We start from the raw sequence: 52,827 nt of genomic DNA on the forward strand, positions 1-52,827 counted from the left end.
GCGCGATGGCCGAGTCGGCCTGCCGGAGCGCGTCCGCGATCACGTCGAGCGATTCCTCGTCGATGTGCTCGCTCGGATTCCCAGTCATACCTGCACGCAGGTACCGGCCGCTGGTGTGTGTTGCGCCTCGGGGGACGCCACCGCCGGTTCGCCTATTACCCTCTCGCCCGTAGTGGCAGTATGGACTCGACGCCGGACGAGATCGCCGACCGGGCGATCGTGGATCACCGACGCCCGCCGGGCCGCATCGACGCCGACAGGCTCTGGGTCGCCGAGGACCCGGTGACGGAGTGTTCGGGGATCGGTGCGGTCGAGCAGGAGGCCGTCGGAAATCTGGTGGCGGTGGTCACCGAGTACGAGGCCAGCGACGGACAGCGAGACCCGCTGTTGAAGATGCCCGGCCAGGTCGTCACACGGCCGTCGCCGTACACCAGTTCCTCGACGCTGTTCGACCGTCTCCAGTCACTGTTCTGACTGTGGGGCCCGCCGAAACATCCTTGTCTCGTGGCACCTAACCACACGACTCGATGTCTATCCGTCTCGGAGCGATCGGTGTCGGTGCTGGCCTCGGTCGACTGACCGTCCGATTGTGCCAGGAGGAGGGCGCGGAGATCGTCGCCGGGGCCGATGTCTCCCGGAACGCCAGGAACGGCTTCGAGACGGCCTTCGATGCGCCGGCGTACGAGGAGTACGGTGAGATGCTCGCGGCACACGATCTGGACGCGGTAACCATCGTCACACCCCACGCGCTCCACCACGAGCAGGCCGCCGCGTGTCTGGACGCGGGCCTGCACGTCCACGTCGAGAAACCGCTGACGACGACCGTCGCGGACGGTATCGACCTCGTCGAGCGGGCGGCGGCCGCCGACCGCGTCCTCCAGGTGGGGTATCAACGCCATTTCACACCCGTCTACCGGGAGCTCCGGCGACTCGTCGGTGCGGGCCGCATCGGCGAGGTGCAGGCAGCCAGTTGCTACCTCGCGCAGGACTGGATCGACAACCAGGCGGGCGTCTGGCGGAGCGATCCGACACTCTCGGGCGGGGGCCAACTCGTCGACAGCGGCTCCCACCTCCTCGATGCACTGCTCTGGACGACCGACACCACTCCCGGGCCGGTCGCTGCGGTGGTCGACAGGCAGGGCCACGACGTGGACGTCAACAGTGCCGTCGCGGCGACACTGCGGGGCGAGCGCCCAGTGACGGCGAGTATCGCTGTCGTCGGTGACGGCGACGAGTTCGAGGAATCGCTGCGCATCTGGGGGACCGAGGGGCAGGTCGCGTTCGACGGGACCGACCTCAGCGTCGTCGAGAACGGTCGGCGTTACACCGCCGACCTGCAGACGCTGGGATGGGAGGAACAGAACCGGCGGAAACTGGCCGCCTTCCTCGACGCAGTCGAGGGAGACCACGAGTGTGCAGTCCCAGGGTCCCACGGCGTGCAGGTGACCGCCTTGACCGAGGCGGCGCTAGAAGCCGCGGCCTCGGGAACGACGGTCGACGCGGCGGACCTGATCGAGGAGGCCCGGTCGTAGGCTCGCTCTTCAGCCGCTGGCGTCGTCGGGATTCGAGACGAGTGACCCACCGCAGTCGGGACACGTGTGTCGGAGTGGACTCCCGCTGACGCGTTCGTGGCAGTCCTGGCACTCGTACTCGATCATCTCCGTTCAGAGGTCACGACCCCGACTGAGGTTCTGGAGCGGCCCACCACACTCGCCACAGACGCGCCCGTCCGGTGCCTTCGCCCGAGACCCGCAACTGTGACATTCGTACAGCTCTGCCGGATATTCCAATTCGTTCGGTCGCATATCTGTCTGTATGGGGGAAGTATTTGAGAGTGTTATCCTAGAATTCGTAATATTATCTAAACTACGTAGTATCATTCTAGCGACCGTTCGTCGAGTTCTCGTCTGTCGACACCGGGCTACCGATTTATGGGGATACAGTCCGCAGCCCTTCCCATGTGCTACGACCGACTCGTCGACGAGGACGTCGTCGAGACGAGCATCCCCACGCTTCTCAGGACCGAGCTGCGGTGTGCGCTCCGGAACGGCGCACTCGCGGGCGTGCTAGTCCTCGCAGTCCTGCTGTTCGAGGGGGCGCCGGTGTGGCTCGTCGCCGCGAGTGTCCTGGGCGCCGTCGCGCTCGGCGCGGTGCTGCATCAGTCCGTCTTCGTGGTCGGCACGGTCGTCCAGCGGGTCCGGGCCAGCGACCCTACCGAGCGTCCTGGCTCTGCCTGACACGTCCTCAGTCGGTCGAGGTCGGGTCTGCGTCCTCGGTAACGGTGTCGAGGAGCGATCCGATGTCGGCGTCACGAACGACCTGCAACGTGGCCGTCCCGACGAGCAACAGATTGCCCCAGAGCCCCGGCTGAAGAATCGGGTAGGGGGCCAGGAACTGCATCTGTGGCACCATCGACGGGAGGTGGTTCACGAGGAAGTTCGTCCCGTAGGCGTGGAGATGCAGACAGAGCAGCCCCAGCACCGGAACTGCCGGATAGCCCTCGTGGTCGAGTTCCTCGACGAGCAACAGGACGACGGCGGGCAACAGCGCGACGAAGTAGTAGGTGTAGGGAAGCGGAGTCAGCAGCGTGAACGCGCTCACACCCAGTGCAAACAGCGTCCGGTCTGATCCCCAGTCGGTCAGGCCAGCACAGGCGATGATGGCGAGGCTCCCGACGACGCGCAGCACCTGTGCGGCTGGGATCCAGTGGATGGGCCGATAGTACGGCGGCAGCCACAGCGTCGGCGGCCGACTGCCGCTGCCCTGGCTGACGCCCCACGCGAGCACTTCGATGTAGGTCTCGTGGGCGTCGACACCGACCAGCAGGACCGACCCACAGACGAACGCCAGACCGGCGACGACGGCACCCAGGAACCGCCGTCGACTCCGTATGAGGTGGGCCCCGACGGGCGCGTAGGCGAACTTCACGAGGCCGACGACGCCGGTCAGTGCACCGCTTGTCCGCTGGCTCAGGTCGCTGTCCGAGCGGACCATCGCCGCCGCCGAGAGCGTGAGCAGGCCGGCCATGAACGGCGCCATCTGGGCGAGTTTCAGCGAGATGATCAGCGGCTGGAAGCTCGCGGTCAGCACGAGCAGGAGGCTGCTCTCCCACCAGCGGAGTCGGTAGCCCAGCGCGGCGACGAGTGCCTGCAGCGAGAGCCAGAGGAACCCGACAGTAATGAGGTTCCAGGCCTCCGGTGCCTCGCTGGCCAACTGATCGAACGGGGCAAAGAGGAGGACGACCAGCGGCGGGTAGAGGTACGACCCGTGGTAGCCGCCATCCTCGTTCGTGACGTAGAGCGGTTTACCGGCCTCCCAGCGGTCGACGGCGCCGCTGAACGCGCCGAAATCCCAGTAGACGAACTGGGGAGCGACCTCGATGGAGCGGAGCCACCAGTCGACGAGCGGCCACGCGAGCAGGGAGAGCGTAGTCAGCACGACCACGCCGACGAAGACGGGACGACGCCGACGGAGGGACCAGAGTCGGGCGGCGGTGGACATGCGTTCGGTAATCCACCCGTCACGGTCGGGATGTAAATGTCTTCTGACACCACCTGACGGCCCGTCACCGGCGAACGGCGATGGAGAAAGACGGATTTAAACGGCCACCGCTCGCCTCTCCGTATGACATGCGCTTGCACGAATACCAGGCGAAGCAAGTCTTCGCCGACGCGGGAGTCCCCACACCCGCTTCGCAGTTGGCCGAAACGGTGGACGAGGCCGTCGACGCGGCCGAAGAGATCGGCTATCCGGTCGCGATCAAAGCACAGGTACACGTCGGAGGCCGCGGGAAGGCCGGCGGCATCAAGCTCGTCGAGAACAAGGAGGAGGCCCGCGAGGCCGCCGAGGACATCATCGGGATGGACCTCAAGGGCTATCACGTCTCGACGGTGCTGGTCGAGGAAGCTGTCGACTTCGTCAACGAACTGTACGTCGGCGTGACCATGGACCGCGGCGCGGGCAAACCCGTCGCGATGGTCTCGACGAAGGGCGGCGTCAACATCGAGGAGGTCGCCGAGGAAGACCCCGACGCCATCGCCCGCGAGCACATCGACCCGGCGTTCGGGATGCACCCCTTCCAGGCCCGGAAGGTCGTCTACGAGGCCGGCGTCGACCGCGACGTGGCCAACGACGTCGCCTCTGTCCTGCGGACGCTCTATCAGCTCTGGGACGACCGCGACGGCAGCGACGTCGAGGTCAACCCGCTGATGATCACGAGCGACGACGAGGTCATCGCGGCCGACGCCGTCATGAACATCGACGACGACGCGCTGTTCCGCCAGCCCGAACTCGCCGAGATGCGCGAGGAAGCCGCAGAGGGCGACGAACTCGAACAGAAGGCCGACGAGTACGGCTTCGACTACGTCCGGCTCTCGGGTAACGTCGGTATCATCGGCAACGGTGCCGGTCTCGTCATGACGACGCTGGACCTCGTCGACTACTACGGCGGCGAGCCCGCCAACTTCCTCGACGTCGGTGGCGGCGCGAAGGCCCAGCGCATCGCCAACGCGCTCGATATGGTCTTCTCGGACGACAACGTCGACTCGGTCGTGTTCAACATCTTCGGCGGCATCACCCGCGGTGACGAGGTCGCCCAGGGGATCAACCAGGCACTGGAACAGTTCGACGAGATTCCCAAGCCGGTGACGGTCCGGCTCGCTGGGACCAACGCCGAGGAGGGGATGGAGATCCTCAACGAGGACCTCGTCACGGTCGAACACACGCTGGAGGACGCCGTCCAGCGTGCAGTCGAGTACGCGAAGGAGGTGGAAGCATGAGTGTTCTTGTAGACGAGGATACGCGCGTTGTCGTGCAGGGTATCACCGGCGGTGAGGGCAAGTTCCACACCGAGCAGATGCTGGAGTACGGGACCAACGTCGTCGCCGGCGCGGTACCGGGCAAGGGCGGCCAGGAGGTCGCCGGCGTCCCGGTCTACGACACGGTCAAACAGGCCGCCCGCGAGGAGGACGCCAATGCCTCAGTCGTGTTCGTCCCGCCGGCGTTCGCCGCGGACGCCTGTTTCGAGGCCCTGGACGTCGACGACCTCGATCTGGTCGTCGCGATCACCGAGGGTATCCCGACCCAGGACATGAGTAAGGTCTACCGACGACTCCAGGAGACCGACACGCATCTCGTCGGCCCGAACTGTCCGGGCGTCATCACGCCGGGCGTCGCCAAACTCGGCATCCTGCCGGGCAACATCTTCTCGTCGGGCAACGTCGGCCTGGTCTCGCGCTCGGGGACGCTGACCTACCAGGTCGTCGACAACCTGACCCAGCGCGGGATCGGCCAGACGACCGCCATCGGTATCGGCGGGGACCCGATCATCGGGACGGACTTCGTCGACGCGCTGGAACTGTTCGAGGCCGATCCCGACACCCACGCCGTCGTGATGTGCGGTGAGATCGGTGGCGAGGACGAGGAGGAGGCCGCGCGCTTCATCGGCGAGCACATGGACACGCCGGTCGCCGGCTTCATCGCGGGCCGTACCGCGCCGCCGGGCAAGCGGATGGGCCACGCCGGCGCCATCGTCTCCGGGAGCGGCACCGGGACCGCCGAGTCGAAGATCAACGCCCTGGAGAACAACGGGGTACCGGTCGGCGACACGCCCGAGGAGGTCGCGGACCACGTCGAGGACCTGCTGTAAGGGCCCGTACCGACCGGTCTGGGATCGTCGCCCTGGAGAACAACGGGGTCTCGCCGAACGGAGTGAGGCGAGGCTCGATAGACGAGCGGAGCGAGTCTATCGGTGTACCGGTCGGCGACACGCCCGAGGAGGTCGCGGACCACGTCGAGGACCTGCTGTAGGCGGACCGCCCGCCCTTCGCGGACGGACCGATACTGCCGACGGTTTCTTATTCCCGGTTTTCGTATCACGGGGCAATGGTCGAGTGGGTGGAGTCCGTTGTCGTCGACGAGGACGGGGGGAGAGTGATCACTGCGCTGGAAGACGCCAACGGCGTCGCTGCCGAGCGGATCGAGGCCGATCAGCTACCGGATCGGCTCGGCGGGGGCGACGCCGACGCCGTCGTTATCGCCGACGGGCTACCCGATAGCGACGCTATCGACGTGTTCCTCGCCGCCAGAGGAGTGTCGTCGCTTCCCGTACTACTCGTGGGCGTCGACCCGACGCCCGAGCGCATCGAGGCGGCGCTGTCGGCCGGTGTCACCGACTACGTGCGGTGGACCGACGCGGGGTCGCTCGTCGCTCGGCTCAGGGGGTACGTCGGACGGCCGATGCTGGACCCGTACGCACAGGCCGCCGAGTACGCGGAGTTCGGTAGCGGCCTCTCACACGACGCCAAGAATCCACTGAACGTGGTCACCGGACGACTGGAACTGCTGGAGATCGAGGCGACCCACGAGGACGCCATCGACCGCTCGCTCAAACGCGTCGGGGGGCTGCTCGACGACCTCTCGACGGTCGGAAAGCTCGCGCGACCGGTCGTCGACCCCGGTCCGGTCGCCATCGAGGACGTCGCGACGGACGTCTGGGGGAACATGAACGTCCCGGAGGCCACCCTCACCGTCGCGGACTCCGGCGAGATTCCGGCCGACCGCGACCGGCTGCGCGAACTGTTCGAACGGCTCTTCGACAACGCCATCGTCCACGGCGGTGAGGATGTCGCCGTCGAAGTCGGCGAAACTGACACCGGTTTCTACGTTGCGGACGACGGGCCAGGGATTCCTGCAGACGAACGCGACCGCGTCTTCGAACAGGGCTACGGCGACGACCGGTATCGCGAGGGGTACGGCCTCTACGTCGTCAAACGGATCGCCGACGCACACGGCTGGCGGGTCAGCGCCGACGCGAGCGACGCCGGCGGCGCCCGGATCGACGTCCGCACGCGGTAAGGCGACCGAACCGACGGACAGAGTTGACAGACGGCAAGCTGTCGCCGATAAAATCGGACGTTTTCACCGTGTGAAAACAAGTGGCGTGAACATTCCGGTGTAGTTATTACAGAGGCATAGGTACTGTCGACTATGCCCCATACGTGCCGGAACTGCAAGCAGACGTTCAGTACAGAACTCGAACTCGAACTCCACCTCGACGTCTGTTCGGACGGCCAGCTGTACTGTGACGAGTGTGGCGACCGGTTCTCGGAGCGAGCAGCCACGGAGGACGGGTGGCACTATCGATGCCCCAACGACGACTGTGACGGCAGCGGCATCGGCGAGGACATCCACAACGTATCTGACGCGCGAATCACGAACTAAATACTACTCCGTCAGAGACTACTCGGTCCGTCGTTCACGCTCGGCAGCCAACTCCGCGATTCGAGCGGCCGCGCGCGCACACACCGGCACGTAGCCGGCTGCGAGTGGGGGTATCTCGAACGCGACGACCGTGCCGTCCGGGCCTGGCTCGACCCGGTGGCCGGTCGCCGCTATTTTTGCGACGTCCCACGTCCAGCGGTAGCTCTCGCAACTGGTCACCTCGAAGGGGAGCCAGACGGCGTCGGCGATGCGCACGCGCCCGGTGGTCCCGGCCTCGATATAGCGGCGCTCGCAGTCGACCGCACTGACGGATGGTCCCCACTCCGGCCACAGGTCGGTGTCGACGAGGACGTCCCAGACCACGTCTGCTGGCGCGTCCACATCGTGGCGAACGACGATCCGGCGGCCGTCGGCGGTCTGTTCGATGTCGGCTGTCGCGTCGTATGGTGCCCACATTATCAGACAAGATAGAACGGAGCCAAGGTATAGGTTGGTCCGGTCACTATCCCCGGCCGAATGATAGAGGCCCGGACGCTCCGGAAGGAGTACGGCGATTTCGTCGCTGTCGAGGGCAGTACGTTCTCCGTCGAGCAGGGCGAGGTATTCGGTATCATCGGCCCCAACGGCGCCGGGAAGACGACGACGCTGAAGATGCTGGCCGGGTTGCTCGACCCGACGGGCGGTGAAGCCGAGATAGCCGGTCTGGACACCGAGACGACCGAGATGCGTCAGCGACTGGGATTTCTCCCGGAGGAGTCACCGCTGTACGAGGAGATGACGCCGACCTCCTACCTCCGGTTCTTCGCGGACCTGTACGACGTGCCCACGGAGGTCGCCGACGAGCGGATGCAGGAGACGCTCGACGAACTCGATCTGGAACACCGCGACCGGAAACTCGGCGATATGTCCAAGGGGATGAAACGGAAGGTCGCCATCGCGCGCTCGCTGATCAACGACCCAGACGTCCTCATCTACGACGAACCGGCCTCCGGGCTGGACCCGCTGACGACGAACTACGTCATCGAGTTCACCGAGCAACTGGCCGAGGAGGGCAAGACCATCGTCTTCTCCGCGCACAACCTCTTTCACGTCGAGTCGATCTGTGACCGGGTGGCGATCATGAACGAGGGACAGATCGTCGCTCGCGGCGACCTCGACGAACTCCAGCGGGAGTACGGCGAGACGCGCTATCACGTCTACACGACCGTCGAGGTCCCCGACGCGGCCCGCGAGAACGGGCACTTCCGCCGGGAGGTCGGCAGCATGGACGCCGTCGAGGAGACCCGCTCGCTGGCCCAGGACAGCGGCGGCGAGGTCATCGACATCCGGACCGAGGAGTCCAGTCTGGAGGAGGTGTTCCTCAACGTCGCCGAGTCGGGCACCACCGGAACCCGGTACGTCGGCGAGGGGGAGGACGGGGCGTAGATGCACCCGCGGAAGCTCTTTCGGATCGCCAAGTGGGAGGTGACGAAGAACGCCGGCGGCGTCGACAAACGGACCATCGCGATCATGGCGCTGTCCATCGTGGCGATGGGCGTGGTCGCGGCGACTGCGGTCGGTGGCGGTGGCGCAGCGGCACTGGACCAGGGACTCTATCGGGTCGGCGCCGAACAGAGCAGTCCGTACTACGACGTGGCAGCCTCGGACGGGACCTTCCGCGTCCAGGACCCGAGTCCGGCGGCGGTCGCTCGCCAGGATCAGGAGTTACTGTTCGAGGGGACGTCGTTGCAGAACACGCCCCGAACACCGAAACAGCGGGCCGCGCTGGCGGAGTTCCGCGAGAGCACCGAGCAGTACAACGACGACGTCCTCGGCAGGGACGACAACCGGACTGCCGCGTTCCCGGTGACGGTGACGTTGCGGTACGCCCAGCAGGACGGGCCGAGCATCGTCGACCCGCGAGCCGACGGTGACGGCGCCGCCGGCGACGGTGGCACAGCTGGTGACGGTACTGCTGGCGATGGCGGCGACGGTGGGAGTGACGGGAGCGCCGGTGGTGACGGCGGTTCCGGAGGGGCCAGCGGTGACGGGGCCACGGGGAGCGGCGGCGCCGACCTCGGGAGTCTCGGCGCGCGGCTCTCGGGTGACGTCGACGGCGGGACGCCCGGCGATATCGCGCCGCCGTTCCCCTTCGAGTCGCTCGTGCTCGCGTTCCTCTACATCGTCCCGATGAACTTCGTCATCCAGGCCTACGGCTCCTCGATGCTCTCCGAGCGGCTGAACCGCCGCGGGGAGTTGCTGCTCGTGACGCCGGCCTCGCGGGCGGACATCATCGGCGGGAAGACACTCCCGTATCTCGTAGGTGCTCTCGGCGTCGCGACGGTCATCACCGCGGCGTTACGGCTGACCGGCATCGCGCCCTCGGGCAGTCCGATCACCGTGCTGGCAGTCGCACCGGTCGCGCTGCTCTTCCTCTCGGCGACGTTCTGTGGCGCGATGTTCGCGCGCTCCTTCAAGGAACTGACCTTCGTCACGGTCACCATCACGGTCTCGTTGACCTCCTACGCGTTCGTTCCGGCGATCTTCACCGATGTGACGCCCATCGCGCTCATCTCGCCGCTGACGCTGGTCGTGATGGATCTGACCGGCCAGTCCATCGGACTCGCGGAGTTCGCGTTCTCGACGACGCCGCCGCTGTTGACCGCACTCCTGTTGTTCGGTCTCGGTGCCGGCCTCTACCGTGAGGAGGACATGTTCACCCAGCGTCCCATCCCGCTGAAGGTGCTCGACACGCTCTCGGGGCGCATCAAATCCCGCTGGAGCGCGTTCAAGATCACCGTCATCCTCCTGCCGCTCGTCATCGTCGCGGAACTGGTCGCTATCGCGTTCCTCTTCGTGCTGGACTCGGTGTCGCTGAACGTCTTCGGGACGAACCAGACGCTCGGCATCGTCCTCATCCTGGTCGTCGTCTCCGTCGTCGAGGAACTGGCCAAGAGCCTCCACATCTACGCGGGCTACGCCAACGCGAAGTACGAGAAGACCCTCCGGTCGGCGCTGTGGCTGGGCGTGCTGTCGGGGGTTGGTTTCTTCGTCGCCGAGAAGGGACTGCTCATCGCCCGACTGGCGGATCTGGAGACGCTGCCGATCGGCCAGGCAGCACTCCAGGGGACGACGGCGCCGGCGGAGGTATCGCCGTGGCTCGCAGCGGCACTTCTGTTGTTGCCACTCGTCCTCCACACTGTCACGGCGACGCTCTCGTCGGTCGGCGCGCGGCGAGGCCGTCGGGGGTACTTCCTCGGCATCTCCACGGCCATCGTCGTCCACTTCGCGTACAACTTCACGGCCATCACGGTGGTGAGCGCGTATGTCTGATCGGTCGCTCCTGGCCGACGCACGGCTCCGCATCGCGCGACGCGACGTCGCCTCGCTCTCGCGGGAGAAGACCATCGTCCTTGCGTTGCTCATCCAGCTGTTCGTCGCCGGCTTCTCGTCGTTCCTCGTGGTCGGGCTCACCTCGCTGTACGACCCCGGTTCGGTCGCGACCGGCGAGGTCGAGGTCGGGGTGACCGGCGAGGCACGGGCCGAACTCGTCGGCGCGTCACAGGAACATCCCGGCACGGAGGTCGTCGCCTTCGCGAACGCCGAACAGGCCCAGGAACAGTTCGACAGGGGTGAGATCGACGCGCTGTTGCTGGCCGAGTATCAGGAACGGGAGGACAGTGACGGCAGGGTGGTCGCGGTGACGGCGACCATCCCGGAGGGGAGTCTGCGGTCGACGCTCATCGTCGTCCAGGTCCGCCGGATGCTGGATACGCTGGAGCGCCAGGAACGCCTGGAACGGACGGGCTTCCTCGACGAGCCCCCGGTCCCGCAACCCCCGTCGGTCGGTGCCAGCCCGTACTTCGGGTTCACCTACACGGTGTTGATCCCGCTGTTGCTGTTCCTGCCGCCGTTCATCAGCGGCTCTGTCGCCGTCGACACCATCACCGAGGAGATCGAGCGCGGGACCCTGGAGTTGCTGCGGGTCGCGCCCGTCTCCCTGCTCGACATCGTGGAGGGGAAGGCACTCGGGATGACCGCCATCGCACCGGCCCAGGCGCTACTGTGGGTCGGACTGCTGTCGGCGAACGGCATCGCTGTGCGGAACCTCTTCCCGATCGTCCTGTTCGTGACGGCTATCTCCGTGCTCGTGGTCGCGCTCGGCCTTGCGCTCGGCGTGACCATGGGGCGGCGCCGCCCCGCACAGCTGCTGTACTCGGTGTTGACACTGGTAATCTTCGGCGGTGCGGTGGTCCTCCCCGAACATCCGGCGACGACGATGGCGAAACTCGCCGTCGACAGCCCGACGCTGCTGACCTACGGCCACGTCGGCCTGATGGTGGCACTCGCCGTCGTGGGCTACCTGGCGACGCGGCGCTACGTCACCCGGATCGAACCGGAGACGCTGTAGCTTTTTGTCGTCGCCGTCCGGGGGGTTCGGTATGGAGTACACGACACTCGGTTCGACTGGGATGGAGGTCAGCCGGATCTGTCTGGGCTGTATGAGCTTCGGGACCCCCGACTGGCGTGAGTGGGTCTTAGACGAGGACGAGAGCCGCGAGGTCATCGAGCGGGCCATCGACCTGGGGATCAACTTCTTCGACACCGCCAACATGTACTCCGCGGGCGAGTCCGAACGCGTCCTCGGGACCGTGCTCGACGATTACGACCGCGATGCACAGGTCGTCGCCACGAAGGGGTACTTCCAGATGGACGACGACGACCCGAACTCCGGGGGACTCTCTCGGAAGGCCCTGGAGCAGGAACTCGACAACTCGCTGGACCGCCTGGGGATGGACACCGTCGACCTCTACCAGATCCACCGCTGGGACGACAACACGCCCATCGAGCAGACCATGCGGACGCTCGACGACGCCGTGCGACGCGGGAAGGCCCGCTACGCCGGCGCGTCGTCGATGTGGGCCCACCAGTTCGCCCACTCGCTGCAGGTCAGCGACAGCGCGGGGCTAGAGCGGTTCCAGACGATGCAGAACCACTACAACCTCCTCTACCGGGAGGAGGAACGCGAGATGCTCCCGCTCTGTGACCGCGAGGGAGTCGGTGTCGTCCCCTGGAGCCCGCTCGCGCGGGGCTATCTGACCCGGCCACACGAGCAGTTCGAGGCGACGACGCGGGGCGAGACCGACGACCACGCCCGCGAACATCCGTACTTCGAGGGCGGCGGGCGAGCGGTCAACGAGCGCGTCCAGGAACTGGCCGAGGAATACGACGCCTCGATGGCCCAGATCGCCCTCGCCTGGGTGCTCTCGAAGGACGTCGTCGACGCGCCCATCGTCGGCACGTCGAGTCTGGAGCACCTGGAGGAAGCTGTCGAGGCACTGGAGATCGACCTCTCGGAGAGCGACATCGAGTGGCTGGAGGCACCGTACGAGCCGGTGCGGGTCTCGGGCCACGATTAAGCTATCGAGTGAGTGCAGCTGAACTCGACCAGTACGTGACTTCTCTAGCAAAAATACGACCATGCTGGGAACAATTAAGCCATCTGATCGCGTAGACTGGTCATGTACGACGTTCCATTCCACACGGACATCGAGACGCCCTACGCCGACAGCCTCGTCAGTGCCGCCCGGACAAGCCTGGGCGACTCGTTGCGGAGCGTCATCTACTTCACGCCGTCTGAGATGGACATCCTGTACGTCCGGAAAGACCTCTACGAGTCCCGGCAGGGTGCCCTGGAGATAAAATCCAGACTCGTGGAGTTCGAACGGGGCGGATTCGCCGAGGCACCCGTCAGGACGGCACTCTCGGTGCCCGACGACCCTTCGGGAATCGGGCCCTACGAATTCACCGTCCGGTTCCACCGTGGTGGGTTCGTCGTCCGCATCCTGGAGGGTGACGCCGGCGTCATCCTGACCACCGACAACATGGACGTCGACGCCTTCGAGGACGCCGCCGTGACGATCACGTCCCTGCTGACCGAGTCGCCGTGAGCGGCGAGCGAGGACGGATTCACTCGGTTCTGGAATAGGTTGTATTGCTCACATTTATTATCGTTGGCTGTCGATATCTAGTACGGTGGACGGTACCAATGCACAACTCCGACTCGAACGGGTCCGAGAAGACACACTCGGAACCACTCTGCAAGTCCGCCAGTAGCTTCGAGCACTGGCTGACTGGCATCGTCGGGCTCGGCGTGACGCTCGTCGTCGCGTTCGCGGTGTACTCCACGGTTGTCTCGATGGCCGACCAGCTCCAGTATCTCTCCTCGACGGCCGTCGTCTTCCTCTTTTTCGCGTTCTGGATCGCGCTCTGGGGCGCGCTCGAGATCGCCTGGGAGTGGCGCGCGGGCCGGCTGTTCGCCCGCTGATACGGATTAGTTCAGGGGATACGCCCGCCGGCGGTGCCGGGTTCGTGGTCACGCGTCGGGTGCTGGAACAGTCGCACGAGCGGCGTGCCGTCGTCGGCAGCGACCGGTTCGACACAGACCCGTTCGAACTCGCTGTCGTCGCCGAGGGTGACCAGCAGTCCCTCGTCGTGGAGCGATGCCGACGCGAAGGAGTCCCCACACACCGGACAGACGACCGGTTCCGTCCGGTCTCCCTGCTCGCTCACGCCTGCACCTCGTCGGCGATCCGCTGGATGGCCGCGAAGTCGTCGTCCGAGTAGGCGATCAGTCGGACGTCGGAGAGCGACGCCGGCTCGAAGTCGTCGATGACCTCGCAGATGATCGTGACGCCCGCCTCGAAGTCGAAGCCGGCGATGCCACAGCCGATCGCCGGCAGGACCAGCGACTCACAGCCGAGCTGATCGGCCTCGGCAAGCGCGTTCCGGGTCGCGTCTCGGATACTCTCGGCTGTCGACTGACCACCTGGGGGCATCGCCGCGGCGTGGATGACGTACTCGGCGTCGAGGTCGTAGGCCTCGGTGGTCGCGACCCCACCGAGGTCGACCGGGCCCTTGGCGACGGCCTCGTCGGGCAATCCCGAGCCAGCGGCCCGCTTGAGCGCGCCGGCGACGCCGGACCCCATCCGGAGGCTCGTGTTCGCGGCGTTGACCAGTGCGTCGGCCGATTGCTGGGCGATGTCGCCCTGGATGACCTCGAACTCCATATCTGGGCGGTGGTCGGGCCGGCCCATAGAACTACTGGCGCCCCTGTGACTTCCTCACACGCAACGCCCTATCCGTTCCAGTTCTACCCTCCGATATGGACCTGTTGCGGATGGACTGGCGCGACGTGGGGTTCCTGCACTGGCCCGTCGGTCCGTCGACTGTCGCCGCGACACTCCCGGATCGCCTCTCGGTGGATACGTACGACGGCCGGGCCTACCTGGGTGTCGTCCCGTTCCGGATGACCGACATTCGCCCCAGAGGGAGCCCGATCGGGCTGTCGTTCGGCGAGTTGAACCTCCGCACGTACGTCGAGGCCGACGGCGTCCCCGGCGTCTACTTCTACAACCTCGACGCCGACGACGCCATCGGCGTCCGGATCGCACGGACGCTGTTCCAGTTGCCGTACTACAGCGCCCGGATGCGGGTGGACGCGACCGGCGAGCGGGTCCGCTTCCGGAGCGACCGGACACACGATGGGGTCCCGCCGGCGCGGTTCGACGCGACCTATGGGCCCACCGGACCGCCCACGATACCCGAGCCGGGGTCGCTGGAATCGTTCCTCGTCGAGCGGTACCGCTTCTACGCCGACAGCGACCGCGGGACGCTCTACTACGCCGACATCGACCACGAACCGTGGCCACTCCAGCCTGGGACCGTCGATATCCGACGGAACGACCTGTTCGCCGCCAACGGGTTCGACGACCCCGACGGCGAGCCACTGGTCCACTTCAGCGAGGGGATCCGCGTCACCGCCGGGCGGCTCCACCGGCTCTGACCGGCGGCAGACTGATACCCGCCAGGCCCCCACACCCGATGTGGTCTCGCTCACACCGCTGGAGGCGGTCCTCTCGGACGTCTGGTTCTGTCACTGGCCGCTGGACCGGGCAGCCGTCGTCGACGCCGTCCCCGACTGGGTGACCGTCGACACGGCCGACGGCGACGCCTGGGTGACGGCGATGGGGTACACCGTCGACTCGCTTCGGTCGCTCGGTCGCTCGCTGTCGCGCCCGACCGACGTCGTGACCGTCCAGGTGCCTGTCCGGGGCCCGTCGGACCAGCGTGGCGCAGTTCCGCTGGCCGTCCTCGCGGCCTCAGGGACGTTTGCGGACGCGCTCTCGCTGTTCTCGTTCCCGGTCGAGTCGGCCAGGGTCACCCGTACCGACCGTGACGGGCGACGACAGGTCATGGTCGACGTCGCGGGCCGGAACCTGCTGACCGTCGAGTACGACAGCGACACGTCGGGGGCCTCGGCTGCGCCGCCGGACTCGCTGGCCGGGTTCCTCGCGGACCGCGAGCGGTACTTCCTCGCTGGCGCGCTCGGCGTCCCGCTGGTCAGCAGCGTCGGCCAGCAGCCCTGGCACCTCCGCGGCGCACGCGGAGACTGTTCCGAACAGCTGCTCTCCTGGCTCGGTCTCCCGGCGGCGACCGATTCGCCGCTCGTCCACGCGAGCCCCGGTGGCACCGTCGCACTGGCACCACCGGTCCCGGTGGGGCTGAGCTGAGTCGACGGCGCTTACAATTATTATCCCGTGGTTAGTTTACCGGGTATGGTGGACACGGAACGTGGGAGTCTCTGGACCGGCGTCGTCTCTGTGACGGTGACCAACGTCTCGATCCTGCTCGCGACGTTGCTCTCGCCGGGCTTTCGCTGGGGTGGCAACGCGCTCTCGAACCTCGGCCAGCCGGGCCACGCCGTCGCGACGCCGCTGACGACGCTGCTGTTCGACGGGGGCCTCGTCCTCGGCGGACTGATCGGCATCGGATTCGCCTACGCGCTCTGGACCGGCAGCGGGACGGTCGGGAAGGCAGCGGTCCCCGTCTTCGTCGCGGCCATGGTCTCGATGGCCGCCATCGGCGTCTTTCCCCAGTCGCAACCGCTCCACGGCCCGGTCGCCATCGGCTTCTACCTGCTCTCGATGGTGACGATGGCGGTCTCGGGCATCGGTGGCCTCGTCGCCGGGGCGCGACGGTACGGCGCCGTGACGCTGGTCCTGACGGCGCTCCACGTCGGGTTCTGGTACCGCTGGAGCACCGGCGGGAGCCTGATGCGAGCGGGGTTGGCGATCCCCGAGATGGTCGGGGCAGTCCTCGTCACGATCTGGGTGGTCCTCGTCGCGCTGTCTCACCCGCGCTCGCTGTGGATTCAGCGAACGTCGATACCGCTCGTCGGACCCGAATCCGACAGCTAAGGCTAAGTTCGTCGCGCGGTATCACGAAACACTGCCATGGTTGCCATCGAGACGACGGACCTCGCGCGGCGGTTCGGCGACGTGACGGCACTGGCCGACCTCACGTTGACCGTCGAGGACGGCGCGCTGTTCGGTCTGCTCGGCCCGAACGGCTCCGGGAAGACGACCACCATCGAACTGCTGACCGGGCAGCGCGAACCCAGCGCCGGGAGCGCCCGCGTCGTCGGTGAGGACCCGGCGACGGACCCGCTTGCGGTCCGGCGGGCCATCGGCATCCTCCCCGAGCGCGAGGACCCGCCGAGCTTTCTCACCCCGAGGGAGTACCTCACCTTCGTCGGCCAGATCAGGGGCGTCGACGACGTCGAGGCCCGTATCGACGAGTGGGCCGAGCGCCTGGAGTTCGAGTCCGTCCTGGAGGCGCTCTCGACGGGGCTCTCGGAGGGCGAGCGCCAGCGCGTGATGCTCGCGGCCGCGTTCCTCCACGACCCCGACCTCGTGTTCATCGACGAACCGCTCGTGAACCTCGACCCCATCATGCAGGAGCAGGTCAAACGCCAACTGGCCGCCTACTGCGAGGCAGGCAACACCGTCTTCCTCTCGACCCACTACGTCGACGTGGCCGCGGAACTGTGTACCCACGTCGGCATCCTCGACGGCGGGGAACTGGTCGCCGAGTGTGACCCCCGCGGGATGTCCGAGGCGGAACTGCTCGACTACTTCATCGCGGAGGTCGGGGACCGCCCGGAGGCTCGCGCGTGAACGGGACGCTCTTTCGCTGGATGGTCCTTGAGGAGTGGCGCCTCCACAGCGACCTGTTCGGCGGCGCACGCTTCGGGGCCTTTCCGCTGGCTATCGCGGCGCTGACCGGACTGGCGACGTGGCTGCTGGCGCTGACCGGAACCACTCCGGCGACGGTCGCCAGTGGACTCGTCGCGCTGGTGGGTTTCTTCGGCCTCCAGGTCGGGACCATCGGGCTCGTCGGCCGCGACGCACTGCGGGACGTGCTGGGTGACGTGACGCTACTCGTCTTCTCGGCGCGCACGCTCCCCGTCTCGTTTCGGCGCCTGTTGGCCATCTTCCTCGTCAAGGACGTCTGCTACTACGCGGCACTCGTCCTGACGCCGGCCGTCGCTGGCTACGGTGTCGTCGCAGTCCAGCGGGGTGGGGCAGTCCCACGCGTCGGGCTGCTCTGGCTCGCCGTCGTGGCCGCCTTCGCGTTCGGTGCGTCACTCAGCCTCACGCTCATCGCGCTGGCGAGTCGGGCCAGGACCATCCTGCTCGCCCTGCTCGCTGTCGGAACAGTCGCGGTGGTCGTGCTGGGTGTCGACCCCGTCGCGTATACGCCCTACGCGCTCTACGCTGACCCGTCGGCAGGCGCCGCCGTCCGGGGACTCGTCCCGACGGTCGTCTTCGCCGGCCTGGGAGTCGCGCTGTTCGACCCGACGACCGACGACTCGGGCGGCGGTCACCGTCTCACCGACCGGCTGTTCACCTGGGTCGACGACCCGCTGACGCGGCGGTCGCTGCTCTCGGTCAGCCGCTCCTCGGGGTCGGTTTCGAAGGTCGCGTTCTCGATGGGCGTGCTCTTTCTGGTGACCGCGCTCCTGCTCCGGCAGGTGACGCTCGCGACCGGAATCCGTCCCCATTCGGGGGTCGCCTTCGGGACGCTGCTCGGTCTGGGTGCGTTCACGACCTACAGCTGGGTGACCCAGTTCGACGACCCGCGGGAGTATCTGCGGTTCCCCGTCGCCTACAGCCGGGTCTTCTCTTCGACGCTCCAGGCGTACCTGCTGCTCTCGATCTGTACCGGTCTCGGCTACCTCGCTGTCGCTGCCGTCTGGTTCCCCCTCGGACGGCTCGCGATCGGTGCGCTGGTGCTCCCCGGCGTCGCGGTCTACGTCTACGGCGTCACGGCGTTCGTCACCGGACTTTCGCCGAACGAATTGCTGTTCGACACGCCGCTGTTCCTGCTGTTCGGGGCCTCGCTCGCAGTGCTCGCTGTACCGCTCATCGTCGCCTCACTGACGGTTTCGGCTGCCCCCACGCTGACGACTGCCGGCTCGGTCGCGCTGGCGACGGCCGCGGGCGGTGTTGGTCTGTGGCTCACACGTCGTGCGGGCCCCCGCTGGGACCACCAGCTACGCTCGCAGTGAGTCGTCGCTGTCACGTGGATATAAGTGCGGATACGTCGTTGGTAGGGTAGCGAACACAGAGGCCATGACAGGGGGCTATCAGATCAGGACGCTCGTCGTCGACGACAGTGACTTCTTCGCGGAGATGACCGCCGACACGCTCACCCAGGAGCACGACATCGACGCGACAGCGGTGAACAACCCACAGGATGCACTGGATCGGATCCGCGAGGAGACCTTCGACTGTGTCGTCAGCGACTACGAGATGCCGGAGATGGATGGCCTGGAGCTGTTGCGCTCGATCCGGGAGGACGAGCCCACCCTCCCGTTTATCCTCCTGACCGGTCGCGGCGACGAGGAGACGGCCAGCGAAGCTATCGCCGCCGGCGTCGCGGACTACCTCCTCAAACTCGAAGTCGTCGAGGACAAACAGTACGGCCGGCTGGCCAACCGGATCGAGAACGTCGTCTCACAGGATCGAACGCGCAAGAAGTTCGAGTCGCTGGTCGAGAACTCCCCGGACGGCATCGCGCAGTTGAACGTCGACGGGACGTTGCTGTCGGCCAACCCCGCGATGGCGACACAACTGGGCTGTAACCGCTCTGCGGTCGACGGGCGACAGCTGGCGGGCCTCATCGACACCGAGACGGCCCGCGACCGGATCGAGGCCGCCCGCGAGGCGCTGGAGACGGGCGAGCCGGTCCACACCGAGGACACCGTCGGCGACAGGTACTACAGCAACCAGTTCGTCCCAGTCGACGGTCGCCGCGGCTCCGATACCGTCCAGCTGGTCTCCAGGGACATCACCGAACGGATCGAGCGCGAACAGGAACTCCAGCGCCAGAACGAACGGCTGGAACGGTTCGCCAGCGTCGTCAGTCACGACCTCCGGAACCCGCTCAACGTCGCCAGCAGCGCGCTCGAACTGATGGCGGTCCCGGACGACGAGACCGATGCCGACTGCTACGCGAAGGTCGACCGGTCGCTGGACCGGATGGCCGGGATCATCGACGACGTGCTGGCGCTCGCTCGGAAGGGCCAGACGGTCGACGAGTTCACGACCGTCTCCCTGGACGCCGTCGCCACCGACGCCTGGGCATACGTCGAGACCGTCGAGGCCAGTCTCACCGTCGCCGACGACGTCCAGTTCCGGGCCGACGCCGGCCGGTTACAGGACATGCTGGCGAACGTGTTCCGGAACGCCGTCGAACACAACGACAGCGACGTAACAGTCGAGGTGGGAACGATGGCCGAGTCGTCCGGGTTCTACGTCGCCGACGACGGCGCGGGGATCGAAGACGGTGCCGAGGACATCTTCGAGATGGGCAACTCGACCAGCGACGCGGGGACGGGGATGGGACTGGCGATCGTCAGCGAAATCGCCACCGCTCACGGCTGGAGCGTGGCCGTGACCGAGAGCGAGTCCGGCGGCGCACGCTTCGAGGTCACCGACGTCGATGCGGCATGAGACGAGCTTTTGCCTGACTACTCCCTACAGCCGTCGATGACACTCCGGGGCGTTGTGCTCGACCTCGACGGAACGGTGTACCACGGCGACAACCTCCTTCCCGGCGTCGGCGCGCTCGTCGAGACGGTCCGCCGACGCGACTGCTCGCTCTGTTTCTTCTCGAACAACCCCACCCACGACGGCGCCGATTATATCCGGCGACTCCAGGGCCTCGGTGTCGATGCACGCGAGGGAGAGGCTTGCTCCTCGGGCCAGGTCACCAGCGAGTACCTCCACGCCGAACATGCCGGCGACGAGGTCTTCGTCATCGGCACCGACGCGGTCCGCGAGCAGGTCCGGACGACGGACGCGGTGGTGACCGAACGGCCGGGTGCCGCCGACGTCCTGCTCGCGTCCTGGACCGACACCTTCCACTACCGGGACCTGGTCGACGCGCTCCGGACGGTCGGCGACGGGACGACGTTCCTCGGTACCGACCCCGACCGGACCTTCCCCGACGAGAACGGCGATCCGGTCCCCGGCTCGGGAGCGATCATCCGCGCGGTCGCGGGTGTGGTCGATCGTGACCCCGACCAGATCCTCGGAAAACCGTCGCCAGTCGCCGTCTCCGCCGCGGAGGAGCGACTCGGCTGTGCGGCCGCGGAGTCGCTGATCGTCGGCGACCGCCTGGACACCGACATCCGCATGGGCGAACGTAGCGGGATGACGACCGTGCTCGTGACGACGGGTGTCAGCGACCGGGTGGACGTCGACCGCAGCGACGTCACGCCGGACTACGTGGTCGACTCGCTGTCGGCGGTCGAACCCATCGTCGAAAACCTCGCGAGCGATCCGTAGGTCCCTGGCTCGCCGGCCAATATTGTCTGGACTACATGTTTATGCCGGAGCCACGCGTACGTCCGTGTGGTGATACCGATGGGCAAGAACATCCTGATGATCGTCGGCGACTTCGGCGAGGACTACGAGATCATGGTACCGTTCCAGACACTCCAGACAGTGGGCCACGAGGTCCACGCCGTCTGTCCGGAGAAGGAGGCCGGTGACAGTATCAAGACGGCCATCCACGACTTCCGTGGCGACCAGACCTACATGGAGGACCGGGGCCACAACTTCGAACTCAACGCGACGATGGCCGACGTCGACCCCGCCGATTACGACGCGCTGGTCGTTCCCGGTGGCCGGGCTCCGGAGTATCTGCGGACCCACGAACCCGTCATCGAGGCGGTACAGCACTTCTTCGAGGCCGATAAGCCGGTCGCGGCGCTCTGTCACGGCCCGCAGATCCTGGCGGCGGCAGGCGTCCTCGACGGCTACGAGATGACCTCGTATCCGGCCGTCCAGGCCGAATGTGAGGCCGCTGGCTGCTCGTGGGTCGACGAGGTGACCACGGACCGGAACCTCGTCACCGGACAGGCCTGGCCGGACCACCCCGAATGGATCGCCCAGTTCATGGACCTGTTGGGCGACGAGGTGACTCACGGCGAAGCGGCGATGGCGGCAGACGACTGATCGACTCGCATTTTCCGAAGAACGCGCTCGCTGCGTCCTGCCTGCCCGAATAAACTTACAACAACGGGAGAGTGGCCAAAAAACGAACGCTTTATGGGACCGCTGTCGTTAGTGGTAAGCGAATCATGGTCGACAAAGCGGATCTTCGCGATCAGTTCACCGAGGCGTTCGAGGACGCAGACTATCCCATCTCCAGCCCGATGGACCTGGTGCCGGCGCTGCCGGCCGGTCCCTCGACGAAGTTCGAGTCCGGGGACTTCTCGATGACGGCGATGGAACTGAACACCAAGCTCAACGGCGAGTTCCCCTACGAGAGCGTCGACGATTTCGTCGACGACGTGATGGAATCGCTTGAAGACCAGGACCTCATCTGAGCGCGCCCGGCGAGACCGTCGCCGCGACGGCCGTTATCGCGAGCACGCCGAGTACTAGCAGCAGGTAGTTCGCGAGGGTGTTGTCCGCGCGGGTCAGGCCCAGCGTGTAGTTCTTCCCCGAGAGTGGCCACAGCGGTTTGATACCCGCGGGTGTGATGATGTCGGCGAGCAAGTGTGCGAGGACGCTCGTCGTCCCGACCAGTGCTCCGAACCCGGCCAGCGCAAGCGCGCTCTGGCCCGCCGTCGTGGCCCCGACCGCCCACCCCAGGCCGCCCAGGAGCCCGCCGACGACGCCCGCAAACAGGAACGTGTGCGTGACGCCGCGGTGGCTGACGAACGGGAGTTGCTGGTCGTAGTCGGGGACCGGTGCGAGCCCGAGCGAGAGCGCACCACCGAGGACGGCCAGCTCCGCCGCGTCGAGTGCGATCAGAGCGAACCCGATAGGTGCGTACACGAGCAGTCCGACGCCGTAGTGTCCGAGCCGATACACGACCGATAGAAGGGGCGCCAGTCGCTTGTACCTGCCGTCCCCGTCGTTTATCAGCCCCCACTCCGAAGGGCGGGCATGGCTGTGATGTCGGTTCTGGAGACGCTCGTCAGGACGTTCGGGCCGTTCCTGATCCCGGCGACGTTGTTCGTGCTCGGTGCCGCGGGGTATCTCGCGCTCTGGCTTTTCACCCGGTCCCGGCGGGAGACGTACACCGCCGACGAATGATCGTGGTGACTGTCACCAAGCCACGTCTCGTCCGGTGGTTTCGTACCAGCACACTTTTCAGTTAGATTGGTCTAATCTAGCGTATGTTGAGCGCGAAGATGGAGGATTATCTAAAAGCCATCTATCGCCTCGAACGGGAAGACGGGGCGCCCGTCGCTACGTCTACCATCGCCGAGACCGTGGGCGTGACGCCACCGACGGCCACGAGCATGATCGAGAAACTGGCCGATCAGGAGTTCGTGGAGCGCGAGAAGTACAAGGGGGTCACCCTGACGCCGGAGGGTGAGACCATCGCGCTCGAGGTCATCCGCCACCACCGACTGCTGGAGACGTTCCTGACCGAGGAACTGGGCTACGACTGGGCGACCGTCCACGAGGAGGCCGAGATCCTGGAACACCACATCAGCGAGGAGTTCGAACAGCGCGTCGCGGAGGCGCTTGACAACCCGGACGTGGACCCACACGGCGATCCGATCCCCAACGACGCGCTCGAACCGATCGACGACGTGCCCGCCTCGGCACTCTCGGACCACGGCGAGGGCGTCCGACTGGAGGTCGCTCGTGTCCGTGACCGCGAACCGGAGGAGCTGACCTATCTCGACGAGGCCGGTATCACCCCCGGAACGGTCCTCACCGTCGAGGAGGTCGCCCCGATCGGGATGGTCACCGTCACGTTGGAGTCCGGCGAATCAGTCTCACTGCCCGACGGCATCGCGGACGCCATCCAGGTCCGGCCGCCGGAGAACGAGCGAAGCGAGAACGGAGTGAGCGAGGCGTGAGCGAGGTGACCTGGCTCACGGTCGTCTTCATCGCCGCGGGCGCACAACTGGCAGTACTGCCCGGCGAGAAGGTACAGTTCATCATCGCCGGCCTCTCGACGCGGTTCAATCCATTTCTGGTGGTCGGCGCGGCCGGGACGGCGTTCGCTGGCTGGACGGCAGTCGAGATCTGGCTGGGGAGTACCGTCCTGCAGATGTTACCCGGTATCGTGCTGGACAGTCTGACGGCGGTGCTGTTCCTCGTGTTCGCGTACATGCTCGTCAGGACCGCCCCGGAACCCGGCATCCCGGACCGGGAACCGGCCAACGCACTCACCACCGATGGGGGCGAGATCGACGTCCGTGTCCCGATCCTGGACTGGAAGGTCCCGAACATCGCTGGGGGCTTCCTCCCGATCTTCGCGATGATGGCCTTCGGCGAGTTCGGGGACAAGACCCAACTCGTCACCGTCTCGCTGGCCGCACAGTACGCGGCCCATCCGACGGCGATCTGGACCGGCGAGATGCTGGCGATCATCCCTGTGAGCCTGGCCAACGCGCTGTTCTTCCACCGATTCTCCCACAGCTTCGACCTCCGGAAGGCCCACTTCGCCGGCGCGGCGCTGTTCCTCTTTTTCGCCGTCGACTTCGGGCTGAAGGTGACGCTGGGCGTCTCGGTGTGGGAACAGCTGGTCTCGGCCGCTGCCAGCGCGGTTCCGGTCTGATTCGTGGTAGCGAAATCCTTGAACGACGTACAGCCGACAGTACGAGCGGCCGACGAAACGCCTTTCTCCCGGCTGGCGCATTGGTGGACCATGCGCGGCCTCGACGACACCGATCGCGAGATCCTCGACCTCCTGCTTGCGGACGCGCGACGGCCCTACAGTGACATCGCCGACCAGGTCGGACTCTCGGCGCCGGCGGTCTCGGACCGTGTCGACCGCCTCCGGGAGATGGGTATCATCCGCGGGTTCACGCTCGACGTCGACCGGTCGCTCCTCCGGTCGGGTGTGCCGGTCCTGATCGACATCGAGGTTCGGCCGGGTCGCGGCGAGGCTGTCGCCGACGCACTGGCCGACACCGACGCCGTCGAACACACGTTCCGGACCGCCGACGACAGCGTCCTGGTCAGTGCGACCGTCCAGCAGACCGAGGTGAGCGCCTTGTTGGATCGAGCCGTCGATATCGACGACGTGGAAGAGTACGAGGTACGGTTGCTGGCCGACAGCGAGTGGCAGCCGGGCCTGGCTGGGCCGGAGTTCGCCCCAGACTGTGCCGAGTGTGGGAACAGTGTCGACGAGGAAGGCGTCCAGCGCACCCTGGACGGCGACTCCTACTACTTCTGCTGTGAGTCCTGTGCCGAGCGGTTCGTCGACCAGTACGAGTCGCTGAAAGAGGGAATCTGACCTCCCGGACGTCCGGGTCTGGTTTTGGAACGAAAGTATCGACCCCTCATACACCCTGCTTCAAAATTCCAGGGGCGAATATGCTTTCGAACTACAGGGACAAACCGCATCAACAGGGAGGACGTACTAGAGACCAAGATGACCACCAGGACTGCCCGGCTGGAGCTGACGGGCATGAGTTGCGCGAACTGTTCGGCCACCATCGAGGAGCGGGTCGGCGCACTCGACGGGGTGAGCGACGTCGACGCGAACTACGCCACCGACGAGGGGTCGGTGGCCTACGACCCGGACGTGGTGTCGCTGGCCGAGATATTCGACGCCGTCGAGGACGCCGGCTACGGCGTCGTCACCGAGACGGTGACCATCGGCATCACCGACATGTCGTGTGCGAACTGTGCCGAGACGAACGCCGAGGCGCTGGAGGCGACGCCGGGCGTCATCAGCGCCGACGTCAACTACGCGACCGACGAGGCCCAGGTAACCTACAACCCCGCGGACGCCTCGCTCGCGGACCTCTACGAGGCCATCGAGTCCGCCGGCTACACACCGGTCCGCGAGGACGAGGCCGCCGACGGGGAACAGTCCTCCAGTGAGCGCCGTGACGCTGCCCGCGATGCCGAGACCCGCCGACAGCTCCGCCTGACGCTGTTCGGTGCGGTGTTCTCGCTGCCACTGCTGGTGATGATGACCGACCACCTGCTGGGGCTCGGTCTCCTGGAGGGAACCGTCGTCGGCCAGTACCAGGGTATCGTCGCATTCCTGCTGGCGACGCCCGTCCAGGCGTTGCTCGGCCGGCCGTTCTACGAGAACGCCTACACGGCCCTCGTGAAGAACCGCCGGGCCAACATGGACGTGCTGATCGCGCTCGGCTCCTCGACGGCGTACTTCTACTCCGTGGCTGCGCTGTTCGACCTCATCGCCTCGACCGGCCTGTACTTCGATACGGCGGCGTTCATCCTCGTGTTCATCACGCTGGGGAACTACCTGGAGGCCCGCTCGAAGAGCCAGGCCGGTGCGGCCATCCAGCAACTGCTGGAGATGGAGGCCGACACGGCGACTATCGTCCGCGAGGACGGCAGCGAGGCGGAGGTCGAACTCGCCGAGGTCGAGGTCGGCGACCGACTGAAGGTCCGGCCGGGTGAGAAGATCCCCACCGACGGGGTCGTCCGCGACGGCTCCTCGGCGGTCGACGAGTCGATGGTCACCGGCGAGTCCGTCCCCGTCGAGAAGGAGCCCGGTGACGAGGTCGTCGGCTCGACGGTCAATCAGAACGGCGTCCTCGTGATGGAGGCGACCAAGGTCGGCGAGGAGACCGCGATCCAGCAGATCGCAGAGCGAGTCCGCGCCGCGCAGTCCCGCCAGCCCGACATCCAGAACGTCGCCGACCGCATCTCCGCGTACTTCGTCCCGGCGGTCATCGCGAACGCGCTTCTGTGGGGCCTGATCTGGACGCTCGCGCCCGAGGCGCTGGCCTCGTTCGTCGGCGGCCTCCCGGTGTGGGGGCTGGCCGCCGGCGGGCCGGCGACGGTCGGCGTCACCGAGTTCGCCGTCGTCGTCTTCGCCTCCGCAGTGCTCATCGCCTGCCCGTGTGCGCTGGGACTGGCGACACCGGCCGCGACGATGGTCGGGACGGCAATCGGTGCCCGCAACGGCGTCCTCTTCAAGGGCGGCGATATCCTCGAACGGGTCCGTGACGTCGATTCCGTGGTCTTCGACAAGACCGGGACGCTGACCGAGGGCGAGCTGGAACTGACCGACGTCGAGGTGGTCGGGCCGGCCACGGACGGTGGTGAACTCCGCGAGGACGTCGAACCGGAACGCACGCCCGAGTACGTCCTCGAAGTCGCCGCGAGTGCCGAGTCCGGCAGCGAACACCCGCTGGCCGAGGCCATCGTCGAGGGCGCCCGCGAGCGCGGCATCGACGTCGAGGACCCCACGGAGTTCGAGAACGTCCCCGGACAGGGTGTCCGGGCGACCACGAGCCACGGTGAGGTACTCGTCGGGAACCGCACACTGCTGACCGAGAACGGGGTCGACGTCGGCCCCGCCGAGGACCGACTCGACGCCCTCGAACGTGAGGGGAAGACGGCGATGCTCGTCGCGCTCCGCGCCGAGGGTGACGAGGAGTACCGTCTGCTGGGTGTGCTTGCAGACGCCGACACCGTCAAGCAGACGGCCACCGACGCCGTCTCGCAACTCCGCGAGCGCGGGACCGACGTCTGGCTCATCACCGGCGACAACGAGCGGACGGCCCGCGCCGTCGCCGAACAGGTCGGTATCGACCCCGACAACGTCATGGCCGGCGTGCTCCCCGAGGACAAGGCCGACGCGGTCGACGACCTCCAGGCGGACGGCCGGCGGGCGATGATGGTCGGCGACGGCGTCAACGACGCGCCCGCGCTGGCGGCCGCCGCCGTCGGCTGTGCCATCGGTTCCGGAACGGACGTGGCTATCGAAGCCGCGGACGTGACGCTGTTGCGTGACGACCCCGCCGACGTGCTCAAGGCCATCCGTATCTCCGAGGCCACGCTCCAGAAGATCAAGCAGAACCTCTTCTGGGCGCTGGGGTACAACACCGTGATGATCCCGCTGGCTTCGCTGGGCCTGCTCCAGCCGGCGCTGGCCGCCGGCGCGATGGCTGCCTCCTCGGTGTCGGTCCTGGCGAACAGTCTCGCATTCCGGCGGTATACGCCCGACAGCGACTACCGGCTGCTGGGTTTCCTGCGGCCGTAGACCGACCCCCGAGATATTTGTCAGTCGCGGGCGTTCCGTCGGACGATGCCCTCCACCGTCGACGACGTGTTGTTCAGTGAGCCGGCCGGCCGACCGAACTCGCTGGTGCAGTTCGCCAGCGCGTTCGCCTTCCTGGCGATACATCTGTACTTCTACGCGTACCTGGGGGTCAGGGGTACGTCTGGCATCTGGTTACTCGTGATGGCGTTCGGGGCGATGCTCTCGGGCATCGCCGAGTCACTGCCGATACACCGCCGGAAGATAGCCGGCGCGTTCCGTCTCACAGCGATCCTCACGTTCGTCTGTCTGCTCGTCGCCATCGTTCTCGCCCCCGACATCGTGACCGGGTAGGCGACGCCGCGTATCCAGTACGTTCATTTGCGCTGGACACTGAACGCCGGTCGTGAGTGAGTCCCAGCCACCCCGGCGCCAGCCCTCGGGCCTCGGCGTCCGCCTGCGGGCCCTCTGGCGCGCGCTCGTGGTGGCCTGGCAGTTCGTCCCGCTCGTGGTCGCGTGGCTCCGGGACCGGCGCCGGTTTCTGGTCGTCGGCCGCTCGCGGACGGTCACGAGCGAGGACCGGACGCGCCGCGCCCGATTTCTCAAGGAGACGTTCGTCGAGCTCGGCCCGGCCTTTATCAAACTCGGACAGATGCTCTCGACCCGTCCGGACGCGCTTCCCATCGAGTACACCGAGGTCCTCTCGCAGCTCCAGGACAAGGTACCGCCGGACGACTGGGAACGCATCCGGCCGGTCTTGGAAAACGAGATCGGCCCGATCGACGCCGAGTTCGACAGCTTCGACCGCACGCCGATCAGCGGCGCGTCGCTGGGTCAGGTCTACACGGCCGAACTCGACGGCCAGCGGGTCGCGGTGAAGGTACTCAGGCCGAACATCCGTGAACGCGTCGAATCGGACCTCCGGGTGCTGGAGACGCTGACGCCCATCCTGGTCCGCGGCGCCGAACCCGCTCAGGCGTTCACCCTGGAGAACCTCACCGAGGAGTTCGCGGCGACCATCCGCCGCGAGATGGACTACGGCCACGAGGCCCGGATGCTCACCGAGATCGGTCAGAACTTCGCGGACGACGACCGTATCGCGATCCCCGAGGTCGTCGAGAGCCACTCGACGGACCGCGTGGTGACGATGACCTACGTCGACGGCGTCAAGGTCGACGACGTCGAGCGACTCGACGAACTCGGTATCGACCGGACGGCACTCGTCCAGCGCCTGGAGGAGGTCTACATGCAGATGGTCGTCGAGGACGGTGTGTTCCACGCCGATCCGCATCCGGGCAACCTCGCCGTCCAGCCCGACGGGACCATCGTCTTCTACGACTTCGGGATGACCGGCCACCTGGGGGCCCGCACCCGCGAGCAACTGATGGAGTTCTACGTCGCGCTGGCGGCCGACGACGTCGATCGCGTGATGGACGCCTTCGTCGCGATGGGCGCGCTCGACCCGGCGGCCGACCGGGAGGTGATGCGCGAGGCCTTCGAGATCGTCATCGACCAGTTCCGGGGCGAGGACATCAGCGACCTCCGCATCGAGCAACTCGTCGGCGAGTTCGAGAGCCAGCTGTACGCCTTCCCGATGCGGCTCCCGCAGGACCTCGCGCTCGTCGTGCGAGTCTCGACAGTCCTGGAAGGCGTCTGTCGCACGCTCGACCCCGAGTTCGACTTCATCGACGTCATCACCGAGTACGTCACCGAACAGCAGCGCGCCGAGGCGGGGATGGCCATCGGCCGGGAGATACGCGATACGGTGGCTCGGTCGAGCCGGTCGCTGGTGACGGGGACGCCGCGGGCCGAAGACGCGCTGGATACCGTCGATAGGGGCGAGCTCGTTCTGGAGACAATCCTGGCGGACAGCGACGGCCTCCTCAGACAGATGGCGCGGCGGCTCTTGCTCGGGATGGCAGTCGCAGCGGGCGTCCCCGTGATGGCGTTCCTCTATCTGGAAGCCGGTCTCGAACCGGCGGCCGTCGCAGGGGGCGGGACGGTCGTCGTGGCGGCCGTGCTCGCGTGGTCGTTCCGTCGACAGCGCGGCCCGGCGCTCTCCCGCCCGCAGTTCACCCGGTACGAGATGGGGCAGCGACAGGACGAGCCCGCCGAGGAGTGATCCACAGGCGGTCAGAGGTCGCCCTGCTCGGCCAGCTCCCGGACCCTTGCCGCCCGCTCGCGGATCGCCGCCAGCTCATCGTCGGCCTTCTTGTCGACGTGGCTGTACATCAGCCCCATCCGGTGGTTCGACCGGAGCTGCTCTGCGTTGCGGTCCAGGAAGTCCCAGTACAGCGCGTTGAACGGGCAGGCACCCTCGCCCGTGGTCTTGGTCTTGTAGTAGGGACAGCCCGAACAGTAGTCGCTCATCTTGTCGATGTAGTTGGCCGAGGAGGCGTAGGGTTTCGTCGCGAAGACGCCGGCACCGTACAGCCCCATCTCGACGACGTTCGGCGTGGTGACCCAGTGGAACGCGTCGACGTAGCCCGCGTGGAACCAGCGATTCAGCTGTGCGGGCTCGACACCGTAGAGCAGCCCGAAGTTCGACAGCACCATCAGCCGCTCGATGTGGTGGGAGTAGCCCCGTCGTCGGACGCCGTCGACCACGTCCGAGAGACAGGCCATGTCCGTCTCGCCGGTCCAGTAGAACTCCGGGAGGGCCTCCTCGGCGCCAAGCTGATTCGCCGTGGCCAGGTCGGGCATCTCCCGGCGGTAGACGTGTCGGAGGAACTCGCGCCAGCCCAGGATCTGGCGGACGAACCCTTCGACGCTGTTCAGCGGTGCCTCGCCGTCCTCGTAGGCGGCGATGGCTCGTTCGATCACCTCGTCGGGCAGCAGCAGCCCCAGATTCAGCGACGTCGAGAGGAGGCTGTGACTCATGGTCCACTCGGAGTTTCGCATGGCGTCCTGGTAGGGACCGAAGTCGGTCAGGCGATGTTCCACGAAGTGGTCCAGCGCCTGGACGGCCTGCCGTCGGGTCACCGGCCAGCGGAACGGTTCGGGGTCGGCCCACTCGCCGCCGTACGGTGGTTCCTCGTACCCGTCGTCGAAGGTCGCTGCCACCCACTCGGCGACGGCCCTCGTCGTCTCGTCGGGGTCGAACGCCGGCGGGTCGGCGGGCGTCCAGTCCTCGGGCGGCGTCTCGCGGTTCTGATCGTCGTAGTTCCACTCGCCGCCCACCGGCGAACCGTCGGCCATCAGATAGCCGGTCTCACGGCGCATGAACCGATAGAAGTCCTCGTGGCGGTAGCGGCCGTCGCTCGCCCAGTCGTCGAAGGTGGCCGGCGAACAGCAGAACCGTTCGTCGGTGACGAACTCGATGCTGCCGCCCGCGTCGGCCACGATCCGTTCGAGCCGTTCGCGCCCGCCATGGACCTGTGGTTCGGTCGTGACGAGGGTATCGTCCGGAAAATCGGCGAAGTGACCACGAAGTCCGTCCGCGAACGTCTCGACCTGCCGGTAGTCGACCGCTCGGCCGGCGTCCCGGAGGTCGTCTCGTACGTGTCGCATCGCGCTGTAGACCAGCGTCAGTTTGTGCGGGTGGTACGGGAGCTTCCGACCGAACTCCTGGGATTCGACGAGGAGGATACGTTCGTCGGGCCGACGGGCCACCGGCCCGCGGTGCTGCATCAGGTGGTCTCCTCGAACCCAGACCGTCACGGTAGATCACCCGCGTGCATACGACCATGGAGGGACGGCCACCCAAAGAAACCCCCTCCGAACTGTGTTGGTATCGGATGCTGACCCGTAGAGTTGGGGCTGCCTGATACTTAAACAGATGGCTTACATGTTCGGTGCACCGATACTACGAAAGTAGATAAATGCCGGGATATAGTGGGCCGAGAACCGAATTATTGTTACTCCACTTCTGTCACGATCGACTCACTTTTCCGTGTACGGTCCCAACCAGTGGGTGTATGTCAAACGACCTGAATCGGCGGACGTTCATCCGTAGTACCGCAGTCGTATCCGGGGTCGGGCTGCTGGCTGGCTGTGGCGGCTCCAGTGGTGGCTCGGGCGGCGACGACGGCTCGGGCGGCGACGACGGCTCCGGCGGTGACGGCGGCTCCGGCGGTGACGGCGGGAGCGACGGGTCCAGTGGCGACGGCGGCAGCGGTGAGGGCTCCGGCAGCGACGCTGGGAGCGGATCCGTCCCGTCCGAGGTCTCCAGCTACCTCTCCGACGTCGACAACTTCGACGGGAGCGTCGCGGACGAGACCGGGAGCGACGGCGTCGAGGTCACGGTCGGCGCCGAGGGCAACGGCGGAGCGTTCGCGTTCGCCCCGGCGGCGATCAGAATCGATTCGGGGACTACAGTCACGTGGACGTGGTCCGGCGAGGGCGGGGGCCACAACGTCGTCGACGAGGGCGGTGCATTCGAGAGCGAGACTGTCACGGAGTCCGGTCACGAGTTCACCCACACCTTCGAATCGACGGGTATCTACCAGTACTACTGTCTGCCACACAAGGGCCTGGGCATGAAAGGCGCCATCGTCGTCGAGTAGGCTCGCTTATGTGCGTCGCATCGACGACTGCCGTGTCACGTACAGCGAGTAGGCGATAACGACGAACCCGACGGTCGTGAGTGCGTTCTCGAAGATCAGTGCTGTTCCGGTCGCCAGGCCGAACAGTTGATCACCAACGCCCGCGACGAGGGATCCGAACGTCACTGTCGCGAACCCGACCGCCAGATAGAGCAGTCCCTCGGAACGTGTCTTGCGCGCTGCTCTGGCGGCGAAATAGGTGATGAGGCCGCCGAGCAGCAGCGTCACTGTCTTGAAACCGAGGACAACGACTGGGATGTTCTCGTTCATAGTTCCTCACTGACACGTGTCCAGAGGTTCGCGAGGCGTTCGTCCGGACTCTCCTGGTCGCTGATGATGTCGACGTCGAACCGGTCTTCGTCACCGATCGCGACGAACACGCCCGAACAGTCACGGACGTACCGCGTCGCGTGGTGGCCGTCGGCCCGAACCTCGGTCTCCTCGGCCACGAGATCCGCCTCGCTCAACCGTTCGAGTTTGCGGTAGGTACTCGTCTGGGGCATCTCACAGCAGTCCGCGACCGCTTTCGCCGGCCGTGGCTCGTCGAGGGACGCCAGGATCTCACGACAGTCCGGGTCGGCGAGTGCGTCGAACACCGCCTGTGTGTCTATCTCTTCGTCACCACTCACGACCGGGGGACCTCCTGTGGGGGCTGGGGCCTGGTCCGTACGCGTACGGCTCGATGGACGGACGTGACCGCTGTCGGATACGTCCGACGGTGGGCGTTTCAACATGTCGGTCACAGGGGGGTTCGGGCCCGTCCACCTCGGTATAAAGGCCCCGAATCTAAAGGCGGGTCGTTGATTCCCAGAATCTGGAAAGCGGGCACCCCCTTTTGGATACTCCCGTCCCAAGTTGGGAAATGCAATGCCACAGCCCTCTACCCGGCGCCGATTCCTCAAGTGCACCGCCCTGGCCGGTCTGACGGCGACTGCTGGCTGTGTCTCGTCCGGTGAGACAGGCCAGCCGACCGACAACGAGGCCACCGCAACGTCGACCAAGACGACGGCGACCACGACCGAGAGCCCCGAACTAACCCCGCCCGACTCGCTCTCGGACTGGCTCGCGGACGCCAACGCCTACGACGGCGAGCCCCGTCGATACGCGGTCGGCGACCAACCGACGATCCGTGTCGGCGAACCCACAGACGACGGGATGGCCTTCGCTCCGCCGGTCGTCGAGGTTCCGCCGATGACGAACGTCCGCTGGGACTGGACGGGCCACGGCGGCCAGCACAACGTCGTCGCCCTGGACGGCACCTTCGACAGTGGACGCACGAACGCACAGCCGGGGACCGGCTACCACTACATCTTCGAGGAGGTCGGGACACACGCCTACGTCTCTGAGCCCCACCGCGAGGACGGGATGAAGGGTGCCGTCATCGTCAGGGAACCGCCGTCGACCGGCTACGAAGCCGTCGATCAGTGGGTCACAGAGACCAGTAACTTCGATGGAACCATCACCGACCACGACGGGTCGGGGCCGGCGACAGTGACCGTCGCCGACAAGGGCAACGGCGGACATTTCGCCTTCGACCCGCCTGTCCTGCGTATCAGTCCAGGAACGACCGTCCGCTGGGAGTGGACGGGGAACGGCGGCGCCCACAACGTGATCTTCGACACCCACGACATCGGCTCGGGCCACGTCGCCAGCGAATCGTCGACGACCTACGAACACACCTTCGAGACGGCCGACGTCTATCTGTACTACTGTGCTCCCCACCGCGCGCTCGGTGCCCGCGGTGCTATCATCGTCGAGTAGTCCACCACTATCATCGTCGACGAGTCCGCTATCGTGACGGCGGATTACTACCTGCCCGCCCTCGGCCCTCCAGCACCCGCCCTTCCCGCTGCAATCTCGAGCTTTCCAGCTACGTTTCGGTCAGCACTCGGAAGGAAGGACGACCGGATCGGCGTCCTGAAACTCCAGAACGCGGTCGCCGCTTCGACACTAGCGGTAGGTCGGCATCACGCCTGCTGCCTTCCAGTGACACCTCACTGCTAACGGCGGAGCCGCTGTCTGACTACTCCTGCAGCCACGTGTTTTCACTGCCCGCTCGGACTCGTTCTTCACTGGACGAGCGTGGCGGGGATTCGAACCGCCTGAACTTTGCTCACTTCGTTCGCTCGTTCCGTGCTTCGAACTCCGTGCCGTTTCACGGCTCACTGTCGTTCGCCGGAAACGGGCGTGGCGGGATTCGAACCGGACGGAGACAGTCCGGGCGTGCGGCGCTTCGCGCCGTTCCGGGCTGTGGCTCCCAGGGTTCGAATCTCCGGTCACCCTCCGGGGTTCGCTGTCGCTCACCCACTACGGGCGTGGCGGGATTCGAACCCGCGATCTAGGGGTTAGGAACCCCTCGCCCTGGTCCACTAGGCCACACGCCCTGCCGGAGTATCTTCGGTGGGCTGAAAAACGCTTTCGCTCGTGATCCGTCGAAAACCGGAAAATAGGGCCGTTTATTCCTCGGCCTCGGCGGTCCGCTCCGTCGAGGTGCTGGTGCTCGTGCTGCTGGAGTCGTCGGCCTTCGTCGTTCCGTCACGCATCTCTTCGAGTTCCTGCTCGACCTCTTCGCGACCTTTCTGGAACTCGCCCATGGCCTCACCGGTCGACCGCGCGAGTTTCGGAATCTTGTTCGCCCCGAACAGCAGGACAGCGATGAGGAGGATGACCATCATCTCGGTCGTCCCCGGCATCCCTGGGAACAGTGGTACGAATGTCCCTGACATTGTAAACGAACCTAACGTGGTTGCTATTATAGTCTTTTTGCTCGGTGCTCCCGCCCAGGACGGCGCTGCGACCGCGTATCGGCCGCGACGAGCCGTTTCGACCCTCTCGGCGGGCGCCACGGAGAAGTGCATGTGTGGCTAACGAAGGGTGTCTTTCGGACATTGACGCCCGATCTATCAATTCCTGTGATAGTACCTCGCCCATCCCGTCTCGGAAGGGATTTGAGGCCGCCGCCGATAGGGACACCCGATAATGGTCGAAGTTGGTGACGACGCACCCCGATTCACTGCACCGCTCGCAAACGGCGACGTCGACGAGGTCTCCCTCGCGGACACACTCGACGACGGCCCGGTCGCGCTGGCGTTCTTCCCCGGCGCGTTCACGAGCGTCTGCAGCCACGAGATGAGTACGTTCCAGGACCGGATCACCGACATCGAGGACGCTGGTGCGAAGCTGTTCGGTGTCAGTATCGACACACCCTTCGCACAGAACGCCTTCCGTGACGAACTGGACCTGTCGTTCGATCTGATCAGCGACAACGACCGCGACCTGGTCGAGGCCTACGATGTCTCGATGGACTTCGCGGAACTCGGCGTCCACAACGTCGCAAAGCGTGCTGTCTTCGTTGTCGACACCGACGGCTTGGTCAGCTACGCCTGGGTCAGCGACGACCCCGGCGTCGAACCGGACTACGACGAGGTCGTCGACGCCGTCCAGTCGGCTTAACGGGAGGATTTTTTCCCGTGGCCGCAGTGGTTGCGGTATGAGCGCTGACGAAGACGACGACAGCGGTCGGATCTACGACCCAGAAGCGGCCCACGCGTTCCCCGACGAGCGCGTCAACGCCGTGCTCGATGCCGTCGAATCCGATACCGAGATCCAGACCTATCTGGAAGCACAGAACGTCAATCCCGTCACTCGCAAGCGGTACAACGACCACGGGAAGAAACACATCAGGATCGTCCGCAACCGTGCGCTGTGTCTGTACGACCTCCTCAAACGGGGCGGTGTCGAGTTCAACGGCGCGGCCGAACAGGGCCTCGACGAGGCCGACGAGGCTGTCATCGTCGCGCTGGCGGCGACCCTGCACGACATCGGCCACGTCGTCCACCGCGACGAGCACCCCTATTATTCGATCCCGCTGGCCGCCGACCTGCTCGACGAGTTCCTCCCGCAGTTCTACGACGTCGCCGAGAGCGTCCGCGTGAAAGGTGAGGTCCTCCACGCGATCCTCTGTCACCACACGGAGGAGATGCCGCTGACGCTCGAAGCCGGCGTCGTCAGGGTCGCCGACGCCCTCGATATGGAACACGGCCGCTCTCGGATCCCCTACGAACGCGGGGGGCGCGGTATCAACACGGTCTCCAGCCAGGCAATCGAACGGGTGTCACTCCGACCGGGCGACGACTCCAAAGTGCTCGTCGAGATCGAGATGAACAACGCCGCGGGCGTCTACCAGGTCGACAATCTCCTGAAAGCAAAACTGCACGATTCGGGACTCGAAGACGTTGTCCGTATCGTCGCGATCAACACCCACGACGACGACGAACAGATCGTCGAACGCATCGAACTCTAGGCCCATACCTGTAGTCGACACAACGGTTTTAATGACTCATACCGTAGCTGTGTGCATGAGTCTCACGCCCCTCGACGAACAGCGGCGAGACAGGTCTGAAACGGCACCTGACGGGGCGTCGACAGAGTCTGTGGTCTCACGACTCCGAGCGCGAGCGACTGCGCTCCTCGAAAAGATCCCCTATCTTCGTCGCGTGGTCGGCCCTGATGGAGACACGACAGATACCGACGACGAGGCGGTTCCTGCTCCTGTCGAATCGTCTGTCGACACCGCACGCGTCGCTGTAGACGGGTTCCCGCACCGCGACCAGCCTTTCGTCGTCCCCGCTCGCGAGGCTGCGAGCCAGAATCCAGTCGATCTCGACGCCACGGTCGACGAAGACGGCCTGACACTCTCGCTCGGGACCAATCCCGAAGCGAGAATTACCTCCGACGTGTACCAGGACGTCGAGCGGTAGTACGCCCTACAGAGTGGCTCTCTCTGTGCCCTCTCACCAGTGACCGCAGTCGCTCGTCACGTCTGTTCCTCGCAGAATGCGGCGGCCGGGATTTGAACCCGATGGCGAGACTCGTTGCGCTCGTCTCGCGTGATTCAAATCCCTCATACAGCATTTGCTGCTCGCGGATTGCTCGCAGCAAAATGCGGCGACCGGGATTTGAACCCGGGCCATGAGCTTGGAAGGCTCAGGTCCTGCCACTAGACCACCGCCGCTCACTTCTCGTGTTGCAAGCCACTGTAAACGGAAGGAGATTAAGGACCTTTCCCTTCGGACTCGACGATGGCGTAGCAGTTACCGCTGGACACCTCGAACGAGACTGTCCGAAGCGGGCTCGCCACCAGTGCACGCTCGAACTCCGCTGGGGCGTAGATGTGATAGAACCGCGGGACCGTCTCGCCGCCGGGGAGCGTCCAGTCGACCGTCGTATCGAATCCCGTCTCGGCGTCGGCGGGGGCGTCGAACCGGTCGTGGGCTGTACTCCAGACGCTGACGAGCGCTCGCGCGTTCGGAGCGAGCACACGGGCCAGTTCGGCCAGGCTCGCCTGTCTGGTGTCGGCCGACGGCAGGTGGTGCAGCGTGGCGACGTAGACTGCCAGCCCGATACTGGCCGACCGAAGGGGGAGTCGTGACGCGTCGCCTTCGACCAACTCGACACTGTCGGACACTCTGTCGGCCGCGACCGCGAGCAGTTCGCTACTGGCGTCGATCCCGACGACGCGGTCGGCGATAGCGGCCAGCAACTCCGCGTGTCGACCGTTGCCACAGCCGAGGTCGAGCGCCGTCGACCCGCCTGTTCGGTCACCGTACTCGTCGACGAACGCCTCGACCTCGGGCCAGGCGTACTCGCGCGTCTTCGCGAAGTGTGCGCCGATGGTCTCGTAGGTCTCACGAACTCGCCGTCGGGAGCGGTCGGTCACTCGTCGTACTTTTCGGGGTAGGCGTCCGCGAGCAGTTCGGGGTTCGCGTCCAGGCGCTCGCGGATCGGGTCGATGACCTCGGAGATGGCGGCCGCCGCCGACGGCTTCAGGTCGGCGGGGTGGAGTTCGCCGCTGCGGAAGTCCTCCTCCAGATCGCCGTAGGTCTCGTAGACGAGGTCGCCGCCGTACTCCTCGGGGCGCTCGACGACGAGGTCCTCGCCACGCTCGGCAAGCACCGGGAAGACGAGGTACTCCAGGTACTCCAGGACGCCGTTGTCCTCCACCTCGCCCTGTGGGCAGTAGGCCTGCCCGATCTTCTCCTCGACGACGTCGGGCGAGTCGTTGAGGTTGACCTTCGAGGCCTCGTCGGAGGCGCTCATCTTCCCGCCCGAGAGGCCCGACAGCAGGGGGGCGAACAGACAGACCGGTGACTCGCCGCCGTGGTCGGGGAGGATCTCGCGGGAGAGCATGTAGATGCCGCGCTGGTCGATGCCGCCGTAGGCGATGTCGGCGTCCAGCGCCTTGACGTCGAGCGTCTGCATCAGCGGATAGAGCAAGCCCCCGAGCTTCGGCGAGTCGGACTCGCGGACGACCTCGCTGGCCGCGCGTTGTGCGCGCGAGATGGTCGTCTCGGCGGCCATCCGGTAGATCTCCAGTGAGTACTCCTCGTCGAGTTCGAAGTCGGTCCCGCGGACGAACTCGATGTCGTCGGGGTCGGCGCCGGCGGCCTCGATCATCCCTTCGATGGCGACCTGGTAGTACTCCGAGCGCGAGTCCAGCAGGTCGAACGGGCTCTTCTCGTCGTCCAGATGCGCGTGCAGGTCCGCGATGAGGACCGTCACGTCGATATCGGCCTGCAGGAAGTCGGCGAGCTTTCGCATCGTCGTAAAGTGGCCGATGTGCATCTCGCCGGTAGGCGCGTAGCCGATGTAGGCCGACGGGTCGCCGTCCTCGAACAGTGCTGCGAGTTCGTCCTCGGTGACGACCTCCTGCGTGTGACGGGTCGTCAGGGCGAGGCGCTCGTCAGTATCCATACCGGTCGGTCCCCGCTCGGGGGAGTAAAACGTTCCTGTGTCGACTCGTCGGTGCGAGGATAGTCACTCCCTTCCGCCGCCGGTGGCCGCCGCGTACCCCTGTCCGAACAGATGGAAGGCGACCAGCTGGCCGTAGAACGTGAACGCGGCGCCGACGAGGAGCAGCGTCAGCGCCGACCCGACGGCACCCAGGACGAGCAACACGCCGAGACCGGGGACGATGGCGACGACGTATTCGGGCTGTCTGGCGATGGTGGCGACGGTCCGCAGGTCGAACCCGGCCAGCAGCGAGTCGGTGACTGCGACGCGGGCGAGTGCCGCCGGCACGAGCAGGGCCACGGGGACGGCCGCGAGCGATCCCAGTGTCACGACTGCGACACCGAGCGTCGAGGCGCCGCTCCCGCCCGCGCCGACGGTGCCGAACCCTCCCAGGAGGACACCGAGCAGGACGAGCAACACCGGGACGAGCAGGTAGACGACCTGGACGGTGATGGCACGGAAGCCGTCGAAGAACAGGTCGCCCCACCCCTCGAACCGCGGCGGGGTCCGCTCGCTCCTGGCGGTCGTCCGCGCGACGTTCAACAGGTACCCCTGGACGGGGATCAGCGGGACGAAGGTGACCGTCCCGACAAGCGTCAGCAGACTGCCGACGACCACCGTTTTCAGCCAGCCCGGCCCTCGTTGTGGGTAGCCCAGTGCCTCGCGGAGCATCTGTCTCCCGGTGCTTGGCAGGCGCACTTAAACTCCGGTGGTCGCTCGAAAGGAGAACACCAAAGCGACTCCAGTGTGAGCAGGAGGTATGACCCGTGAGCGGGGTGGGCTCGCGGTCGTGGGGCTCGCCGTGCTGGTCGCTCTAGCGGGCTGTGGGCAGATCGTCGGCGGCGAACCACAGCAGGTCACGGAATCGGCCGTGACGCCGGCACCGGTCCCGACCACGACGGCACAGCCGACAGCGACCGACACGTCCGACGGACCGAGCGCCGAGTACGAGTACTGGGGGAGTATCACCGCACCGGACGACGATCCGGTCACCGAACCACGCTACCACTCGCTCCGACCGAACTGCGAGCGACCGCCCGGCCTCGTCGTCCATATTCAGGTCGCAGCGTTGCGTAACGACGACCTGTCCACACACGCTGGGATCAACACGACCTGGCAGTTCTTGTCCCAGTCCAAGCGGGCGGAGTTCTCCAGATACGAGAGCTTCGTCGGGATGATCACGACGGAGTACCGACCGCTACTGGTGGCGGAGTCGACCACGTACGGACCCGTCGAGGTGGACGATACCCGAGGAACTGCCCGGCGGCAGGTTTCGGTTCGGACCGGCAACGGGACGAATGCGACCTATTCCTGGCTCCTCGAAAAGCAGACTCGCACTCCACACGAGGGGTGCTGGATGACGACCGGTATCCTGCCGGAGTGAGCGCGCCTCACTTACCGGGGACTGTCTCCGATCCCGTCGTGAGGGCGCCTGTCTCGCTGTAGACACTCCCGACGAGCAGGGCCGACGCGGCCAGCGGGATCACCGCACAGGCCACGTAGATCGGTGTGAACCCAACAGTCTCGACGATGGGCAGCGAGATAATCGGGCCCAGCGCACCGCCGAAATCACCCAGAACGTTGTTCGTCGCCGTCGCCCGTCCCATCCGTTCGTTGGGTGTGAGGTCCGCCAGCAGCGCGACCAGCGGGCCGCTGGTCCCACCCTGGCCCGCACCGATGAGGAGGCAGGCGACGGCGAGCACGGCCAGCGTGTCGGCGACGACGAGCGTCACGAACCCCGCGAACGAGACGACGAGGAAAGCGAGCAACACCGGGAGCCGACCGGTGTCGCCGTCGCTGAGTCGCCCGCCGCCGAGCATGAACACCGATGCCGCAGCGACCGTGACGGCCATCAGTACGCCGGACATCCCCTGGGGACCGTAGCCCCAGGCGAGCAGGTCCCTGGCGTCGATGAGGAGCACGAGCGTCGCGAACAGGGCGCCCAGGTACGCGAAGTAGAGCCCGAAGTTGACCAGCCCGACGGTGAGCGTAGTCGTGCTCCGCTCGACGTCCCAGGGGGCGACGCTCTCTCTGGTCTCGTCGACGTGTGTCTCCGGGACGAGCAGGTAGGCGATGCCGCTGGCCAGCATCCCGAACCCGGCCGCCAGCAGGAACGCCGCGGTCACGCTGTAGAGGTCGCTGACGACGCCACCGAGGAACAGGCCGACAGGGAAGCCGAGCGTGATGCCGCCCCGGACCACGCCCATGTTCGTCCCGCGCGAGTCGGCGTCGCTGACGTCGGCCGCGATGGTGTAGGCCGTCGCGAAGACGAGCGCGCTCCCGATGCCCCACAGGACACGGGCGAACAGGAACCATGCGGCCGGCGCGTCGGCGTTGAGTGCGACGACGTAGCCCGCCGTCGCCAGCCCCTCGACGAACAGGCCGACGACGAACGGCGTTCTGGTCCCGAACCGGTCGATGAGCGACCCCGCTGGCGCGTTCGCGACGATGCGCGTGATCCGGTTCGCACTGAGGATGAGGCCCACCAGGAACGGCGAGATGCCGAGCAGCGACCCGAGGTTCGGCAGGATCGGGAAGACGACGCCCCCGCCAAAGCCGACGAAGAAGGAACTCGCGATGACCGCCAGGACGACGGTCCGCGAGCTGTCGCTCCCGTCGGCATCTCGGTTCATACCCACGGGTACGACCGTGCGCAGTTAGGGGTGTCGTTGCCGTGTGCACACGTCCCGAACGCAGCAGCCAAGTCCGTCCAGCCCAACATCTGGACATGTACACCGGGAAGCGAGAGACGCCCTGCTGTCTGTGTGGGAACCCGGACGTGGCAACCCGACTCGACCTCCCGCCACGGGCGGTCCCGTTGCTGAAACATTCGGGTCCGATCGCCTGGCAGGACATCGTCGGCGAGGTGTCGCTGTACTTCTGTGCCAGTGACTGGGAGACGGTCAGGGATCTCGTGCTGGAGACGGGGATGAGCCCGCTCTCTCGCTGTAACGCGGCGCGTGCGGATTTCGACCTGCGGGAGGACTTCGAGGCGCTGCTCAACGACGTCCGCGACGAACCCGACCACTCGGACCTCGAAGCACGGATGCGACGGGAGGCCGAATCGGTACTCGAAGAGCCGCAAGGGCCCCACGTCGAGGACCGCGATCTGGTCGAGGCCCGCGTCGTCTCCTGGGTGTTCGAGGACACGGTGGAGGCCTGATCGCAAGCAGGCGTGGCGAGGCGTATCCAAACTGTTTTGACTACCCACGGCCGTGTGTCAACCGATGACTGTACGCGTAGGTGTACTCGGTGCGACGGGGGCTGTCGGACAGCGACTCATCCAGCTGCTCGACCCCCACCCCGAGTTCGAGATCGCCGCACTGACAGCCAGCGAGGAAAGCGCCGGCAAGAGCTACCGCGAGGCCGCCAAGTGGCGCGTCGAAGCGCCCATCCCGGCGGACGTTGCCGAGATCGAGGTCGGCGCGACCACACCCGAGGACGTCCCGGACGACGTCTCGCTGATCTTCTCCTCACTGCCCTCCAGCATCGGCGCGGAGGTCGAACCCGAGTTCTGCGAGGCCGGCTACGTGGTCTCGTCGAACTCCTCGAACGGCCGGATGGACCCGGACGTCCCGCTCACGATCCCCGAGGTCAACCCCGAGCACGTCGACCTCATCGAGGTCCAGCGTGACGAGCGCGGCTGGGACGGCGCGCTGCTGAAGAACCCCAACTGTTCGACGATCACGATGGTCCCGCCCCTGGAGGCGCTGGACCGCGCCTTCGGCCTGAGTGACGTCCGCGTCTCGACGCTGCAGGCCGTCTCGGGTGCCGGCTACTCCGGGGTGTCCTCGATGGAGATAATCGACAACGCCATCCCGCACATCGGCGGCGAGGAACAGAAGATGGAGACCGAGTCCCGGAAGCTGCTGGGGACCTTCGACGGCGCCGAGGTCCGCCTCCACGACATGGACGTCGCGGCCTCCTGTAACCGCATCCCGACGCTGGATGGCCACCTGGAGAACGTCTGGGCCGACACCGACGAGGACGTCACCGTCGAGGCAGCCGAGGACGCGATGGCCGAGGTCACCGGCGTCGACCTGCCGTCCTCGCCCGAACAGCTGATCAAAGTCTTCGACGAGCCCGACCGACCACAGCCGCGTCTGGACCGCAACACCGAGGGCGGCATGGGTGTCGCCGTGGGCGGGTTCCGCGAGACGACCGACGGCGTGCAGTTCAACTGCCTCGCGCACAACACGATGCGTGGCGCCGCCGGCGCGAGTATCCTCAACGGCGAACTCCTCCTGGAGAACGGCTACCTAGATAGTACCAACTGAACGATTTACACACCGATCGCACTGCAGTCGTGCGATCGGGTGTGCATTGATTCCAATTGCCACTATAGTCCGCCGTCCGTCTGACGGACTTTCTTGCTGTCGTCGACCGAAGTGTGGGCCATGGAAGGACGCGTCTGGCTGACGATGGCCGACCATTCGGCGGCCGAACTCTGTGCGCTGGAGGAGTGGCAACTGCTCGACGGGCAGACCAGCGGGGCCGTCCCGGACGCGGCGGTCGCGGAAGCCGTCGAGGCGGCTGGCTACGCCCCCGAGACGGCCCAGCGAGCCGTCGAGTGGCTCTACGACGCCGATTACCGGCCCGCTGCCGACCGCCAGCAGTCCACACGGGCGGCGACACCGGGACGTTGAAACCGGGTGCACCCGGAGACCCTGTCGATGCGCCAGTCCGAACCCGCCGAGACGCTGACGGTCACCCGCGACGTACCGTTCCACGAGACCGAGCAGGGGACGCTGCGCCTCGACGTGGTCGAACCGACAGACGTCACCGGTCCGCTCCCGGTCGTGATCCTTGTCCGCGGCGGCGCGTTCCACGTCGGTGACAAGGGCGAGTTCGCCCGGCAGGCGATGGATTTCGCCGGCGAGGGGTACGTCGCAATCGAGCCACAGTACCGGCTGGCACCGACTTCGCAGTTCCCGGCCCCGGTGGTCGACGTGAAGGCCGCGATCGAGTGGGTCCGCAGCGAGGGCGAGCGGTTCGGCGCGGACCCGAGTCGCGTCTCGCTGGTCGGCCACTCCGCCGGCGCGAACCTGGCCGCGATGGCGGGCGTCACACAGAACGACCCGGCCTTCGAACCGCAGGTGTATCCGGGGGCGTCCTCGGCGGTCGACGCTGTCGTCGGCTACGCTGGCCTCTACGACTTCCTGGCGATGGGGCGGGACGACGTCGATCCCGAGGAACGGGTCGACATCGGCTACCTCGGGGCGCCAAGCGAGGACGATCCCGAGCGAGCCGAACTGGCCTCCCCGACGAGTCACGTCGACGCCGACACACCACCGACGCTGCTGATTCACGGGACGGCCGACGACGTGGTCCCGGCCGCACAGTCCGAACTGTTCCACGAGGTACTGGAGCCGGTGACGACGGCGGAACTGGAACTCCGTGAGGAGAACCACGCCTTCCCGTTCCACGGGCACTGCTACGACGAGGTGTTCGAACGGACCGCCGACTTCCTCGGGCGATATTCCTGACGTGTCCGGTCAAACCTTTAAGTAGAATCCCGTGGTGGGATTAGATAGCAATGGCCATCGACCCAGAGTTCGAGGACAACCGTGACATCGTGGAACAGCACGACGGGCACAACGTGTGGGGTCCCGTCGAGGAACCGGAGACGCTGGGTATCCACGGGACACACGTCGCCGTCGACTTCGACATCTGTCTCGCCGATGGCGCCTGCCTGGAGGACTGTCCGGTCGATGTCTTCGAGTGGGTCGACACGCCGGGCCACCCCGAAAGCGAGATCAAAGCAGACCCCGCTCACGAGGACCAGTGTATCGACTGCATGCTGTGTGTGGACGTCTGTCCGGTCGACGCAATCGACGTCGACCCCGGTCGCGCGGGCAGAATCTGAGTCGCCGGTTCGGCGCGCCTGCCGCCTCGAACCTACTTCAGCCCGGCATGCTCCACAGCGTCGGCCACGGCTGCGGCAGCCTCGGCCTGCCGTTCTAACCGGTCGGCATCGACGAGTAATTCGTCGTTGCTGCACGAGACGGTTTCGGGATCGAAGCCGGGATGGGACCTTAGTCCCGATGAGCACCTCGCGCCGGCCGACCAACCGCGGACACTGACCGCCCCTCGCCCCGGTCGGTTGGCTGGTCGTCGTCTCGATTGACTGGCTGTCCATACACGCTCCTCCACGTTCCGGAATATCAGATTACGTACCGAATATTCAAATCTGATAGCTCTCTCGGCAGGACTGGGACCCGACTCGTCAGCGGCGCCCGAACCCACCCGCTCCCAATCCTGTGACACGTGACAGTTCTGTTATCTGGTGGTTAATCGTGAATAACATTATTACCCTCGGCGTCTGACAACCGGTCACGAGGTAGTGATACACATGCATACAGTAGTTCTTACGAAGGGCGTCCCCGACTTCCGCGAGGGACAGGTCTCCTTCGACGAGGATGGCCACCTCGAACGGGGGAAGACGCCGACAGTAATGAACCCGAACGACAAGCACGCACTCCGGGCGGCGTTCCAGACGAAGGTCCGCAACGGCGGGCACGTCTCGCTGATGAGTATGGGACCGCCGGGCTACAAGGAGGTCCTCCAGGAGGGGATGCGGGACGTCTACGCCGACGACCTCTATCTCCTCTCGGATCGGGAGATGGGTGCGGCCGACACCTGGGCCACGGCGATGACCGTCGCGACGGGGATCCAGCATCTCGACGAGGAACCGGACCTCGTGTTCGCCGGGTTCAAGACCGCAGACGGCGAGACAGGCCACACCGGCCCACAGACCGCCTGGTGTCTGGACTGGCCGACGATCACGCACGTCATCTCGCTGGACATCGACGAGGAGGAGCGACAGGTACGGGCGAAACGACTCGTCGACGGCGACGTCTCCGAGATCGAGACCGTCGAGGCGCCGATGCCGTGTTTCATCGTCGCCGACCCCGAGTTCGAACCGACCTACCGGAAGGCCACCCACCGGCTGAAACACAAGGATCTCCGGGAAGTGACTCAGGAACGGGCCGAGAACTACGAGGACCACGTGACGGTGTGGGACCACAAAGCGCTCAATCTGGACCCGGACTACATCGGGCTGGACGGCTCACCGACGATCGTCGCCGGCGTCGACCCGATCCCGAAGGCGCCCTCCGAACGTGAGGCGACACACATCGAGGCCGACGACGACTCCGGGATGGAACAGGTAGTCGACGAACTGACGCCGTTCGCGGCGGGTGACTGACAATGGTTGACATCGACCCCACAGAACACGAGATCGCGGACCTCGGACCGAAGATCAAGGACATCGACGACGAAGACGTTCTCCGGGAGATGCTCTCCCTGGAGGAGGACGGCGAGGACCGCACACCGGTCAAGACACTCATCCAGAGCCGCATCGACAAACTCGAAGACGAGGGCGGGGAGGTCGACCCCGAAACTGTCGACCTCTCGGAGTTGACCGTCGCAGACATCGCGAACCTCGTCCGGGACGTCGACGACGCCGACGTCCTCCGGGACATGCTCGAACGCGAGGAGGAGGGCGAGAACCGCAAGACAGCCATCTCCCGCATCGAGAGCCGTATCGAGTCCGTCGAGGGCAGCGAGGACGACGAGGACGGCGAGGTCGAGTACGTCCCGCCCGAGGAGAAGTACCCCGACCTCGATCACCCCACCAACGACAAGCAGTGGGTCGAGGGGACCGTCGGCGCGGAGTACCGCGACATGTGGGTCTACTGTGAGACACAGGCGGGCGAACTCGTCGACGTCTCCAAGGAGATGCTCGGCAAGGCACGCCAATTGATGGACCAGTACAACGAGGACTACGACGAGGAGGAGCGCGTCGTCGCCGTCCTCGTCGGGGCCGACGCCAGCGACCACGTCGAGGACGTCGTCGCCTACGGTGCGGACCTGGTCGTCTACCACGAGGACGACCGGCTCGACCGGTTCAAACACAAACCGTACACCGAAATCTTCTGTGACATGGCCCGCGCCGGCGGCGACCTGGCCGCCGAGGGCCGCGAGGCGGTCGACTGGAAGGACTACCACGAACCCCGCTACACGATCTTCCCGGCGACGAACAACGGCCGTGACCTCTCGGCGCTCGTCCAGGGGGCGCTGGACTCCGGGCTGGCCTCGGACTGTTCGGGACTGTACATCGAGGAGGCGATGATCTCGAATCCGGCAAAGACCGGCAAGGCCGGCGACAAGAAGGAGTTCGAGCGGGTCCTGCACATGAAGCGCCCGGACTTCTCCGGCTTCGAGTACTCGACGATCCTCTGTATCGACAAGCCCAATCGGGACTTCCACCCCCAGGGTGCGTCCGTGATTCCGGGAAGCTTCGAGATTCCCGAGCCCGAGTACGAGCGCGAGGCCGAGGTGATCGACTACGAGATGGAACTCGACGACGACTGGTTCGTGGTCGACGTCACCGAGTTCGACCGGCTCTCGGGCGGAGTCGACCTCACCGGCAACGAGGTCGTGGTCGCCGTCGGTCGCGGCATCGGGGACGACCCGACGACAGGCGTCGAACTGGCGCTCGACCTCGTCGACGCCTTCGACGACGCCGACCTGGGGCTCTCCCGCGGTGTCATCACCTCGTCGTACTCCTTCGACGGCCACGTCGAGCAGTATATCACCGAGGAACGCCAGATCGGTGAGTCCGGCCAGGAGGTCCAGCCCGACATCTACATCGCCGCCGGCATCTCCGGGGCGATCCAGCACAAGGTCGGCTGTGACGAGTCGGAGACGATCATCGCGATCAACACGGACGCCGACGCCGACATCGCAGACTTCTCGGACTACGTCATCGAGGGCGACCTCTTCGAGGTCCTGCCGCGACTGACCGAGGCCGTCGAGCGCGGTGAACTGGCCGCGGCCATGGAGGCAAGCGATGACTGAGTACGAGGAGTACGAGGCTGTCGTCGTCGGCTGTGGCCCCGGCGGGGCCGCGGCGGCGGCGACGCTCGCACGGAACGGCGTCGAGACGCTGGTCCTGGAACGGGGCGTCGACGCCGGCTCGAAGAACGTCTCGGGCGGGCTGATCTACGCCGAGGAGTCCGCGCCCTACACGATCGACAGCCTCTTTCCGGAGTTCCGCGAGCAGGCCAGCGAGCGCCCGGTCACCGAGAACTACATCCACAATATCGCCGGCAAGCAGGTCAAGTCCTTCGACATCGGCGACCTGCACCACCACGACACCGAGTGGGCCGACTCCGTGTTGCGGCGCAAGATGGACTCCTGGCTCGCCCAGCGGGTCCACGAACTCACCCGCGAGACGGGCGGCGGCCTGCTGACGGAGGTTCGGGTCAACGGCCTGCTGCGCGAACGTGGCGAGATCGTCGGCGTCACCTGCGAGGAACTGGACCCGATCAAGGCCGACATCGTGGTCGCCGCCGACGGCGTCAACTCCGAACTGGCCCGCGACGCCGGCCTGATGGACTGGGAGGACCCCGAGGAGTGGTTCCAGGGCGTCAAGGCCGTCGTCGAGATGGACCCCGAGACGATCAACGAGCGATTCGACATCGACGACGACGAGGGGGTCGCCCACCTGTTCTCGGGCGACCTCTTCGAGGGCGTCCGCGGTGGTGGCTTCCTCTACACGAACGAGGACTCGCTGTCCATCGGGACGGTCTTCCACCTCGACTCCATCGCCGAGGAGGAAGCAGAACCCCACGAACTGCTCGACAGTCTGCTGACCCACCCGCTGTTGGCCCAGTGGCTCGGCGACGAGTACGAGGAGATAGAGTACAGCGCGAAACTCGTCCCCGACTCGAAGAAGGTGGCACACACCTCGCCCCACCGGGATCGGCTGGTCCTCGTGGGTGACGCTGCCGGCCAGATGCAGGCCCAGGGTCCGATCATCAAGGGGATGAACCACGCCGTCACGGCCGGCGCACTCGCAGCCGAGGCGTTCAGCGAAGCACGGACGCGGGGTGACCCTCACGCCGCCGGCGACCTCTACGAGAAGAAATTGAACGACGAGGGCGTGATGGACAAACTCCGGCCGACGACCTACAACGTCTTCGGGAAACTCGGGGAGGTCGGCCCCATCGACAACATCTCGAACGCAATCGCCGACTCGGCGGTCGGTCGCTTCGGCGTCCGCGCGGCCGGCGGCCTGCTCGAACGGGCCTACTCCTCGCCGACGCTGGTGTCGATGATACCCGACACCAAACTCCCCTACGTCACGCTCCCGACCGTCATCGCCGAGGAACTGGGTGAGTACGTCACCGACGAGAACACCATCGAACCGCCGGAACTTGACGACCGCATCGGCGACCTGACCTACGACGTCGGCGACCCACACATCGAACTCGTCGACAACTCCTTCGAGGCGTCCGGGACGGCCGTGACGGCCTGTCCGGTCAGCGCCAAGGACTTCGGCGGGGGCTGTTACCGCGACGAGATGGTCCAGACCAACGGCCACGAGGAACACCTCGTGAGCCTGGACACTCAGCCCTGCGTCGAGTGCGGGACCTGCGCCGTCGTCGCCGACACCGACTGGGAACACCCCGCGGGCGGCAAGGGGGTCGACTACAAGCAAGGTTGAGATGACCCACCAGTTTCAGGACCGCATCCGGGCGCTGGAGACGCGGGCCGAACGGGCCGCCGAGTCGTTCGACCCCGACCCACCCGCCGAGGACCGAGCGATGGACCTGCTCCGGGAGGGGTTCGGTCCGACGGTCTCGTTGTACTGCGAGGCCCGGACCGGTGACTCCTGGGTCCGCTTCGGCGAGACGGAGTTCGAGCGCCTGGAGGCGACGATGAACGCCTGGCTCGAACTGTACGCGGCCTGCTACGGCGTCGACCTGGACACGACCCACACCATCCGCGAGGCCGCCGAACTGCTCGTGGACACGCACAACATCGAGGACGTCGCGGTGGTGCTGACGGGCGTTCCGGAGCGGTGACGCTCGGCGCGGCCACGAGTAGTGGGGCGGACAGCGCCGCGAGCACAGTCTCCATCGAGAGAACGCTTCCCATTAGCGAGGTGCTACTCCCCAGAAAGTACCCACAATCCCGCCCGATAACGTGTACTAATTATTAAATAATTGTTAACTTTCTCTGGCGTACCTATCTAGTGCATGTCAGCAAGTTATCGTCAGATTCTGGAATCGCTGGAAACGCGGCGAGCACTGGTGTTTACGATTGCCGGGGTGGTCTTCGCGGCCGAACTCGGAATCCTGCTGTTCAACTTCTCGGCAGGGACGGAGAACCAGTTCACGGACCTCGGGCAGGCGTTGATCGGGGCCGCATGGGCTGCTGGATTCCTCGGGTTACTCGGAACGTATCCGACGCTGTCTGACCGGAGTCGGTGGCTCCCCCGAATCGGCGGGCTCTCCTCCGTCGTCGGGTTCCTCGCGATGGTCGTCATGGCAGTCGTCTCCTTCAGCGCGTTCGCCGGTCTCCTCGGTGGCGGCTACGAATCCTACGTCCCGCTGTTCCTTCCCGGCATCGTCCTCGGCATCGTCTTCGGATTCGGTTCGTTCGGAATCGAGACGCTCCGCTCCGGGACATACACGCCGACGGTGGGACTGCTCTTCCTGTTGCTCGTCGTCACATTCCTCTTCAATATCGGAACCGGAATCGCCGGTGTCCTCCCCTACCTTGGCAAGGTCATCGGCGTCGTCACGGTCCTCACGGTGACGAATCTGGCACTGGGGTACTTGCTGAGGAACGGGAGGGAAGGGTCAGCGGCCACCGACGTGAGCGCGCCCGATTCGGCTACGTAACCGGTTCCCGGCGATACGGATACGGCCGAGCGGCTGTCGATGCCCCCCAGGACAGCCCATCGACGTACCGAACGTGATAAAAGATTAAGTTCTGGGTAGTGGTAACGGTACGCATGGAGCTAACCGAGCCGCTGCAGTTCGACCACGCCGACCGGAAGGACATCTACGAGTACATCGAGTCACACGGGTCGGTCGATCCCGAGGAGGCTCGCAAGGCGCTGCGTATGGAGCCACACCCCTTCGGCCACCACGTCGCGATCATGAAACGCGACGGTACCCTCACCGAGGAGAACAGCGAACTCCGGATCGCCTACGAGGACGGCGGCGAGGAGGAGTTCCAGGCCGACGACGTGGAGTTCACGATCCGGCAGGCCCGCCAGGAGGACCTGACCGGGCTCGTCGGTGCGATCCGCGCGGCTATCGGCAGCGGCGAGTACGTCCACGCCGAGACCGTCGCCGACGTCATCGACACCGAGGGCGTCCTGTTGCGGCACAACGAACTGGAGTCTCGTATCTTCTTCGTCGCCTGCATCGACAACGACGTCATCGGGTGGGTCCACCTCAAACATCCCGAGTCCGCGAAACTCAGCCACACTGCGGAGCTGACCCTGGGGGTCCTGGCGCAGTATCGCGGGCACGGAATCGGGGCGGAGCTACTGAAACGTGGCACCGACTGGGCGGCCGACCACGGCTACGAGAAACTGTACAACTCGGTGCCCTCCTCGAACCAGACCGCTATCGACTTCCTGGAGGACCACGGCTGGGAGACCGAAGCGGTCCGCGAGGACCACTACAAGATCGACGGGGAGTACGCCGACGAAGTGATGCTGGCCAAGTCCCTCTAGGGCCACTCGTCCTCGTGTCCGTCGAGCGGTGCCGGGACGACGCCGTCCTTCTGTGCCCACACTCTCGCGTGGGCTGTACAGACACGGCGGTTCTCGTCCCAGGGGATGTGTAGCTCCACCGCGGCCTCGTTCTCACAGCCCGATTCCGCACACGTCGTCATAGCAGCGCGATCGCCACCATCGCCACCAGGATCGACCCGGTGAGCAGCGCCTGGACGATACCGGAAGCGAGCATGCCGGCAGTCGTGACGAGTGCGGCCTTGAGTCCCTTGCGGGCGTCCTCCTGGCGGTAGAACTCCAGGGCGAAGACGGTGAGCGTCACGCCGAGTAGGATTCCGAGCGGGCCCGTGACGAAGAACAGGACCAGCCCGACGACTCCGGCGGCGATGGCCGTCTTCGTCGAGGCACCACCGACGCGCGCGGCGACGGCGCCACCCGCGAAGTCGACCACCCACGTGAGCGCGCCGACCATCGTGAGCACCGCGAGCAGGACGATTCCGGGCTCGCTCATCCCGGTGGCGACCCAGTAGACGTAGACGCCAGCCAGTGAGAAGGGCGCTCCGGGGACCTGTGGGATCAGACTCCCGACGACGCCGGCTCCCAGCAGCAGGAAGGCGACGACGACGAGCGTCGTTTCGAAACCGAGGAAGGGCAACTGCAGGGGCATCATGTATCGAGTTCCTCCTGTACGCTGCTGTCTCCGTACAGACGCGTCAATCTTTCGACGGCTCCGCCGAGCGTCCGCATGCACTGGCGCCGCGAGACGAAGTCCAGCTCCGCCGTCACGATCTCCCAGGGCTGGGCCTGCAGGACTTTCCGAACGAGGAGCCGCTCCTCGCGGTTGGACAGCGCGTCGGCGTCCGCGGGTGCGACGAGGTGCCGGAGCGTCAGCCGACGGAACGGCTCGGGGTTGGTGTCCAGAATCGACGCCCCACTGGGGACGCCGGCGACGATGCGCCACTCCCACGCAGAGAGGACCGGGTCCGGCGACGCGTCGACCGCACCCAGGAGTTCACGGACCACGTCTGGGTCGGCGTCGTCCAATGGGTCGGACAGCACCGCTGCCGCGCGGTCACAGAGCCACCCGGCGTGACGGTCGGCCAGTGCGTCGCCGGCCGGCGAACAGGGCGACAGCATCACCGCCGAGTACTCGCCGCTGGCGTCGTTGCGCGAGGTCGAGACGTGGACCGTCCCGAAGCCGTTGGCCCGCCAGAACCGCACGAGTTCGGGCGTGGCACCGTACCCGACACCGATCCAGTCGACGTCGTCGCCGACGGCGTCCCCGACGTCGCCCAGCAGTTTCGAACCGAGCCCCCTGGAGCGAGCGGTGGCGTGGGTCGCGATGCGCAGGACGCGCTGACCGACCGGGACGCCCGCTTCCTCGTCACGCAACTGTGT

At 66.2% G+C, this 52,827-nt stretch carries 65 protein-coding genes and 2 tRNA genes (2 of these 67 cut by a window edge); 46 read left to right on the forward strand and 21 right to left on the reverse strand.

Going from position 1 to position 52,827, the window contains the following annotated elements:
* On the reverse strand, positions 1-88 hold the beginning of the coding sequence (locus tag Hhyl2_RS04300; RefSeq protein ID WP_483549498.1) for an NAD-dependent protein deacylase. It extends 686 nt beyond the left edge of the window; the window shows 88 of its 774 coding nt (coding positions 1-88); the start codon lies at positions 86-88; its stop codon lies off the left edge, out of view.
* 92 nt (positions 89-180) lie between these two features.
* Here Hhyl2_RS04300 and Hhyl2_RS04305 point away from each other — a divergent pair, with 92 nt between their 5' ends.
* Positions 181-474 (forward strand): hypothetical protein, encoded by a 294-nt coding sequence (locus tag Hhyl2_RS04305; RefSeq protein ID WP_483549499.1) that lies wholly within the window; start codon positions 181-183, stop codon positions 472-474.
* Between the two features lie 53 nt (positions 475-527).
* The gene (locus Hhyl2_RS04310) at positions 528-1,532 is read left to right on the forward strand and encodes a Gfo/Idh/MocA family protein (RefSeq protein WP_483549500.1); all 1,005 of its coding nucleotides are present in this window, start codon (positions 528-530) and stop codon (positions 1,530-1,532) included.
* 9 nt (positions 1,533-1,541) lie between these two features.
* Here Hhyl2_RS04310 and Hhyl2_RS04315 read toward each other — a convergent pair whose 3' ends face one another.
* Complete coding sequence (locus Hhyl2_RS04315) at positions 1,542-1,658, reverse strand: rubrerythrin-like domain-containing protein (protein WP_483549501.1); 117 nt, start codon at positions 1,656-1,658, stop codon at positions 1,542-1,544.
* A gap of 6 nt (positions 1,659-1,664) precedes the next feature.
* The gene (locus tag Hhyl2_RS04320; RefSeq protein ID WP_483549502.1) at positions 1,665-1,880 is read right to left on the reverse strand and encodes a rubrerythrin-like domain-containing protein; all 216 of its coding nucleotides are present in this window, start codon (positions 1,878-1,880) and stop codon (positions 1,665-1,667) included.
* 78 nt (positions 1,881-1,958) lie between these two features.
* Here Hhyl2_RS04320 and Hhyl2_RS04325 point away from each other — a divergent pair, with 78 nt between their 5' ends.
* Positions 1,959-2,237, forward strand: coding sequence for a hypothetical protein (locus tag Hhyl2_RS04325; protein WP_483549503.1), 279 nt, complete (start codon positions 1,959-1,961; stop codon positions 2,235-2,237).
* A 7-nt stretch (positions 2,238-2,244) separates the two neighbouring features.
* Here the strand turns inward: Hhyl2_RS04325 and Hhyl2_RS04330 are convergent, their stop codons facing one another.
* Positions 2,245-3,501: a glycosyltransferase family 87 protein gene (locus tag Hhyl2_RS04330; RefSeq protein ID WP_483549504.1), complete on the reverse strand. Its 1,257-nt coding sequence runs from the start codon at positions 3,499-3,501 to the stop codon at positions 2,245-2,247.
* A gap of 128 nt (positions 3,502-3,629) precedes the next feature.
* Between Hhyl2_RS04330 and sucC the strand changes: the two genes are divergently transcribed.
* The 4 genes from sucC to Hhyl2_RS04350 all read left to right on the forward strand — a co-directional run bounded on the left by sucC (position 3,630) and on the right by Hhyl2_RS04350 (position 7,221).
* Complete coding sequence (gene sucC / locus Hhyl2_RS04335; RefSeq protein ID WP_483549505.1) at positions 3,630-4,778, forward strand: ADP-forming succinate--CoA ligase subunit beta; 1,149 nt, start codon at positions 3,630-3,632, stop codon at positions 4,776-4,778.
* Positions 4,775-5,647: a succinate--CoA ligase subunit alpha gene (gene sucD / locus Hhyl2_RS04340; protein WP_483549506.1), complete on the forward strand. Its 873-nt coding sequence runs from the start codon at positions 4,775-4,777 to the stop codon at positions 5,645-5,647. The genes sucC and sucD overlap by 4 nt, the downstream gene beginning before the upstream one ends.
* Before the next feature lie 236 nt (positions 5,648-5,883).
* A complete protein-coding gene (locus tag Hhyl2_RS04345; protein WP_483549507.1) occupies positions 5,884-6,855 on the forward strand; it encodes a sensor histidine kinase in 972 nt (323 codons plus the stop codon).
* Positions 6,856-6,987: 132 nt separating this feature from the next.
* Complete coding sequence (locus Hhyl2_RS04350; RefSeq protein WP_483549508.1) at positions 6,988-7,221, forward strand: HVO_2901 family zinc finger protein; 234 nt, start codon at positions 6,988-6,990, stop codon at positions 7,219-7,221.
* 18 nt (positions 7,222-7,239) lie between these two features.
* On the opposite strand, the gene Hhyl2_RS04355 is transcribed toward Hhyl2_RS04350, so the two are convergent.
* Positions 7,240-7,677: an SRPBCC family protein gene (locus Hhyl2_RS04355; protein WP_483549509.1), complete on the reverse strand. Its 438-nt coding sequence runs from the start codon at positions 7,675-7,677 to the stop codon at positions 7,240-7,242.
* A 60-nt stretch (positions 7,678-7,737) separates the two neighbouring features.
* On the opposite strand from Hhyl2_RS04355, the gene Hhyl2_RS04360 reads away from it, so the two are divergent.
* The 6 genes from Hhyl2_RS04360 (at position 7,738) to Hhyl2_RS04385 (ending at position 13,528) form a co-directional block, all read left to right on the forward strand.
* Positions 7,738-8,646 (forward strand): ABC transporter ATP-binding protein, encoded by a 909-nt coding sequence (locus Hhyl2_RS04360; RefSeq protein ID WP_483549510.1) that lies wholly within the window; start codon positions 7,738-7,740, stop codon positions 8,644-8,646.
* Positions 8,647-10,533: a PrsW family intramembrane metalloprotease gene (locus Hhyl2_RS04365; RefSeq protein ID WP_483549511.1), complete on the forward strand. Its 1,887-nt coding sequence runs from the start codon at positions 8,647-8,649 to the stop codon at positions 10,531-10,533.
* Positions 10,526-11,611, forward strand: coding sequence for an ABC transporter permease (locus Hhyl2_RS04370; RefSeq protein ID WP_483549512.1), 1,086 nt, complete (start codon positions 10,526-10,528; stop codon positions 11,609-11,611). The genes Hhyl2_RS04365 and Hhyl2_RS04370 overlap by 8 nt, the downstream gene beginning before the upstream one ends.
* A 31-nt stretch (positions 11,612-11,642) precedes the next feature.
* Positions 11,643-12,620, forward strand: a complete 978-nt coding sequence (locus Hhyl2_RS04375; protein ID WP_483549513.1) for an aldo/keto reductase — start codon at positions 11,643-11,645, stop codon at positions 12,618-12,620.
* Positions 12,621-12,722: 102 nt separating this feature from the next.
* A complete protein-coding gene (locus Hhyl2_RS04380; protein ID WP_483549514.1) occupies positions 12,723-13,151 on the forward strand; it encodes a DUF7522 family protein in 429 nt (142 codons plus the stop codon).
* A 98-nt stretch (positions 13,152-13,249) separates the two neighbouring features.
* Positions 13,250-13,528, forward strand: a complete 279-nt coding sequence (locus tag Hhyl2_RS04385) for a hypothetical protein (protein WP_483549515.1) — start codon at positions 13,250-13,252, stop codon at positions 13,526-13,528.
* 11 nt (positions 13,529-13,539) lie between these two features.
* Here Hhyl2_RS04385 and Hhyl2_RS04390 read toward each other — a convergent pair whose 3' ends face one another.
* A complete protein-coding gene (locus Hhyl2_RS04390) occupies positions 13,540-13,773 on the reverse strand; it encodes a DUF8145 family protein (RefSeq protein ID WP_483549516.1) in 234 nt (77 codons plus the stop codon).
* Complete coding sequence (locus Hhyl2_RS04395; protein ID WP_483549517.1) at positions 13,770-14,270, reverse strand: macro domain-containing protein; 501 nt, start codon at positions 14,268-14,270, stop codon at positions 13,770-13,772. Before Hhyl2_RS04395 ends, Hhyl2_RS04390 begins: the two co-directional genes overlap by 4 nt.
* A gap of 95 nt (positions 14,271-14,365) precedes the next feature.
* On the opposite strand from Hhyl2_RS04395, the gene Hhyl2_RS04400 reads away from it, so the two are divergent.
* The 9 genes from Hhyl2_RS04400 (at position 14,366) to Hhyl2_RS04440 (ending at position 21,943) form a co-directional block, all read left to right on the forward strand.
* Positions 14,366-15,046, forward strand: coding sequence for a YqjF family protein (locus tag Hhyl2_RS04400; protein ID WP_483549518.1), 681 nt, complete (start codon positions 14,366-14,368; stop codon positions 15,044-15,046).
* Between the two features lie 40 nt (positions 15,047-15,086).
* Positions 15,087-15,773, forward strand: a complete 687-nt coding sequence (locus Hhyl2_RS04405; RefSeq protein WP_483549519.1) for a DUF2071 domain-containing protein — start codon at positions 15,087-15,089, stop codon at positions 15,771-15,773.
* Positions 15,774-15,818: 45 nt separating this feature from the next.
* Positions 15,819-16,460, forward strand: coding sequence for a DUF998 domain-containing protein (locus tag Hhyl2_RS04410; RefSeq protein ID WP_483549520.1), 642 nt, complete (start codon positions 15,819-15,821; stop codon positions 16,458-16,460).
* A 36-nt stretch (positions 16,461-16,496) separates the two neighbouring features.
* Complete coding sequence (locus Hhyl2_RS04415) at positions 16,497-17,219, forward strand: ABC transporter ATP-binding protein (protein WP_483549521.1); 723 nt, start codon at positions 16,497-16,499, stop codon at positions 17,217-17,219.
* Entirely contained in the window at positions 17,216-18,613 is a 1,398-nt protein-coding gene (locus Hhyl2_RS04420; protein ID WP_483549522.1) for a hypothetical protein, read from the forward strand. Before Hhyl2_RS04415 ends, Hhyl2_RS04420 begins: the two co-directional genes overlap by 4 nt.
* Positions 18,614-18,677: 64 nt before the next feature.
* The gene (locus Hhyl2_RS04425; protein WP_483549523.1) at positions 18,678-20,060 is read left to right on the forward strand and encodes a response regulator; all 1,383 of its coding nucleotides are present in this window, start codon (positions 18,678-18,680) and stop codon (positions 20,058-20,060) included.
* Between the two features lie 36 nt (positions 20,061-20,096).
* Positions 20,097-20,897 (forward strand): HAD-IIA family hydrolase, encoded by an 801-nt coding sequence (locus Hhyl2_RS04430; RefSeq protein ID WP_483549524.1) that lies wholly within the window; start codon positions 20,097-20,099, stop codon positions 20,895-20,897.
* A gap of 78 nt (positions 20,898-20,975) precedes the next feature.
* Positions 20,976-21,569, forward strand: coding sequence for a DJ-1/PfpI family protein (locus tag Hhyl2_RS04435; protein ID WP_483550550.1), 594 nt, complete (start codon positions 20,976-20,978; stop codon positions 21,567-21,569).
* Positions 21,570-21,694: 125 nt separating this feature from the next.
* On the forward strand, positions 21,695-21,943 hold the full coding sequence (locus Hhyl2_RS04440) for an MTH865 family protein (RefSeq protein WP_483549525.1): 249 nt from the start codon (positions 21,695-21,697) through the stop codon (positions 21,941-21,943).
* Here Hhyl2_RS04440 and Hhyl2_RS04445 read toward each other — a convergent pair.
* Positions 21,936-22,433: a metal-dependent hydrolase gene (locus Hhyl2_RS04445; protein WP_483549526.1), complete on the reverse strand. Its 498-nt coding sequence runs from the start codon at positions 22,431-22,433 to the stop codon at positions 21,936-21,938. The two genes, Hhyl2_RS04440 and Hhyl2_RS04445, sit on opposite strands and share 8 nt — an antisense overlap.
* Before the next feature lie 75 nt (positions 22,434-22,508).
* Here Hhyl2_RS04445 and Hhyl2_RS04450 point away from each other — a divergent pair, with 75 nt between their 5' ends.
* The 7 genes from Hhyl2_RS04450 to Hhyl2_RS04480 all read left to right on the forward strand — a co-directional run bounded on the left by Hhyl2_RS04450 (position 22,509) and on the right by Hhyl2_RS04480 (position 29,674).
* Positions 22,509-22,658 carry a hypothetical protein gene (locus tag Hhyl2_RS04450; protein ID WP_483549527.1) on the forward strand — a complete coding sequence of 50 codons (150 nt, stop codon included), beginning with the start codon at positions 22,509-22,511 and terminating at the stop codon, positions 22,656-22,658.
* An 83-nt stretch (positions 22,659-22,741) separates the two neighbouring features.
* Positions 22,742-23,437, forward strand: a complete 696-nt coding sequence (locus Hhyl2_RS04455; RefSeq protein ID WP_483549528.1) for a metal-dependent transcriptional regulator — start codon at positions 22,742-22,744, stop codon at positions 23,435-23,437.
* The gene (locus tag Hhyl2_RS04460) at positions 23,434-24,141 is read left to right on the forward strand and encodes a TMEM165/GDT1 family protein (RefSeq protein ID WP_483549529.1); all 708 of its coding nucleotides are present in this window, start codon (positions 23,434-23,436) and stop codon (positions 24,139-24,141) included. The genes Hhyl2_RS04455 and Hhyl2_RS04460 overlap by 4 nt, the downstream gene beginning before the upstream one ends.
* A 90-nt stretch (positions 24,142-24,231) precedes the next feature.
* Entirely contained in the window at positions 24,232-24,822 is a 591-nt protein-coding gene (locus Hhyl2_RS04465) for a winged helix-turn-helix transcriptional regulator (RefSeq protein WP_483549530.1), read from the forward strand.
* 138 nt (positions 24,823-24,960) lie between these two features.
* Positions 24,961-27,555: a heavy metal translocating P-type ATPase gene (locus Hhyl2_RS04470; protein WP_483549531.1), complete on the forward strand. Its 2,595-nt coding sequence runs from the start codon at positions 24,961-24,963 to the stop codon at positions 27,553-27,555.
* Between the two features lie 45 nt (positions 27,556-27,600).
* Positions 27,601-27,906: a DUF8011 family protein gene (locus Hhyl2_RS04475; protein WP_483549532.1), complete on the forward strand. Its 306-nt coding sequence runs from the start codon at positions 27,601-27,603 to the stop codon at positions 27,904-27,906.
* A 52-nt stretch (positions 27,907-27,958) separates the two neighbouring features.
* Positions 27,959-29,674 carry an ABC1 kinase family protein gene (locus Hhyl2_RS04480; protein ID WP_483549533.1) on the forward strand — a complete coding sequence of 572 codons (1,716 nt, stop codon included), beginning with the start codon at positions 27,959-27,961 and terminating at the stop codon, positions 29,672-29,674.
* A gap of 11 nt (positions 29,675-29,685) precedes the next feature.
* Here the strand turns inward: Hhyl2_RS04480 and Hhyl2_RS04485 are convergent, their stop codons facing one another.
* A complete protein-coding gene (locus Hhyl2_RS04485; protein ID WP_483549534.1) occupies positions 29,686-31,212 on the reverse strand; it encodes a cryptochrome/photolyase family protein in 1,527 nt (508 codons plus the stop codon).
* Positions 31,213-31,469: 257 nt separating this feature from the next.
* On the opposite strand from Hhyl2_RS04485, the gene Hhyl2_RS04490 reads away from it, so the two are divergent.
* Positions 31,470-32,057, forward strand: a complete 588-nt coding sequence (locus Hhyl2_RS04490; RefSeq protein ID WP_483549535.1) for a halocyanin domain-containing protein — start codon at positions 31,470-31,472, stop codon at positions 32,055-32,057.
* Positions 32,058-32,063: 6 nt separating this feature from the next.
* Here the strand turns inward: Hhyl2_RS04490 and Hhyl2_RS04495 are convergent, their stop codons facing one another.
* Positions 32,064-32,366, reverse strand: a complete 303-nt coding sequence (locus Hhyl2_RS04495) for a DUF7521 family protein (RefSeq protein ID WP_483549536.1) — start codon at positions 32,364-32,366, stop codon at positions 32,064-32,066.
* On the reverse strand, positions 32,363-32,725 hold the full coding sequence (locus tag Hhyl2_RS04500; RefSeq protein ID WP_483549537.1) for an ArsR/SmtB family transcription factor: 363 nt from the start codon (positions 32,723-32,725) through the stop codon (positions 32,363-32,365). The genes Hhyl2_RS04495 and Hhyl2_RS04500 overlap by 4 nt, the downstream gene beginning before the upstream one ends.
* 238 nt (positions 32,726-32,963) lie before the next feature.
* On the opposite strand from Hhyl2_RS04500, the gene Hhyl2_RS04505 reads away from it, so the two are divergent.
* On the forward strand, positions 32,964-33,857 hold the full coding sequence (locus tag Hhyl2_RS04505) for a halocyanin domain-containing protein (RefSeq protein WP_483549538.1): 894 nt from the start codon (positions 32,964-32,966) through the stop codon (positions 33,855-33,857).
* A gap of 549 nt (positions 33,858-34,406) precedes the next feature.
* On the opposite strand, the gene Hhyl2_RS04510 is transcribed toward Hhyl2_RS04505, so the two are convergent.
* Both Hhyl2_RS04510 and Hhyl2_RS04515 read right to left on the reverse strand, forming a co-directional pair.
* Positions 34,407-34,480 (reverse strand) — tRNA-Arg (locus Hhyl2_RS04510).
* A gap of 72 nt (positions 34,481-34,552) precedes the next feature.
* Complete coding sequence (locus Hhyl2_RS04515) at positions 34,553-34,789, reverse strand: twin-arginine translocase TatA/TatE family subunit (protein ID WP_483550551.1); 237 nt, start codon at positions 34,787-34,789, stop codon at positions 34,553-34,555.
* Between the two features lie 286 nt (positions 34,790-35,075).
* Here Hhyl2_RS04515 and Hhyl2_RS04520 point away from each other — a divergent pair, with 286 nt between their 5' ends.
* From Hhyl2_RS04520 to Hhyl2_RS04530, 3 genes are read left to right on the forward strand one after another with little or no spacing between them, the layout of a single operon-like run.
* Positions 35,076-35,549, forward strand: coding sequence for a redoxin domain-containing protein (locus tag Hhyl2_RS04520; protein WP_483549539.1), 474 nt, complete (start codon positions 35,076-35,078; stop codon positions 35,547-35,549).
* 37 nt (positions 35,550-35,586) lie between these two features.
* Positions 35,587-36,399 (forward strand): HD domain-containing protein, encoded by an 813-nt coding sequence (locus Hhyl2_RS04525; protein WP_483549540.1) that lies wholly within the window; start codon positions 35,587-35,589, stop codon positions 36,397-36,399.
* A gap of 55 nt (positions 36,400-36,454) precedes the next feature.
* The gene (locus Hhyl2_RS04530; protein WP_483549541.1) at positions 36,455-36,856 is read left to right on the forward strand and encodes a hypothetical protein; all 402 of its coding nucleotides are present in this window, start codon (positions 36,455-36,457) and stop codon (positions 36,854-36,856) included.
* Positions 36,857-37,039: 183 nt separating this feature from the next.
* On the opposite strand, the gene Hhyl2_RS04535 is transcribed toward Hhyl2_RS04530, so the two are convergent.
* The 4 genes from Hhyl2_RS04535 to Hhyl2_RS04550 form a co-directional block, all read right to left on the reverse strand.
* Positions 37,040-37,110: transfer RNA gene (locus tag Hhyl2_RS04535), tRNA-Gly, on the reverse strand.
* Between the two features lie 39 nt (positions 37,111-37,149).
* Complete coding sequence (locus Hhyl2_RS04540) at positions 37,150-37,815, reverse strand: class I SAM-dependent methyltransferase (protein WP_483549542.1); 666 nt, start codon at positions 37,813-37,815, stop codon at positions 37,150-37,152.
* Positions 37,812-38,849 (reverse strand): tyrosine--tRNA ligase, encoded by a 1,038-nt coding sequence (locus Hhyl2_RS04545; protein WP_483549543.1) that lies wholly within the window; start codon positions 38,847-38,849, stop codon positions 37,812-37,814. Before Hhyl2_RS04545 ends, Hhyl2_RS04540 begins: the two co-directional genes overlap by 4 nt.
* Positions 38,850-38,912: 63 nt before the next feature.
* The gene (locus Hhyl2_RS04550; RefSeq protein ID WP_483549544.1) at positions 38,913-39,587 is read right to left on the reverse strand and encodes a DUF4013 domain-containing protein; all 675 of its coding nucleotides are present in this window, start codon (positions 39,585-39,587) and stop codon (positions 38,913-38,915) included.
* A gap of 61 nt (positions 39,588-39,648) precedes the next feature.
* Here Hhyl2_RS04550 and Hhyl2_RS04555 point away from each other — a divergent pair, with 61 nt between their 5' ends.
* The gene (locus tag Hhyl2_RS04555; RefSeq protein WP_483549545.1) at positions 39,649-40,272 is read left to right on the forward strand and encodes a DUF4864 domain-containing protein; all 624 of its coding nucleotides are present in this window, start codon (positions 39,649-39,651) and stop codon (positions 40,270-40,272) included.
* A gap of 7 nt (positions 40,273-40,279) precedes the next feature.
* Here the strand turns inward: Hhyl2_RS04555 and Hhyl2_RS04560 are convergent, their stop codons facing one another.
* A complete protein-coding gene (locus Hhyl2_RS04560) occupies positions 40,280-41,521 on the reverse strand; it encodes an MFS transporter (protein WP_483549546.1) in 1,242 nt (413 codons plus the stop codon).
* Positions 41,522-41,616: 95 nt separating this feature from the next.
* On the opposite strand from Hhyl2_RS04560, the gene Hhyl2_RS04565 reads away from it, so the two are divergent.
* The 11 genes from Hhyl2_RS04565 (at position 41,617) to Hhyl2_RS04615 (ending at position 51,429) form a co-directional block, all read left to right on the forward strand.
* A complete protein-coding gene (locus Hhyl2_RS04565) occupies positions 41,617-42,051 on the forward strand; it encodes a DUF7960 family protein (RefSeq protein ID WP_483549547.1) in 435 nt (144 codons plus the stop codon).
* A gap of 64 nt (positions 42,052-42,115) precedes the next feature.
* Positions 42,116-43,165 carry an aspartate-semialdehyde dehydrogenase gene (gene asd, locus Hhyl2_RS04570; RefSeq protein ID WP_483549548.1) on the forward strand — a complete coding sequence of 350 codons (1,050 nt, stop codon included), beginning with the start codon at positions 42,116-42,118 and terminating at the stop codon, positions 43,163-43,165.
* A 120-nt stretch (positions 43,166-43,285) separates the two neighbouring features.
* Complete coding sequence (locus Hhyl2_RS04575) at positions 43,286-43,534, forward strand: hypothetical protein (RefSeq protein WP_483549549.1); 249 nt, start codon at positions 43,286-43,288, stop codon at positions 43,532-43,534.
* Positions 43,535-43,561: 27 nt separating this feature from the next.
* Positions 43,562-44,374, forward strand: coding sequence for an alpha/beta fold hydrolase (locus Hhyl2_RS04580; RefSeq protein ID WP_483549550.1), 813 nt, complete (start codon positions 43,562-43,564; stop codon positions 44,372-44,374).
* Positions 44,375-44,424: 50 nt separating this feature from the next.
* Positions 44,425-44,754: a 4Fe-4S dicluster domain-containing protein gene (locus tag Hhyl2_RS04585; RefSeq protein ID WP_483549551.1), complete on the forward strand. Its 330-nt coding sequence runs from the start codon at positions 44,425-44,427 to the stop codon at positions 44,752-44,754.
* A gap of 486 nt (positions 44,755-45,240) precedes the next feature.
* Entirely contained in the window at positions 45,241-46,095 is an 855-nt protein-coding gene (locus Hhyl2_RS04590; protein WP_483549552.1) for an electron transfer flavoprotein subunit beta/FixA family protein, read from the forward strand.
* A gap of 2 nt (positions 46,096-46,097) precedes the next feature.
* Complete coding sequence (locus Hhyl2_RS04595) at positions 46,098-47,750, forward strand: electron transfer flavoprotein subunit alpha/FixB family protein (RefSeq protein WP_483549553.1); 1,653 nt, start codon at positions 46,098-46,100, stop codon at positions 47,748-47,750.
* Entirely contained in the window at positions 47,743-49,401 is a 1,659-nt protein-coding gene (locus Hhyl2_RS04600; protein ID WP_483549554.1) for an FAD-dependent oxidoreductase, read from the forward strand. Before Hhyl2_RS04595 ends, Hhyl2_RS04600 begins: the two co-directional genes overlap by 8 nt.
* Position 49,402: 1 nt before the next feature.
* Positions 49,403-49,762: a DUF8055 family protein gene (locus Hhyl2_RS04605; RefSeq protein ID WP_483549555.1), complete on the forward strand. Its 360-nt coding sequence runs from the start codon at positions 49,403-49,405 to the stop codon at positions 49,760-49,762.
* A 174-nt stretch (positions 49,763-49,936) separates the two neighbouring features.
* Positions 49,937-50,584: a hypothetical protein gene (locus Hhyl2_RS04610; RefSeq protein WP_483549556.1), complete on the forward strand. Its 648-nt coding sequence runs from the start codon at positions 49,937-49,939 to the stop codon at positions 50,582-50,584.
* Between the two features lie 113 nt (positions 50,585-50,697).
* Positions 50,698-51,429, forward strand: a complete 732-nt coding sequence (locus Hhyl2_RS04615; RefSeq protein WP_483549557.1) for an N-acetyltransferase family protein — start codon at positions 50,698-50,700, stop codon at positions 51,427-51,429.
* Here Hhyl2_RS04615 and Hhyl2_RS04620 read toward each other — a convergent pair.
* The 3 genes in view from Hhyl2_RS04620 to tmcA are tightly spaced (at most 11 nt apart) and all read right to left on the reverse strand, a layout consistent with a single transcriptional unit that may run on beyond the window.
* Positions 51,426-51,590: a DUF8014 family protein gene (locus Hhyl2_RS04620; RefSeq protein WP_483549558.1), complete on the reverse strand. Its 165-nt coding sequence runs from the start codon at positions 51,588-51,590 to the stop codon at positions 51,426-51,428. The genes Hhyl2_RS04615 and Hhyl2_RS04620 overlap by 4 nt on opposite strands.
* Complete coding sequence (locus Hhyl2_RS04625; protein ID WP_483550552.1) at positions 51,587-52,084, reverse strand: DUF456 domain-containing protein; 498 nt, start codon at positions 52,082-52,084, stop codon at positions 51,587-51,589. Before Hhyl2_RS04625 ends, Hhyl2_RS04620 begins: the two co-directional genes overlap by 4 nt.
* A gap of 11 nt (positions 52,085-52,095) precedes the next feature.
* A protein-coding gene (gene tmcA / locus Hhyl2_RS04630) for a tRNA(Met) cytidine acetyltransferase TmcA (RefSeq protein WP_483549559.1) crosses the window boundary here: on the reverse strand, positions 52,096-52,827 show its final stretch. Its footprint extends 1,500 nt past the window's final position; 732 of the gene's 2,232 nt are visible here — the last part of the coding sequence; the start codon falls outside the window, past its right edge — the gene reads right to left on this strand; its stop codon occupies positions 52,096-52,098.

The organism is Haloarcula sp. H-hyl2 (genome assembly GCF_056934385.1).

What these genes read in the sequence shown, in the direction of transcription:
- Hhyl2_RS04305 (WP_483549499.1), top strand. Translation starts at nt 181, where the DNA reads ATGGACTCGACGCCGGACGAGATCGCCGACCGGGCGATCGTGGATCAC.
- Hhyl2_RS04310 (WP_483549500.1), top strand. Translation starts at nt 528, where the DNA reads ATGTCTATCCGTCTCGGAGCGATCGGTGTCGGTGCTGGCCTCGGTCGA.
- Hhyl2_RS04315 (WP_483549501.1), bottom strand. Translation starts at nt 1,658, where the DNA reads ATGATCGAGTACGAGTGCCAGGACTGCCACGAACGCGTCAGCGGGAGT.
- Hhyl2_RS04320 (WP_483549502.1), bottom strand. Translation starts at nt 1,880, where the DNA reads ATGATACTACGTAGTTTAGATAATATTACGAATTCTAGGATAACACTC.
- Hhyl2_RS04325 (WP_483549503.1), top strand. Translation starts at nt 1,959, where the DNA reads ATGTGCTACGACCGACTCGTCGACGAGGACGTCGTCGAGACGAGCATC.
- Hhyl2_RS04330 (WP_483549504.1), bottom strand. Translation starts at nt 3,501, where the DNA reads ATGTCCACCGCCGCCCGACTCTGGTCCCTCCGTCGGCGTCGTCCCGTC.
- sucC (WP_483549505.1), top strand. Translation starts at nt 3,630, where the DNA reads ATGCGCTTGCACGAATACCAGGCGAAGCAAGTCTTCGCCGACGCGGGA.
- sucD (WP_483549506.1), top strand. Translation starts at nt 4,775, where the DNA reads ATGAGTGTTCTTGTAGACGAGGATACGCGCGTTGTCGTGCAGGGTATC.
- Hhyl2_RS04345 (WP_483549507.1), top strand. Translation starts at nt 5,884, where the DNA reads ATGGTCGAGTGGGTGGAGTCCGTTGTCGTCGACGAGGACGGGGGGAGA.
- Hhyl2_RS04350 (WP_483549508.1), top strand. Translation starts at nt 6,988, where the DNA reads ATGCCCCATACGTGCCGGAACTGCAAGCAGACGTTCAGTACAGAACTC.
- Hhyl2_RS04355 (WP_483549509.1), bottom strand. Translation starts at nt 7,677, where the DNA reads ATGTGGGCACCATACGACGCGACAGCCGACATCGAACAGACCGCCGAC.
- Hhyl2_RS04360 (WP_483549510.1), top strand. Translation starts at nt 7,738, where the DNA reads ATGATAGAGGCCCGGACGCTCCGGAAGGAGTACGGCGATTTCGTCGCT.
- Hhyl2_RS04365 (WP_483549511.1), top strand. Translation starts at nt 8,647, where the DNA reads ATGCACCCGCGGAAGCTCTTTCGGATCGCCAAGTGGGAGGTGACGAAG.
- Hhyl2_RS04370 (WP_483549512.1), top strand. Translation starts at nt 10,526, where the DNA reads ATGTCTGATCGGTCGCTCCTGGCCGACGCACGGCTCCGCATCGCGCGA.
- Hhyl2_RS04375 (WP_483549513.1), top strand. Translation starts at nt 11,643, where the DNA reads ATGGAGTACACGACACTCGGTTCGACTGGGATGGAGGTCAGCCGGATC.
- Hhyl2_RS04380 (WP_483549514.1), top strand. Translation starts at nt 12,723, where the DNA reads ATGTACGACGTTCCATTCCACACGGACATCGAGACGCCCTACGCCGAC.
- Hhyl2_RS04385 (WP_483549515.1), top strand. Translation starts at nt 13,250, where the DNA reads ATGCACAACTCCGACTCGAACGGGTCCGAGAAGACACACTCGGAACCA.
- Hhyl2_RS04395 (WP_483549517.1), bottom strand. Translation starts at nt 14,270, where the DNA reads ATGGAGTTCGAGGTCATCCAGGGCGACATCGCCCAGCAATCGGCCGAC.
- Hhyl2_RS04400 (WP_483549518.1), top strand. Translation starts at nt 14,366, where the DNA reads ATGGACCTGTTGCGGATGGACTGGCGCGACGTGGGGTTCCTGCACTGG.
- Hhyl2_RS04410 (WP_483549520.1), top strand. Translation starts at nt 15,819, where the DNA reads ATGGTGGACACGGAACGTGGGAGTCTCTGGACCGGCGTCGTCTCTGTG.
- Hhyl2_RS04415 (WP_483549521.1), top strand. Translation starts at nt 16,497, where the DNA reads ATGGTTGCCATCGAGACGACGGACCTCGCGCGGCGGTTCGGCGACGTG.
- Hhyl2_RS04425 (WP_483549523.1), top strand. Translation starts at nt 18,678, where the DNA reads ATGACAGGGGGCTATCAGATCAGGACGCTCGTCGTCGACGACAGTGAC.
- Hhyl2_RS04430 (WP_483549524.1), top strand. Translation starts at nt 20,097, where the DNA reads ATGACACTCCGGGGCGTTGTGCTCGACCTCGACGGAACGGTGTACCAC.
- Hhyl2_RS04435 (WP_483550550.1), top strand. Translation starts at nt 20,976, where the DNA reads ATGGGCAAGAACATCCTGATGATCGTCGGCGACTTCGGCGAGGACTAC.
- Hhyl2_RS04440 (WP_483549525.1), top strand. Translation starts at nt 21,695, where the DNA reads ATGGTCGACAAAGCGGATCTTCGCGATCAGTTCACCGAGGCGTTCGAG.
- Hhyl2_RS04450 (WP_483549527.1), top strand. Translation starts at nt 22,509, where the DNA reads ATGGCTGTGATGTCGGTTCTGGAGACGCTCGTCAGGACGTTCGGGCCG.
- Hhyl2_RS04455 (WP_483549528.1), top strand. Translation starts at nt 22,742, where the DNA reads ATGTTGAGCGCGAAGATGGAGGATTATCTAAAAGCCATCTATCGCCTC.
- Hhyl2_RS04465 (WP_483549530.1), top strand. Translation starts at nt 24,232, where the DNA reads ATGCGCGGCCTCGACGACACCGATCGCGAGATCCTCGACCTCCTGCTT.
- Hhyl2_RS04470 (WP_483549531.1), top strand. Translation starts at nt 24,961, where the DNA reads ATGACCACCAGGACTGCCCGGCTGGAGCTGACGGGCATGAGTTGCGCG.
- Hhyl2_RS04475 (WP_483549532.1), top strand. Translation starts at nt 27,601, where the DNA reads ATGCCCTCCACCGTCGACGACGTGTTGTTCAGTGAGCCGGCCGGCCGA.
- Hhyl2_RS04490 (WP_483549535.1), top strand. Translation starts at nt 31,470, where the DNA reads ATGTCAAACGACCTGAATCGGCGGACGTTCATCCGTAGTACCGCAGTC.
- Hhyl2_RS04495 (WP_483549536.1), bottom strand. Translation starts at nt 32,366, where the DNA reads ATGAACGAGAACATCCCAGTCGTTGTCCTCGGTTTCAAGACAGTGACG.
- Hhyl2_RS04505 (WP_483549538.1), top strand. Translation starts at nt 32,964, where the DNA reads ATGCCACAGCCCTCTACCCGGCGCCGATTCCTCAAGTGCACCGCCCTG.
- Hhyl2_RS04515 (WP_483550551.1), bottom strand. Translation starts at nt 34,789, where the DNA reads ATGCCGGGGACGACCGAGATGATGGTCATCCTCCTCATCGCTGTCCTG.
- Hhyl2_RS04520 (WP_483549539.1), top strand. Translation starts at nt 35,076, where the DNA reads ATGGTCGAAGTTGGTGACGACGCACCCCGATTCACTGCACCGCTCGCA.
- Hhyl2_RS04525 (WP_483549540.1), top strand. Translation starts at nt 35,587, where the DNA reads ATGAGCGCTGACGAAGACGACGACAGCGGTCGGATCTACGACCCAGAA.
- Hhyl2_RS04530 (WP_483549541.1), top strand. Translation starts at nt 36,455, where the DNA reads ATGAGTCTCACGCCCCTCGACGAACAGCGGCGAGACAGGTCTGAAACG.
- Hhyl2_RS04545 (WP_483549543.1), bottom strand. Translation starts at nt 38,849, where the DNA reads ATGGATACTGACGAGCGCCTCGCCCTGACGACCCGTCACACGCAGGAG.
- Hhyl2_RS04555 (WP_483549545.1), top strand. Translation starts at nt 39,649, where the DNA reads ATGACCCGTGAGCGGGGTGGGCTCGCGGTCGTGGGGCTCGCCGTGCTG.
- Hhyl2_RS04560 (WP_483549546.1), bottom strand. Translation starts at nt 41,521, where the DNA reads ATGAACCGAGATGCCGACGGGAGCGACAGCTCGCGGACCGTCGTCCTG.
- Hhyl2_RS04565 (WP_483549547.1), top strand. Translation starts at nt 41,617, where the DNA reads ATGTACACCGGGAAGCGAGAGACGCCCTGCTGTCTGTGTGGGAACCCG.
- asd (WP_483549548.1), top strand. Translation starts at nt 42,116, where the DNA reads ATGACTGTACGCGTAGGTGTACTCGGTGCGACGGGGGCTGTCGGACAG.
- Hhyl2_RS04575 (WP_483549549.1), top strand. Translation starts at nt 43,286, where the DNA reads ATGGAAGGACGCGTCTGGCTGACGATGGCCGACCATTCGGCGGCCGAA.
- Hhyl2_RS04580 (WP_483549550.1), top strand. Translation starts at nt 43,562, where the DNA reads ATGCGCCAGTCCGAACCCGCCGAGACGCTGACGGTCACCCGCGACGTA.
- Hhyl2_RS04585 (WP_483549551.1), top strand. Translation starts at nt 44,425, where the DNA reads ATGGCCATCGACCCAGAGTTCGAGGACAACCGTGACATCGTGGAACAG.
- Hhyl2_RS04590 (WP_483549552.1), top strand. Translation starts at nt 45,241, where the DNA reads ATGCATACAGTAGTTCTTACGAAGGGCGTCCCCGACTTCCGCGAGGGA.
- Hhyl2_RS04595 (WP_483549553.1), top strand. Translation starts at nt 46,098, where the DNA reads ATGGTTGACATCGACCCCACAGAACACGAGATCGCGGACCTCGGACCG.
- Hhyl2_RS04600 (WP_483549554.1), top strand. Translation starts at nt 47,743, where the DNA reads ATGACTGAGTACGAGGAGTACGAGGCTGTCGTCGTCGGCTGTGGCCCC.
- Hhyl2_RS04605 (WP_483549555.1), top strand. Translation starts at nt 49,403, where the DNA reads ATGACCCACCAGTTTCAGGACCGCATCCGGGCGCTGGAGACGCGGGCC.
- Hhyl2_RS04610 (WP_483549556.1), top strand. Translation starts at nt 49,937, where the DNA reads ATGTCAGCAAGTTATCGTCAGATTCTGGAATCGCTGGAAACGCGGCGA.
- Hhyl2_RS04615 (WP_483549557.1), top strand. Translation starts at nt 50,698, where the DNA reads ATGGAGCTAACCGAGCCGCTGCAGTTCGACCACGCCGACCGGAAGGAC.
- Hhyl2_RS04620 (WP_483549558.1), bottom strand. Translation starts at nt 51,590, where the DNA reads ATGACGACGTGTGCGGAATCGGGCTGTGAGAACGAGGCCGCGGTGGAG.